Genomic DNA, 47,412 nt, shown 5'->3' with positions numbered 1-47,412 from the left:
TTTTCATAGAACTTTTGACACTACCCTTCCTTGAAAGGATTACTATTTTGATAACCCTTACACTTTCTTTAAAAGGAACCTACCTCAAAACAAATCACCTGTCCTCCTAAAGAAGAATTAATTCTAAGTATGATTTCGTTTACATAAACCTTGAAGTAGGTAGCATTTGATTTCTATGTATATAAAATATCATGTAAGCGCATTAATGTTTTCGCTTTCATCTTCACTATCTTGTTAACTTCTAGACTATCTTGTTTTTTGGTTAATTTTGTTGGACCTATCAATCATTTAACCTGTCCCTCGAAATTCCTGCCTAAAACAAGAAAAAACAACGACTTTAATCGTTGTTTTACGGTTGATATTTCGTTCGATACTCACTTGGGCTCATTCCAATTTCCTTTTTGAATACTCTACTAAAATAATTTGGATCTTTATAACCTATACTTAGTGCAATTTCTTTTAACGACATACGTGTTAATAATAGCTCTTTTGCCTTTTCTAATCGTGTAGCTGTCAAATACTCTATAATCGTAAGATGAAACCGCTCTTTGAATAACTTACTTAAATAATAAGAACTAATGCCAATTTCTACAGCAATTGATTCGAGAGAAATTGATTTAACATAATTTTTATCTAAGTATTCTTTTGCTTTTAGTAGTAGTGTTTGTACACCATTCGAACGATATTCTGCTAAACTTTCTATTATCATGAGGAGGTGTGATTTGGCTGCTTCCTTAATCTGCATTGCTGTACCGAATTGACCTAACCCTGTCACAATATCTTCTTTAAATCCTAGCTCTTTTAAGGCACGCGATAATACAATAAAGAAGTTTTCCATCGCCTTATGGATCGTTCTAACCTGATAGTCTGAGGTCTGTTCAATAGACTGAAAATACAGTTCAAACATGTGTAAACCCTTTTGGCTATCACCTTTTTTCACAGCATCAACTAGTTCCTTCTCAATTTCAAAAGGAACTAATTCTTTGCGCCTTTGTTTAATCCGCTCATTAAATACCATATAGGCTGAACTATGTTGTGTATATGCTAGCTCTAAAGCATCGATTGCTTCCTTATAAGAAATAGAAAACTGATTAACATCAGAAATAATACTCCCAATCCCTACATATAAGTGGCATTCTTTAAGCGAATGTTGAACTTGATGTATAACCGATCGAGCAAACTCTTCTCTTATTTTTTGATTTTCATATTCCTCGTCCGTTAATAGCCTCAAAACAGGTACTTGAAACCCTGTCAAAGGACCGACAAGGCAATGGGAATACTGGTCATGAATTGTTTCTTTCAACACACGATACCAGCGGCTTTTTTCTTCTCGACTCGCATGCAGTCGATCTGTTTCAAATGTAAAAACAGCAACAAAACCTTGTTTATGCTCAAGATCTAGCCATTCTTCCCAATCTTCCTCATTAAACTCATGAACGTGATCCATAATGAAGGAAACAATAAATTCTATTTCAATAAAGGAACTTGCTCTTTCAAGTCGTCGATTTATTTGTTTTGTTTCATTTTCTTTTTGCTTTTCACTTTCGATTTCTTTAACCATCCGATCAAAAGCCTCGATAACTTCAGACATTTTACTAGGCTTTAATAAATACTCTTTAATTCCAAATTTCATTGCTTCTCGAGCATAATCAAATGTATCAAAAGCTGAGACCATAATAAATTTTGTTTGCGGAAGAACAGAAACGATTCTCCTAATAGCTTCTAAGCCATCAAACTCAGGCATCTTTATATCCATGAAGACTAAATCTGGTTTATGTAAGATAGCTAAATCAACTGCTTGTTTTCCATTTTTGGCCTCAGCAATAATTTCGAAATTGGACCGCTTTTTACTAAGTATTATTTTTAAACCATCTCTTTCAATCTGTTCATCATCCACTAACATGACCTTAATCATAAAAAAATCCTCACTTATTCTTCTTTACGTTTTGACTAATTTAATCCGTACTGTAGTCCCTTCTCCTATACTTGAAACAACCTCAACTTTACTCTCTTTTTGAAACAACGCAAGACGGTTGATTACATTTCTCATGCCAATTCCAGTTGAATGACCAGTACCTTCTTTTATCATAGTTACTTCGTTGCTGTCATTTGGATCCATCAAGCTTTGTAGTGTCTCTTCATCCATCCCTATCCCATTGTCCTTAACTTCTATGCATACCATATTACCTTCTTTATAAATATGTAATTCAATCTTGGCTCCCTCCGCCATATCCTCAATTCCATGAATAAATGCGTTTTCAACAATTGGTTGAAGCGTAAGACAAGGTATTGGAATTGCAAGGCAATTTGGATCGATGTTTTCGATAAACTCAACTCGATCTCCAAACCGCGTCTTTTGAATAAAAAAATACTCTTTTACAATTTTAACTTCATCTTTCAATATTGTTTTACGATCAAGACTACTTATATTATATCGGAGTAACGTCGAGATTGAAGAAATTAAATCACTTGTTCTCTCCGCACCCTCAATGAGAGATGTTTTAGAAATGGTGTTTAATGTATTAAAAAGAAAATGGGGGTTAATTTGGTTTTGTAAGCTTTTTAATTCCATTTCCTTCAGTAATTGTCCCATTTTAGCCTTTTCTTCTATCTCACTCATTGATTCAAGAATATTCCTCTTCATTTCATTAAACGTCTTTGTTAAAAACCAAAGTTCGTCCTTTGTCGAAACGACAACATCCTCTCCCATATAGCGTCTAGCAGATATTTCTTTAGCCGCTAGAGTAAGTCTTTCAATGGTGCTAGTTATCCCATTGGAAAACCATAATGCAAATAAGATACTTAAAAGGATAATCACAATTAGAATCGATATCGCCATCTTTTTCATATAAGTAATCTTTTTATCTAATAACTTAGCTATTGCTTGGTAATTGCTAAGCTCATTGTTTATCAAACTAAGTGTTTCTTCATGAATATAGGCAGATGTATTATTCGCCTCGCTAATAAACAGTGAGTAGGCCTCAATGTCTTTTTTTTCTACTGCAACTACTGTCTTATCTGTTTGTTCAAGAAAACTGGTCATGATATTCATATAATTATTTTTCGTTATACTTTCCTTTTCCATATCCTTAAACTTATGTTGCAGTTCTACAAGTTGCTCCTTACTTTCTTGATAATCAATTAGGTTCTCAGGTAGCGGTTCGTACACGTATATTTGTACCTTCTCAAATGTTTGATTTGTCTTTTTCGCAATTTCGTTTAATAGAAACAAATACTCATCATTCTCATTATGAAGTTCCAGAATGCTTTGATTACTCTGCTCACGAACAACAAACAAAATTACAATTAAAAGTAAGATGGTTGTAAAATAAATCAGTAATTTTGTTCTAATTTTTATCATAAGGAACCACCATTGTTTCTTTTTCAAGATCTAAAGTAGATTTATTAATAATGGATGAATTGGTATGAGTAATTTCTTTAAACTGTTTGCCATTCATAATGTCTACCATTCGTTCTACACTTAAATATCCCATTTCAAAAGGATGCTGTTCCACAATTGCTTCAATTTCTCCATTCTTTAATAATTCCATATTTTCATCGATTGTATCAAAAGTAATGACATACATATCATTTTGCTTTTGTAAAGAATTAGCTGCAGACACAATTCCAATCCCATTGTAGGAACTCGTTCCAAAAAAGGCAGTAATATTTTCATGTTCCGTTAATATGTTGTACGCCTTTTCTTCTACCTCCACCCTTGTAATCTTTGACTCTTCAACCGCTACAATTTCTATGCCTTCTACTTGCTCCACAACATCTTTAAATCCCTCTACACGTTCTAGGTGATGCGGATTGTCCAAACTACCTGTGATGATACCGACATTCGCTACGCCATTAGTATCTTCAACCAACGCTTTCCCTGCTAATTGGCCAGCCATGTAATTATCTGATCCAATGTAAGCATGCCGCATACTTTCGGGAGAGTCCGTATCAATCGTTACAACTGGAATGTTTTGACGCTCCGCTTTGTTTATCATGTCGGTAAAATGTTCGTTAAGGCCTTGGACGATAATACCATCTACTTTTGATTTAATTGCTTTGTCAAAGAGTTTCAATTGCTCTTCTGTATTTGATCTTTCAGGCCCAATATACTCCACTGCTGCACCATACTTTTGTCCGGCATTCTTTGCTCCTTCACCAATTAATTGCCAATACTCATGTTCCATCTCCTCCACTATTAAGACAAAATGATACTTTGGTAAAGGTGCTTCTGGGGAATAAACCTCTTCCATTTCTTGATTAATCGTTTGCACATGTTCATAAAAGTAAATGGAAAAACCTAAAGCTGTAATAAAAGAGATAATTAATAAACTATAAATCATTCGTATCTTCTTCATGCTGCCCCCTTGAATATAAACTATCTAAGAATCATTATGTATTAAAATAGCACATTTCGACATTCTAATGCATTCTATTCCGTTCTTATAACGTCTCACAACTTTTACCTCCTCACCAAATACACTATATGAATTTGTAAAAATAAAGAACTTGGGGATAGTAATGGATAGAAAAAGACAATGGATGGTGAAATAGGTGGAAGGTTTTTCACGATATAAACTAAACGAAACAGAAGACGGAATTGAAGTGATCTTATACCTTGATGAAAACTTAACCGAGTACTCTACTGAGTTAGGAGTCTCATCCCCAGTGGAAGAGTCTGATATGGAAAGAAAAGCTGTTAATTTTGTAAAAAGGATATTTCCTACATTGAAGGTTAAAACCGTTAAGATTATGGCAGGTGGAGTGCTATTATCTGCCTTAGGTCTTGGTACATTGCCTGCAACTCAAGCCTCTGCAGCTGAAGCATCTGGAAAGAAGACACAAACGAAGTCTTTATCCCATACTGTAGTAGCTGGTGATACACTATATAGTATTGCTCAAACTAATGGAACAACCGTTGATGCAATTAAGAACGCAAATAATCTCTCTTCGGATTCTCTTCAGATTGGACAAACATTGACAATTCCTGTTGGCATTACTGCCATTCCGGCTCAACCCAATATAACTACTTATCAGGTTGTTTCCGGTGATACTTTATATAGTATTGCCACACGTAACGGTACAACCGTAGATGGCATAAAAAGCGCGAATAATCTTTCTTCGGATATTTTACAAATCGGACAAACGTTAACGATTCCTTCTGACGGTGCGGCCGCTCCTGCTCAAACCAATACAACTACACATCAGGTTGTTTCCGGTGATACGTTATATAGCATTGCAACAAGGAACGGCACAACTGTGGATGGGATCAAAAAGGCAAATAATCTGTCTTCGGATATTTTGCAGATCGGACAAACGTTGACGATTCCTTCTAACGGTGCGGCCGCTTCTACTCAAACCAATACTACTACACATCAGGTTGTTTCCGGTGATACGTTGTATAGTATTGCAACAAGGAACGGCACTACTGTGGATGGAATCAAAAAGGCGAATAATCTTTCTTCAGATAGCTTGCAGATTGGACAAACGTTGACGATTCCTTCTGGTGTTACAAGTGCACCTGCACCGGTTCAAAGCGAAATAACATTCGCCGCTGAACAACAAAAAGTAGTTAACAAGGAAGAAGTCGAATGGCTTGCGAAAATGATACACAGTGAAGCGAGAGGTGAATCTTTAGAAGGGCAGATTGCCGTTGGTGCTGTAATTGTGAATCGTGTAAATAGTCCCTTATTCCCTAATACTATTAAAGATGTCTTGTTTGAAAAAAGCTACGGTTACTATCAATTTACACCAGCAGAAAACGGTGCGTTACTTACAGCAACTCCTAACGACCAACATAGAGAAGCTGCAAAACGTGCACTAAGTGGTGAAGATCCAACAAATGGCGCATTATTCTTTTACAACCCTGATAAGACATCGAGCTCCTATCTAAGAAGTCGTACCGTATCAACCACAATAGGCAACCACGTATTTGCCTTTTAGGGACACAGGTCCCTTGTCCCAAAACTAAAATAAGCACATTCCTATTTGATGGAATGTGCTTACTAATATCACAAATTTACGATGCTTGTTGAACAGCTTCAACTTTAGTAGGTGGGTTATATTTACCTTCCCATTTAGCTACAACTAGTGCTGCCAACGAGTTACCTACTACGTTAACCGCGGTACGTCCCATATCTAGAATACGGTCAATACCAGCAATAAATGCCAGTCCTTCAGCTGGTAAACCCATTGTACTGAACGTCGCTAATAACACTACGAAGGATACCCCTGGCACTCCAGCCATACCTTTGGATGTTACCATCAATATTAACATTAGCATGATTTGTTCCCCAATGCTCAAGTGAATTCCATACATTTGGGCAATAAATAAAGACGCTATAGCTTGGTATAATACTGATCCATCCAAATTAAAAGAATAACCTGTTGGAATAACGAAAGTCGCTATATGCTTTGGACTTCCTGCCTGTTCCATTTTATCCATAATCCTCGGAAGTACAGTTTCCGAGCTGGATGTTGAAAAAGCAAGGATTAACTCTTCCTTAATCATCTTCAATAATTTAAAAATATTTAAACCAATAAATTTAGCCAATAAGCCTAAAATAACTACTACAAAGAAAATCATTGTTCCATAAACAGTAACAGCTAACTTGCCTAATGGAATAAGTGATTCAAATCCATATTTTGAAATAGTTACACCAATTAATGCAAAAACACCAATCGGAGCATATTTCATAAATAAATTTGTCACATAAAACATGGCATTTGCCATACCCTCAAAGAAACGTAAAACCGGTTTTCCTTTTTCACCAATAGCTGCAATTCCAAGACCGAAAACAACTGCAAAGAAAATAGTTGCTAACATATCTCCTTCAACCATAGCTTGGAACGGATTTGTAGGAACAATATGAAGGAGGGTATCCGTTATAGATTTTCCTTCTTGCGATTCTGATGTTTCTACATAACCTGAGATATCACTTTGTTCTAACTGGTCCATTACTAGTCCAGCACCTGGCTGGAACAAATTTGCAGAAATAAGTCCGACTGCAATTGCAACCATGGTCATTCCAATAAAATATGTCAGGGATTTAGCACCTAATTTACCGACTGATTTTAAATCACCAACACCAGCTATCGCAACAATAATACTTGAAAGAACGATTGGCACGACAATCATTTTAATTAATCGTAAGAAAAGATCTCCGAATGGCTGCAGGACACTTTGGGCAGTTTCACTTCCATAGAAAATGCCACCAACGATAATACCTAAAATAAGACCGATTAAAATTTGGCTTGCCAAACTTAACTTGAATTTTTTCATAAATTACCCCACCTTCTTAATAATTTGATTCTGATTACTCAGGTAAGGGAAACATATAGAAAGATAAGGTAACAAAAAACCGGCCGTTGCCGATTTGCTATTCTACCATACTGTTTCCACTCGATTGCTTACGAGGTTAGCTTTCAGGTTAGGACTATGGGAAACAATAAGCCCCTTCTATTTACGAATTCACCAATAGCGGAAAAATCCCGCATGAAGAATTTGGGTCCCCCGCTCTAGATAAAGATTAAGCAACAATGCTCTATATTGATTTTATACTAAAATAATATTCTAGTAAACTGTTGAATCATTTCCAGTAGAGGGTCCCACCCCTGATTAACTAAAGCGGTAACATACCTGTGGGGCGGGAAACTAGCTTTCCACGGTCAACCCTTTGTTTCTGGATGAAAAGTTGGCGCAGTTTCAACCTCGATCAATGCTGGACCATTATGTAAAAATGCTTTTTCAAGGGTATCCTCTAATTCACTTTCTTCTGTGATTGAATAGCCTTTCCACGAGCAAGCTTCGGCAATTTTTACAAAGTCAGGATTCGTTAAGTCCACATCCTTTTGAATACTTCCGCTGGCTATCATTTTATCGCGTTCCATTTGTAACGCATGATTATTGAAAATGATGACTGTGATATTTAAGTTATATCGAATGGCCGTTAATAAATCGGCTAAAGTCATTTCGATCCCGCCATCTCCAACGACTGCAACCACTTGCTTCTCTGGAAAGCACAGTTTGGCTGCAAGAGCTGCAGGTAAACCAAATCCCATTGTTCGCCATTCTCCTGAAAAGATGATTTGTTGTTTAGTTGAGCGAAAATTACGATTGAACCAAACAGTTACATCACCCGTATCTAGAGTAATAATCGCATCGTCTTGAATAGTATTTTCAATGGCTCTAACAATTCTTGATGGATGGAGCGGTTGGGAAGATTGTAAGCCTTCTTGCTCGTTTTGTGTGTCCCACGTTTCTTTTATCTTCTGGATGTTTGTTACCCAAGTTTGATTTTGTGAAACGCTATGAAGACTTTTCGTTAACAGGGGGACCAGCATTTCAGCTGAACCTACAATACCTAACTCAACGGGTATACCTTTCCCGATATTCTCTTTCGCAACATCAATTTGAATCAACTTCGCATGCCCTGGAACATATCCTTCCGGCCACCACAAGTTCCCTACTAATAAAACAACATCTGACTCTTGAAAAAGAACTTTAGCATGAGGGTTTCCCCCTTGTCCAATGCCTCCTAAAAAGTGCGTACATGATTGATGAAACACCCCTTTTGCACCTAAACTTACAAGGATACCCGCTCCCCAAAGTTCTGCTAGTTTCTCTACTTCTTTAACAGCATGTATTGCCCCAAGACCTGCTAAAATCATCGGTTTTTTTGCGGTTTTCATTAATTCAACAACTTCTGTGATAACTTTTTCATCTATAGATGAGGTAGTCTGTATCATTTTTGGTTCCCGCTGAATTTTTGCAGTTGTATTCACTGTAAAAAAATCCTTAGGAATCGATAGATGAGTAACAGCCCCTTTATCAAGTGATGTTTTCATCGCTTTTGTTAAAACATCTATAATGGCGTCAGGGTGTGCGAGCAAAGACGTATATTCTGCGAGTGGTTTTATTAATTCTTGTTGATTAAGATACTGCTTATAGTCAGTTCCGATTTTTTGACTAGGAGCCTGACCAGTAATAGCCAGTACGGGTGCCTTATCCATATAAGCATCCCCAAGACCATTGAGTAAGTTTCCTAATCCTGGTCCCATCGTTGCCAGACAAACGCCAAGCCTTCCTGTTAACTTTGCCTCAGCTGAAGCCATCATGGCGGCAACCGATTCATGTTTCACCGCAATAAATTGGATTGAATTTTGCTTTGCTAGTTCATCCATTAACCCAATAATGGCATCCCCCACAACCCCATAGATCCTCTTAACTCCCCACATCTCAAGCTGCTTTAGCATAAGACTTGAAACAGTTTCATTCGTTGATTGACCAGATTGTACATTCACGATAGGTAAGTCTCCTTTGATTGTTTTTCCTTACCTTTCCAAATAGTGGAGTTTTATATTCAAGGACAGGATATGACAGCCACATGACAACTTTTGCCGAAATTCGTAATATTTACACATTTTTTACATTTCAGATAAATAAAATCAATACTTTGTCGTTATTCTGTAGTGGAATACATAAAATCTTTACATTTTTAAGGAGGCATTATGAGGAAAAAAGCAAAACTGAACAAAGGGTTAGCCGTAACAACCACAGTAGCTATTCTCGTATCGAATTTAGGATTAGCCGTTCCGTCAGCTATGGCAGAAGAAACTTCACTAATTCCTATTTCACAAGTGCAATCAGAAAATCAAGTCCAAAAACAAGAAGATTCCATTTCAAATTCAGGAAACCAGGAGTCTGATGTACAAGATTCCTCTGCTCTACCTGAAGAAGCTCTCCCGAACGAAAACAAAGCTGACACTGAAGTGACGGAAGCCCCTTCTTCTCCAACTAAAGAAACGAAAAGTCAGCCTAGCGAAGAAGAAACGCAAGAAAACACAGAAGTAAAAGAAAGTGAACCTGAGCAGGTTCCTCAACAAGAAGTTGTAGCGGAAGAAAACCAAGCGCCAATTATTACTCATGAACAAATCACAAATGCGAGTGCAAAAGAAGACCTTGTCATCTCAGCAACCATTACAGACGACCAGCATGATTCTTTAGCTGCTGTTTATTATCAAACAGAACCGAATGGTGCGTTTAAGAAGATCGCGATGACTCACACAGATGGCCAAATCTATCAAGCTACCATTCCAAAAGAATCGTTAACAAATGAAACTTTGCGTTATTACATCGAAGTAACGGACACAAATCATCGGGTTACATATCCCGAGAAAGATAGTTTTGACGTGGCAATCGAAGGTATCGTGGAGCCTGATTATGATTCACTTCCACCTATTTTGATTACGGAGATTTCTCCAAATTCTGAGGGTGGCGGCACAGATTATTATGAGTATTTTGAGCTCTATAACAATTCGAACCAGCCGCAGGTGTTAACAAACTATTCATTTATTTATCATTATACGGATAGCGGAGTAGAGCTCCCTTTCCAAATCCCAGCGACAACAATTGAGCCACAGGAAAAACTAGTTTTCTGGTTTAATAACGGCAATAAACCATTATCAGACTTTAACGCTCAATTTGGTACTGAACTAACAAATGAACAAGTCGTCGAGTTTACTGATGCATTTCCTGGCTTTGCGAACGGCGGCAATCGTGCATTGGTTTTAAAAGACCTTCAAGGAGCAGAGGTTATTTCTGCAAGTTATTTAGGAAGTGACAATGACGATACTGGCGCTGTTATCCAATACGAATATCCTGACCAAGGAACAATAATGAAAAAATTACAGGGGATGGCCCCTCCGTCACCAGGTGTGATTACGGATAAACAGGTACCCGCTGTTCCTGTGCAACTCCCAGAAATTCCAACGGATACGGAAGCACCTGTGATAGAGCATACCCAGGTGGACGAAGTTGATGCCTATAAACCAGTCAAAATCGAAGCGAAAGTAACAGATAATCTAGCAATCCCATTGGTTACTCTCCATTATAAAGAAAAGGATGCCGAGAATTTCACAGCACTATCAATGAATCCAAGTGCGGAGAACACGGGCACGTACTCAGCTGAGATTCCAGCTGCGGGCGTAAAGTCGAATCTTATCTATTATATTGAAGCAACAGATGGGATTCAGGCTGAGAAAACTAGTGAATACACGATCAACGTGAAACAGATCGATATTGATTACAGTGTGCTCCCACATTTGTTGGTTACAGAGGTAGTTCCAGACACCACGAATGTTGGTTCTGCTGACGGATATGAGTTTATTGAAATCTATAACAATAGCAATCAAGATATTAATTTTAAAGATTATAAAATTTATTACCGCTACGGCACGGACCCAGGTACAGATGTTGTATGGCCTTCGATTCCGGAAGATGTCACCATACCAGCCGGAAAAACACTCGTTTTTTGGATCATCAATGACCAAAATGGCGATTCAACTGTAGCGGATTTTAACCAAAACTATGGTTCAAATTTAGTAGAAAATGAGAATATCGTTCGTGTTTATACAGGCGGTATGGCGAATGGCAGTATGCGTGGTATTGTGATCGGTACGAATGCTCATAAAGAAGTGGCACTTGCCTACTATAATGATGTACCAAACATGGATGATACTTATGCTGACAAAGGAATTGTCTACGGGTATCCAACCGATCAGACGACACAGCAAATCAAACTTGACATCAAAGATGCAACTCCTGGAAGCGTTGAGGCACACCAAGTTCCACGAGAGGCTGTGCAGTTTCCTGAAGATACAATTGCACCTGTAATTGATAATCAAACAGAGGTTACTGAAATAGCGGAAAAGGATAATATCGAAATTGCAGCGAATGTAACGGATGACCAAGAAGTGAAATCGGTCCGCCTTTTCTATAAAATTTCGGACCAAGATGAATACCAAATGAAAATTTTACAACAGGATTCTACGAATGGTTTATTCCATTCAACCATCTACTCTCCTGAGTTAATTGGGAAAGACTTTGTCGACTATTACTTTGTCGCTTCAGATGGAAGTAATGAAAAAACAAGTGATACCTATCGTGTCGACATTACATCCGACCATGATCAATCGAGTCTTCGTCTGAATGTAAAGGAAGACATCGTGACTGGCAATGTGATTCTTAAAGGAACATCTGCTGAGGATGCACCTGACAACGTCTCACTAATGGTAGATGGCACAGAGCTAACGAGCGATACATATCATTCTGTTGAGCGAACTGCCTATTTTGCATTAGATGTAAACGGCTTGAATACGTACTTCCAAAATGCGGTGACCATGGGTGAAGAAGTGCTCTTCTTAATGGATAAGGATTGGTTGACTCAGTGGAAAACCTTTAGTATTCCGATTGAACCCGACCGCTTATCACTAGGAGATAATACCATCACGGTTCGCTCAGGAAACAAAGCATCGCCATTTGACTTAGATTCTAGTGAAAACCGCGATGATTATGACTTAAAAAATGTTCGACTAGTGCTTTCTGATGGTACTGTTTTAACAGACCCTACCTACAATAATCCAAATCAAGTATTGAAAATGAATGATGCCAATCCTTTCGTTGATTTTCATTTTACAATCACAAACGATCATGCACTTTCTAAAACGGTGAAATGGAATACAACAACCGTATCGGATGGAGAACATGTAATCACCGTTCAAGATGCTGATGAAACGCTTGAAAGAAAGGTAATTGTGGATAATAGCGCTCCAAAGATTGATTCAAATCTCGTTGAAGGCAACGAATATCAAGGTGCATTTACAATTGAAGGAAGCGCAATCGATGAAATCGCGGGTGTTGAATCATTCGTAACCACCCTAGATGGTGAGGTTATTTCACTTCCATATGAAACAGCATCCTCCAAATTAGCGCCTGGAGAACATAAACTAACCATGTCCGCAACGGATAAAGTTGGCAATCAATCTCAGCACATTGTTCACTTCTCGGTTGTGAATGAAAATCCTGAAATTCCTGAAGTTGCTTCACCTGCAGATGGTGCGACCGTCAATGGTGACCCGGTTATAAAAGTAAAAGTCACAGATCCGACGAACGATAAAGTCGATGTTACATTCTATCAAGGCTACAAATATGATGTGAGTCAAACTGAGCATATTAGAGGCTATAAAAACGCTTCTGATACGGAACCACCTCAAACACAGGTTCCAGCAGGAGAACAAGTCTTTACGGAAGAAGATATTGCCCTTGTTGCACAGCAGGATGGACAATATTTAACGAACAATTCACACACTCAATTTCCTTATCATCGCTTTGATGTAAAGGTTGATTCTACTGTCGATGAAAATGACATTGTCGAACTCAACTGGAAAGGAAAGTCACTAGAAGGACGAAAGGTTTCTATGTACGCATGGAATCATCAAAATGGTGATTGGAATTTAATCGATTATCGCATTGCTGGAGAAGATGATTTTGAATTGACAGGCAATGTTGCAGTGGATGCTTATGTTAAGGATCATAAAATTAATGTTCTTGTACAGGATGAAATTCCTAGCACTCCGGATGAGTACGACTATACCTTTGTATGGATGTCTGACACTCAATTTTATGCAGAGAGCTTCCCGTATATCTTTGACCGTCAAACACAATGGATTGCAGAAAATCAAGACGAAATGAAGATTAAATATGTATTCCATACAGGGGATTTGGTTAACATATCGACAGACGAAAGCCAATGGAATTACGCAGACCAATATATGGGAGTTTTAGACGAGCATAATATTCCATATGGTGTCTTAGCTGGTAATCATGATGTCAATCAAGTAAACAATGATTACACCGATTATTATCGTTACTTTGGTGCAGATCGATTTGAGAATAAACCTTATTATGGAGGCTCATACTTAAACAACCGTGGACATTATGATTTAATTTCGGCCGGCGGAAATGACTATATTATGATGTACCTAGGTTGGGGTGTAACTGATGAAGGAATTCAGTGGGTAAATGATGTCCTTGCTGCTCACCCTGATCGGATGGCGATATTAAACTTCCATGAGTACTTACTTGCGACTGGAACGAGACATCCACTCGGTGAAAAGCTTTATAACGAGATTGTCGTTCCAAATGAAAATGTCATTGCGGTATTAAGTGGACATTATCATGAAGCACAAACGTTAATCGACCAGATTGATGATAATGGAGACGGTACACCAGATCGTACCGTGTATCAAATGCTTGCCGATTATCAGGCTGGACCTGAAGGTGGCCAAGGGTATATGAGACTCTTACATTTCGACCAGGATAATCATCGAATTATCGTAAATACGTATTCACCGTATTTAGATGATTATAACTTTTATGATACTGAGGCCCATCCTGAAAAAGATGAGTTTATCATTAACCTAGACTTAAGCGCCGTTGAAAAACAAGTCGCGACTGATTACTTCTCTGTAAATGTGTATAGCGATACAGAAATCGGCAAAGACAAGGACGTGGATAGTGGTGAATTTGCCGAAACCGTTTGGAGAGGACTAACGGACGGAAATATCTACTCTTGGTATGCTGTAATTGAAGATGATCATACTGGAAAAACAATATCCGATATATGGTCATTTACAAAACAAGCAGCTGGATCAGATTCAGAGGATGAAAATGATCCTGAGGAGCCACCAACTGAGCAACCCGAACCACCAATAGATGAGGAGCAACAACCAGAGCAACCTGAAAAACCAGAGAGCGATAATCAAGATCAAAATAATAACGAACCAAACATAGATCAAAATGACCAGCATGCTGAAGACGTAAATAACGACGAGACTGATAAACAACCAAAGCAGAATGGTGACATTCTACCCGTTACAGCAACCAATATCTATAACTTGCTACTAGCAGGATTTATCTTATTAGTTGCGGGCGGATCGCTACTTGTCATAAGAAAACGTAAACTTCAGGCATAATAGTATGAGGCATGGTTTCTAAAAAAAAAGAACCATGCCTTTAACTATTGGATTTTCTATTTTATCCTATAAACCCTCGACAAACTTCGGGGCGTCACTGTGACCTTACCTAAAGAACCGATATATTTTAAGTTAAATATGTCGAGTAGGAATAAAACGGCTTTGCTATGATATAGACATGACAAGGAGGGATAACTTGTTAAAGGAATTAAACCAGGTGATCGACTATATTGAAAATCATTTAACAGATGAGCTGCCTCTTGAAAGTATTTCCGAGTATGCCGGGGTTTCGGACTTTCACTTTAGAAAGATCTTCTTTTACCTGTCAGGATTGACGCTTAGTGAATATATCAAAAACAGAAGATTGTCAGAGGCCAATAAGGATTTATTGAACGGAGAAAAAGTAACGGATGTCGCTTTCAAATATGGGTATCAGTCAGTAGACGGCTTTACGCGAGCCTTTAAAAAATGGAGTGGTTTCTTACCCTCAGATGTCATCAAAACAGGGATAACTAAATCGTTTCCCAAGCTTTCATTCGTCATTACAGTTAAAGGAGGAACTTCCATGGAGTTTAGAATTGAAGACAAACCGGCATTTAATCTAGTCGGTGTAAGTAAACGAGTGCCTATGCAATTTGAAGGGGTAAATAACGAGATTGTAAAGCTAGCTCAAAGCATTACAGAGGAACAAAAAGCAGAAATGCATGCCCTTCAAAACATAGAACCTTATGAAATCGTGAATGCATCTTTTCACGCGGACGAGAATTTCTTAAAAGAAGAGGGAGATCTAACCCACATGATCGGTGTGTTAACAACGGAAAGTCAAGTAAGTGACCGATTAGACAAAGTGCCAGTCGAAGCATGTACATGGGCAATCTTCCCAAATGTAGGACCCTTCCCATCTACACTACAAGAAACCATGGCCAAAACCTATTCAGAATGGCTTCCCTCTTCTGATTACGAAGTCATCAATGTCCCTTCTTTTTCGTTCACAAAAATGGATAAAGATAAACAAGGTTACGCGTATAGTGAGGTTCGGATTCCAGTGAGGAAGAAGTGAAGAAAAGTGATTGAAATGGTATAGATAACACTTCATATGTTCTCATATAAGTATTCCATTGTTTCCGAATCAACACCCTCTCCCTATAAAAATAACCTCCCTAATAGTAACTAGGGAGGTTTTATTAAGTAGGTGTCTTTAGAATATCAGCGTACAAAAGTACTCATATTAAGTTTGTTGTTAGTAACGTACTGCTCTATCGAGAGATCTGCCCAGTATTCTGGATCTTGATGATGTACATGTTCAGCGTCTTCTTTAAGTCGATTTATTAATGATGACTGTAAGAGTATTTCTTTCGCAAGATCACTATTAGTTCTTTTTAGCAGACGATCATAGACTTCTAGAAAATATTCAATATCTGCACTATCAAAATTAGGTATATATTCTGGTTTGTTATTCACAGTTCACGAACCTCCTTCTTAATAATGTATTGAAGAGAACGTACGGTGTGAAAAGACAATTGATCCAAATTTGGTCCATGAGGCTTGAGATCTCTAATAAAATCCTCCCACTCATCAAGCCACGTGTTAACCTTTTTACTGATGTATTCGGTTTTCCGTCGGCTAGTGGACCGGCCACAATATCATGCTCATGATAAACACCGTCATTGAGGCCTTCTTTACGACAATTATACACAAAATAATAAAAGTCGTCATTGGCAACTTCAAATATTCCGCTAGAAAGTTGGTGATCTTTAATTGACTTTTTTAAATTTATTACATCTACTTCAAGTCTAACAACAGCTGGTGAAATTGAGTGATTTTTAGTATCCTTCCAAAGCTTTTGGGCATGTTTTTTTGCCTGTTCAAATGAACTTGTTGTATAAAATCCTTGCCCAAAGTCCACTGCTTTATACCCCTTAGTAACATCAATCCCTGCATCAACAATATGATGTGCATGGTTACTTGTTGTGCCATGATAACATAATATAAATCTGTCTAAATAGTCATACATACTTATCCCCTCACAATATGTATAAATCAGTACATAATTAGTAATCCCTTTCGACAAATTCTTTTATAATCCTCCAATATTTTGTATACAGAACCAAAAAAGTATCTAATAAGAGGCGGTGTTGATTTAGGTGCCGATAAATTGAAGTAGGTGTTTCGGATGAAACATCAACGGTGGTTTATAGGAGCCATGCGAAATGCATGCTCTTAAAACATTAAACCGTTCGACAAACTTCGAGGCGTCACTGTGACTGTATATTCTATCTCTCCAAGCCCGCAATTCCAAATCCGCCTGGTCCAGCATGGGTGGAGATCATGGCGCCGGCTTGTATCCAACTGATATTTTCAAATCCATGTTCTTTTGCGACATCGGTCATTCTTTCCTTAATCTTTTCATCTAGGCCAATGGAGTATACTAAATAAATTTGACCTTTATCAATGTCGTATTGATTTAAATAGTCTTTGATCAGTTTCTCCGAGACGGTACTCATATTCCCGCGATACTTCTTAGTAGATGTGAGTTTTCCATCTATTAATTCGATACATGGCTTTATTTTCAACAAAGCTCCTCCGAGATAAGCAAGGTTACTGACTCTTCCACCCGCTTTTAAAAACTCTAGACTGCCAGGAACAAAAGCCAGTCTGGATTTCGGGACGATCGCTTCGATTTTTTTGACTAACTGTTCAGGATCAATCGTAGGTTCTTTTACTACTGAATCTACTGCATACATCACAATAGCAGCTAGTCCTCCTGTAACGTTCAATGCATCAATTAAGAAAATATCATTTAACTCTTCCGTTGCAATAATGGCATTTTGGAAGGAAGAAGATGCCTTAGACGTATAACCAATATGAATAATGACACAACCGGGAAAGTCCGTTTTTATCTGTTTAAAGAATTCCTCATATTCATAAACATTTGTTGCAGTTGTGGAGGGTATTTTCTGGGTTCGCTCATAATATTCATATATATCCTCTACCGGCAACGCCCCATCTAAATAATCCTTATCACCCATGATAACGTGCATCGGAACCACTTGAACAGAGTGTTTGCTCGTCCATTCTAAAGGTAAATCCGCGCCACTTTCCGTAGTTAAAATAATTCTTCCCAATTATAATTCCCCTCTCATCTCCCATTACGGGTCAGATGTTAACCATCGTACCTAAACCAACTATACATTATACGAAAGCGTTTTACAGAATTTTTTAAGTAGAAATAAAGCATGTGGCTTTTTAAAATAATAACGAAGAGAATCAATTCAAAAGAATGGTTTCCGTTATGAGTAGAATGATACTATTAAAATCACCTTCCATTGCTCGAAAATATCATTTATACTATTTATTTAGAGGGAGGTGAATAAGATGGAACAGGAAACAATGCTAAAAGAAATCTTGCATGCATTCAAACTTTTTTCTGAGAAAATAGACGATAAGTTGGAAAGTTTAAAACTCGATCTAGAATCCAAGATGGACAATATGCAGACAGAAATGAATTTAGGTTTTGCCCGTGTAGATGAGCGACTGGACAGACTAGGTAAGAAACAAGAAGGAATGCGTGTTGAGTTGACAGAAAACAAAGAAACAGTAAACTTTTTATTAAACAAAACTGCCCAGCATGAGAGAAAGCTTCAACAACTCATCGATCAGCAACTTTAAAATTCCACACGAGTTGCTATTTTCCCCAAAAAAAGCAAGACAAAAATACCATGGCAAAAACCTATACTGAATAGCATCCCTCTTCTGATTACGAAGCATCAATTTCCATTCATTTTCGTTCACAAAGATGGATAAAGACAAAGAAGGTTACGCGTATAGTGAGGTTTGGATTCCGGTGAGGAAGTAGTGAAAACAAGTTTTGAAAGTTGATTGAAGTTTATCATATAAACTCTCGACAAAACTTCGGGCCGTTTCGAGGCGTCACTGTGACTGGAGGTTAAGTTATGAAGTATATAAAATGGGAAAGTTTATGATTGAATTCGCTTTTTAATTCTACTTAAGGACTCTGGTGTCATACCGAGGTAGCTTGCCAATTGATGTTGAGGTGCACGTGTGAGTATGTCTGGTCGATGTTGGATGATATGTTTATAATTGTCTGACACACCCTTTCAATACAAAGTAACATCTCTCCGTTGGAGAATCTCCCTGTTTAATCAGATAGCTCCCCTTTTCAAACTTCTCTATCATTAAAGCGTCAAGGATAGCTTGTTGCTCAGCTTCAGTTAGCGATGTATATTTAGCCATATATTTAGTGAGGATTTCTTTCATAACAACACCTCTATTTTCTTTTTATGGGCACTTCATGACAATAGTACCATTTTATCCATAACAAAATCCCAATTTTGACGTCGTTCACGTATAAAGTTTTGTTGTTAACAAACGCTACTTTTATCGGATTGATTAGACTCGTGCATAGTCAGGAATGAGGAAGGATTATGGGAATTGTTGAACGCCTATTTGCTCAATATGGATATTTCGTGTTGTTAATCGGTCTACCTTTAGAATTAATTGCTTCTCCGATACCACCTGGCAACTCAACACTTGCATACACCGGTTATTTATCGTACAAGCATGTTCTTCACCTTCTGCCAGCACTTACTGCCGCATACTCTGGTTCCTTGGTAGGAATAACAACCACCTATTGGATCGGAAACAAGTTTGGGATGACACTAATCGAAAAATACGGAAAATGGTTGTTTCTGAAGCCCAAGCATATCAAGAAAACACGAAAAACCTATGAGAAATATGGAAACAAAATGCTATTATTTGGTTTCTTCTTGCCCGGTGTCAGACAGTTCAACAGCTATTTTGCAGGAATTATTCGGGTACCATTTCGAACTTTTGCACTTTATGCTTATACAGGTTCCGTTTTATGGGTATCTCTATTCATCGGAATCGGTTATATATTCGGTAACCAATGGCAGCTCGTTTTCACTTGGATTGAACAATCTATGAAGGTGATCTTACTTATTTTGTGTGAGGTTGCAATTTTTCTATTTATAAAATGGCGCAGGAGGAAATCGGGACGGTGAATACCGATCTTTTTTGTTTTTGGAAGTTAGAGGCAGTTCCTAATGTTTTGTAAAAAAGTGGACAAAATTCTAGAGCCATTTAAAGGAGCGTACAGTTAAACCGATACTCAAAATAAAAACACTTCTCGTTTAATGGGAAGTGTTTTTAGATACCGGTGGTCGGGGTCGAAATGGCGATAAAAGCATTGATTTAATAAGGTTTTATAAATTCTTGCGTAAAATTTGCGTAAATTATTTTAAATTTGTAAAGCAGGTGTGTATTTTCATACCTGCTCATTCCTTGGATTAATTCAGAAAAAACATCGTTATTTATTTGTATCTTTAATCCTAATTATGTATATAGATATTCCAAACACTAATAAGGTTAAAATATCGTTGACCTTTGAATAGAGATTATGATGTTTATCAATTTCCTTATTAATCTCTTCTATACCTTTCCCATCAAATAACATTGGCTCATAAATAACTTTAAGTTCATATCCTTTGGAAGAAGCAAAGATAAGTATACCTCCAAACAATAACATGAACAATTGATTAATTGACCAATTAGTTTTGATAATAAGAATTAGACTTAATATTCCTATAGTAAAGTATATTTGCGGTGCTACTTCTCCAATCAATCTATAAAAAATCAATATTAATAATACTATTAAATATCCTATAATTAATTTATCTGGATTTAGCTTTTTATTCAATGTACTACATCCTTTTCATATTTCAATTTTTAAAAATAGCCATTTGCAGATTCATGATCTGTATTGTTTAATATATTGTATACATAAGAGGGCCTACAAATAAAATAAATGATACTACCCTTTGATAGTCTTCCACCAATGATAGAATTAAAGGCTTCATAGGAAACGAATATGAAATTTACCCTTTTTGACTTAAATACCACTTCATTTCGGACACTGCCATATATCCTTTTTGCCTCATTTCATTTATACACTTTTCATACCCTTTTGATTTCATTGTATATTTATCGAATATACCATTACTCTCCAATAACATTCTATTTTTTTCATTATCTACAAAGAACGTATCACCTAATTTTTGTAGGATATCTTTCACAGCACAAGAAGAACTTCTATAATAAGTGTAACTATAGTCAAAGTAATCATTTTCATCTCTCTTGAATTCTTTTACAACCTCTAAATCAGGTAATGATAAAGATGTTTCATCCTCAAAAACTAGGTCGTTATTACATTTAGGTTTATATTTTGAGATATAATATGCTTCATATATAGCTATATCTGATTTTGTTTTTGTCCCCCGAATCTCTATTTTTGAGAAATCCAATAATCCACGCTCACTTACTGAACTAAAGCTCCTAGTAACTGCATTACTAGAGCTTTTTCCTATATAAGCAATGTTACCATCTTTGTCATAAATAAAATAAATACCGTATACATTATTTCCTTCTAAACCATTAGCAGTAATAGAATTTATTTTTTCTGTTGCTTTAACTATTTCAAGTGCTCTAATTTTAGATGGAAAAAATCGGTCATTAATATTAATAGAAGATATGAACTCTTCGGTAAATCTAACATTTATCCCCAGCATACTTTGAAAAGATGTAAAAACATAGTATATATCAACATTTCCTTGTTCGAAAGCAGTTATTTTTCTACTAAGATAATCCATATTGTTTGTGGCTTCATCAATTTTATTACCTTTAAATAAGTTTACTATATTTATCAGAGGATCCTCTTTATAATCAATTTTATTACTTAATTTTAATTCTGATAGAAATTCTGGTATTTTTTCAAACACATCAAAAGCAAGATAATGCTTTTTTGTTAATTTAATTTCTTTATTATGAGCAATTTTAAAACAATACTTTTTAAAGTGTTCATAACTATTAAAATTAACCATAATGTTTCCCCCATGATATTTCATTTAGGTACACTTTTCTTTTTACTATAACCATAATTGTTAAATGTAGTATATAACATTTAAGTGGGTTTTCCAAGAAAAATATCTACAAAAATAAAAAAGCACTGGAAATGAGCAGTGCTTTTAAACCTGTATATTCAGAGTAATTTTAGCCGTTATAAAGGGCGATAATAAATCATAATGATATTTAATTTACATACATCAATGATAATATTTACACTTGGTTAAGCAATACTTTATTTACTTCTTCAAGGATTACTTCTTGAGCTCTCTTTACTCCTCCATGATAAATGATATCAACATTAAGTTCCTTTAATTTAGCCAGGACCTTATCTAAAAGTTTTTCACCTTTTATCAACTTAGTGTATTCTTCATATTTATGTTTAGTAAGTAGCTCTAATGGTATTGTATTATACATAATATTTATAATTATAGACTTTTCAATCATTAATCTTGTTTGTTCGTCGTCAGTAAAGGTATCTTTTAAAAGTAAAAAGTATCTAAATGTAACATCATGTCTGATATATGGAGTAAAACCCAATACTAGATTTGTTAATAATATATGTATTGTTTGTGCCACATAAGAATAAGTTGCTATATTAAAAATATCAATATTAGAAATACCCTTAAATTGTGTATATTCCTGTTTATACCTTTCACAACGTTGTTCTAGGTTTAAATCAGTGTCTTTAGAATCAATATATAAAAGGTTCTTCAAAATGAAATCATCTAATTGACTCTCAATATCTGATATTGTATTAAATTTCTCGTAAAATTCCTGTTTTCCGGCAATATCAGATTTAAGTATACTGGAAATAAAAATCCAATAGAACTTATCTATTAACTCACTATTGTTAGTTTCATATTTTAATAACATTTCTCTTGTGGGTAGGATATGGATAGTGCTATGAGTATTATTTAAAACATGTAATGTATCTTGAAAAGCCGTTTTGAAGATTCTTATTGAATTTTCATCCGCAAATTTGTCATCGGGCATTCTAAAAAACGGCTCCATTTTCAACAAAGGATCTGAAATAGCATGATAATCCCCAAATAACTTAAAATAATAATGTTCGGAGTCGTCTATATCTAAATATACAGCCCCAGATAATAATAGACTCTCAGTAGAACTATCTCTCTTTTCATTTCCGTAAATAAGCAAATCCAATTTTCTACGCCAAAAGATTTCGATTTCATCTATTATTTTCAATATAGTGCCTGAACTCAATTCTTCTTCTATTACAAATGGCTGATATTTAGTTAATAAGTCAGCGTATTGTTTCTGAATCCTATTTAATGTCGGAAAATTAAATTCCATAGTTTAACTCCTTATATTTCTTTTTATACCAATCAGGCATTTCAAATTGACAAGATAACATTTCTATTTGCTTTCTAAAAACTTTTTCAGTATCATAAACAACGCTCGGTAACTTTTGAAAGTTGTCTATATCTGGGATCGTATGGTATTTATGTAATGGATTTTCACAAAAAATCATTGAGCTTTCCCGTATTGCACCCCAAAAACCATGCACAAAGTTATTATCATATTCATAATAGGTTTCATATAATTCATTTTCATCAACCAATTCAAACTTCTTTTTAATGGATTGTGTATCAAAGTATCGTACATCAATGTCTAAAAATTCTTCAAGCATAGGTTCATTTACAATCCCATGTAAAATCGGTAACTCAATATGACTATATTCATTAATAATTGAACTTTCTCTCGCTCTTAACAAAACGTGTTTATATTTCCCAACTCCATAAATCTGATATTCAGAAAAAATTCTTGGATTTGTATTTTCATTTTTAATCAGATACTTCATCATTATGTACACTTCTAAAATTGTTCTGAAGCCATGTCTACCCAAAATGGAATTTTCTAATTCCTTTTCGATTAGTTCTTCAATTATCTTAATCATATATATTGTTGATCCAATTAAAACATTAAATTTAGCACTGTCTAGTTGATTTTCTTTATTTTCTAGCATTAATTGATGGAAAGCATCCTTAGTATCTTTAATAAATATACCAACATCTGTCTTACTCTTACTAAAATCTATAAACAACGGCTTACAATCGGTAATCATCCCTAGCTCCGTCCAAAAATAAGAAATATAACTATCGTTTTTCATTTCATGATCGAAACCCTCCAATGATCTAATGGATGGCCTGTAGAGTTTCATTTCTTCATCATCATGATTACTCATGCTATAATTTTTGATTGCATCAATCCCTTTTAAACCTTCAAATATCTTTATTTCGCCTTTAAACAAAGGAAGACAAATAGCCAGATAACGTAGATCTGTAGTTATGTGTGATTGAGGATCATAAAACTTTTCAACTGCATCCTTGATAATTGAAAGTCTATAATCAACAGTTAATTTCTTATCATAAAAAAATTCATTAAATAGTCTATATTCTTCATCACGCAATAATATCGTCATTGGAGCTAACACGTTAGGTTCTACCAAACTTGAGATTATTTTATAGATTTCCTTTTGTTGTTGTTCATTAGCTTTAGTAATAAGAGAAATTTTAGGTTTTGAAAAGTCTAACTCTAACTTAGACATTAAGTAAAGAATTTTTTGCCCAATCTCTAAACCTTTTTCTCTTTCATAGTTTAGTATGATTAATCCTAACCATATATATTCTGGCAATCTTTCAATTGTCCAAGAGTTTAATAATAGTTTATCACCGAGCATTGAATTCATCGGACTAATAATTTTACCTTTTTTATATTTATGGTCAGATAACCTACTTCTTCCCCTTACATCCAATTAACTTACCCCCATATCTAAGAAATCTTTATTTTATATTAAAGTTCCATCCAAAAGTTTTCACGAATATATTATCCTTTTTTGCTTCCAACAACTCATTTTCAAAATACGGTAGTATCCCTGCACATACTATTATGCCTTTTATATTAAAATAACCTAATTCATTCTTACATAATTTCATATAATGCTTAATTTGCTGTTTAGCCTCTCTTCCAATCATTCCTTTTTTTATCTCTACTACTACTCTGCAATCATTCTTCTGGTCATATAACAAAAGGTCTAACCTTGAATCATCAGAAAAAACATGTTGTTGTTTTTCAAGAATATATCCATGTCCAAGGATTTCTGGATTTTTAGCTATGAATTTTTCTATATCTCTTTCAAGTATCTGGAAAACTTCTTCTGTTGACAAAGTTGTGTTTGATAATCTCCCAGATTTTTCATTTTCATTGATTAAATCTAATAGAAGGGTAACATCCTTATCATCTAAATCTTTCCATGTACGGAGTGCTGACGAAATAGCTGCTAGTGGAGTCTGATTAGGATTTAGATTTGCTTTCCTTGATAACTGTTTTAATATATTTGGAGTGATTTCTAATGGATTTTCCAATACTCTTGACCTTATTGAGTTTCCAAATACAATTGTCTCATTCGTATCAAGTTGATTTATCTGCTTTTTTAAATGATGATTATTAAACTTTTCTAATATAAATTGGTCATTAATGAGATTATTTACCAAGTGGACTTCTTCAACCCAATAATAAGCGGTTATATACCTCTTATCGTAGATTGTCTTGTGAAAAAAGAGTAAATCTCCTTTTTTTAAACCTAATAGTTTTTCACCATTTGTTTTTAAATCTCCATATGTAAATTCATTTAACATTGGATCTTCATGTCCATTATTTTTTTCTGCTTCAACATATCCTATAAGGTAATTTGGCATCTCATTACCTCCATTTCCCTAAAAAAATAGGCAGTTCTTTTACTACTATAAAGAACTGCCTTCTGGTGTTTATCATGTTAGTTTTATGACTGAGTAGTTCGCTTTTATAAATCCTTTACAACTTCTTCATCCAAAATCGCTTTTCTCTTCTCCCAGTCAGGCATTAATGAAAGAAGCATTTGATAGAAGTTTTCACTGTGATCGTTGTACTTAAAATGAATAAGTTCATGAAGAACAACGTAGTCGATACAATATTTTGGTGCCTTTATAAGTTCAGTATTTAGAAGTATCATGTTCTTCTCTGTTAATGCAGATCCCCAACGAGCCTTCATTAACCGAACATCAACGTCTGGCTTCTCCACTCCGTACTTTTGTACCAATGGATACACCTTTTCAAGCGACTCATTGAAAGTCATTTGGGCTTTTTCTCGATACCAATCATCCATTAATTTTGCTTTTCGGCTAACATTATCATTATTCTTCACGTACAAATAAATGAATCCTCGGAAGTATTTTACTATTTCTTCTTCCATTGACTGCTGTACTCTTAAGCGATATTGCTTTCCTAAATACTTAAACGTTTCTCCACTTACATATTCCCTTTGACTTTGCTTAAGGGGTTGCACGTCTTTAAAACGACCAACGTTTTTGAGAATCCACGAACCTTTTGATTTTACAAAATCAGAAATAAAGTCTAACGGAACTCTGTCATTTGCAGTAACCTCAATCGTCATATCTGGTTTGACATTGAGGTTTACATTTTTAACCTTTTTCCGCTTAATAATGAAATCTATGACATTATTGGCGTACTCAATTTGATGTTTTTCCATGCTGCTCCCTGCCTTAGTAACGTCTTAGAGCAACCGTTTTGATTTGCTCAATAATTTTATCAATAGTATCAAAGTCTATATCCAAATTGTACTTTACTTTAAAATCAAAAAGAAGGTCATCCAGCTCTTGGGCAATTCGATTGTGAATCTCTAAATTATCATGCCAATCGACTTTTTGATGCTCCTTTATGATTTCATCCATCTTGAATGCCAATTCCCCTAGCGTATTAATATCATAGCTTGTAGTAGTTTCTTTCGTTTCACTCATAATGTCCTTAGTAACACCGTAAAAGGCTTGAGCATTGCGATTCTCTTTAATGACAGTAGGATAATCTTCTGATGATTGACCACTCTGGTAATCCTTCATAATGTCTTTCATGCGGTTCAAATAATCAGCTTCAGAAATCCGTTTATCTCGATATTCTTGAATGGCTTCTTGTATCCGTTCAGAAAACTTTTTGTAGAAGGAAGGGTTTTCGTCCCACTTTGCATGAACACTTTTTGTTAAACGAGTCCGAATAGCATCAGCTTTCGCCCGTTTTGAGCCAAGACGATCTATTTCCTCTTCAAAAGCCTTTGTATTTAAAATATCAACCGGATTAGTAATACGAATGACTTCCTCTGCAGAAATGTAATTATCCATCAACTTCTGCATTTTTGCTTCATATTCTTTATGGTCTATCGTATCCGAGTACCGTAACTTCACACTTTTACGCAAGTCTTGGAAAAACTTAAAATCCTTTTTGTACTTTTGTAGCTCTTCTGGAGGTAAGGCATTATAGATCTTTTCTGACTCTAGTGCAATTCCAAGGTTTCTTCCAAAATTACTTAATACGTTATAAAAGCCTTCTCTACGTTCTTCATCCTCTAACAATACCTCATACTCTTCCCGATCATTCTTGTTCTTAACAGGATCAAAGATTTGCCATAAATCGGAGTAATATTGCCGTAAAGAACCAATTATACTAATGACATCGTAAATGGCACCTTTTAAATCTTCTGGATCAAAATTCTCCAGACCAGCACCAGAATACATTTGCATCGCTTGATCAAGTTTATCTAATAGACCACGATAATCAATGATTAAACCATAATCTTTTCCTTCATATAGTCGATTTACACGTGCAATAGCTTGGAGAAGTGTGTGTTCCTTCATCGGCTTATCTACATACAGCACCGTTGCTCTAGGGGCATCAAAGCCAGTTAACAACTTGTCAACGACAATCAATAAATCAAAATCATCACCATTGACAAAATCATCTTTAATGGCATCTTCATATTTCTCTGGAGTTACATAACGGTTCATCATCCGTTTCCAAAAACTCTGAATTTTATCTTTCGATTCCTCGTCAACTGCTTCGTGGCCTTCTCGTTGATCAGGTGCGGAGATTACGACAGCACAGTTCAAATCCTCAAACTCTTCAAAAGCCTCTAAATAGCGAATCGCTTCAATTTTACTGTTAGTAGCCAACATCGCTTTAAATTGGCTCCCCTGTGTTTTGTAGTTCTCCAAAAAGTGCTTGTTAATATCTTCTGCAATTAAATAAATTCGCTGTTCTGATGATGCCAATTTTTCATATTTGCTCCATCTTTGCTTTACTTCTTCTTTTTGCTTATCATTTAGATTTCGAGTAATCATTTCCAAACGTTTATCAACAGCCTTTTGATTAACCGATTGTTCCACCATTTTTCCTTCATACAGTAATGGAACAATCGCATTATCACGTACCCCATCAGCAATCGTATACTTATGAATGAGCTTCCCAAACTTTATCATTGTACTTTTTTCTTTCTTCAATAATGGGGTCCCTGTAAAGCCTAAATAACAAGCATTCGGAAAGACTTTCTTCATTTTAATATGAAGTTCGCCATATTGAGTTCGATGCGACTCATCAACCAGTACAAATACATCTTTAGATTCAATTGGTTTTTGCTTGATTGAAGCTGTATCGAATTTATGAACTAATGTTGTAACTATATCTGAATTATTATCGTTTATTAAATCGACTAAATGACCGCCTGATGTAGCTCGACTTGCTTTTAACCTTGTGTGTCGGAATGTTTTATGGATTTGTTTATCTAACTCAACCCGGTCTGTTACCACTACGACTTTTGGATTAAAGTCATGCAGCTCCGCCAAGATATATCTGGCCAACATCACCATTGTGAGTGATTTACCAGATCCTTGTGTATGCCAAATAACACCACTTTGACGATTACCATTTCCATCCCGTTCATCTATTGTTTTAATGATTTCTTTAATAGCAAAATATTGTTGATAACGTGCCACTTTTTTCACATCTTTATCAAAAAGTGTAAAGTATTTGGTAATTTCAATTAGTCTCTCTGGCTGAAACAAGGATATGATGTTTTTATCCTGTGTTGTTGGTAATCTGCCCTCTACCGTTTCATCTAAGCAAGATTTGAGCCAAACCTCCTTCTCTTCTTTCCAAGTAGACCAAAACTTTTTCGGTGTATTGCAAGTCGCATATTGTGTCTCATTTTTATTAGTAGCCATAACCAGTTGTACAAACTTGAACAACTGTGGAGCATAATCTTTGCCTTGATTACGAATCATCTGACTAATTCCTTGTTTCATAGAAATGGATGCCTTTTTACACTCTATCACTACAAAAGGAATTCCATTTACAAACAGAACAATATCTGGTCTTATCGTTCCACGCCCATCCATTCGCTCCACTTCAAATTCTTCTACCACATGATACACATTATTTTCAATATTTTTCCAGTCTATATACTGAATAGTAAACGATTTTTTAGAACCATCAGGTAAAAACTCTGTATAACTACGACCATTCATGATGGTTTCGTAAATAGCTTCATTTGTTTTTACCAATCCATTCGTAAGGGGCTCGTCTAAATCACGTATCGCTTGATGGATATTATTATCACTAAACTTACGAATTTCTCCCCTATATTCATAGGAATTCAGTTCTATTAGTTTTTCCTCTATAACCGTTTTTAACAACACATCGTGAAGACTCTCACGCATCCGTGTTGCTTCTTCCTGTGCTATATATTGATAATCTAATTTTTGTAACACTTCAATTGCAGGAACTTGGCTTATATACCGTTCATCATAACTCTGCTCCCTAGGCATCTTTACACCTCCATTATCAAAGAAGGGGAAAAGTGAGTGAAGGCATTAGCCCCGCACTCGGACTTTTCCGGTCAAAAGTAATTGCATGAGGCCTTTCTTTTGTTCTTTTAAATTATTTAGTTCGTACACAAGTAATGATACTTCTTTATCCGCATCATGTAAGATTTTAGTAATAGCTTTTTGCTCTTGTATATCCTGTGGAAAATAAACTTTAACTCGACCTATATCAAATAAATTTATCTTTTGTGGGATTGCACTTAATAAAGATTTACTTAGAATGTCCTTTTTAAATTCATCAGTAGACATATACTGAACTAGGTATTCTGACAGAATTTTTTCATTGGTTTTTAAAAGGGCCAAGCTCACATAGATACTCGATTCATAATCCCAATCAACTATCACAGCATCCCCAATACTACCAATTCTAGTCATTAAGATATCGCCCTTTTCTACTTTACATCTTGAACTAATTGAAAGATGTTCTTCATGTGATATATATTTATGATTCGAAAAGTCCCTATTTGTAACATTCTCAACACTATAAAAAGGGATGCCAGAATCAGTATAATTCGGTGTTGCATGAGTACCATCCATTATTTTAGTGCATAAATCTTTAAGTTTTTTTGTATCCCATTTTCCATCAAACCCTAACAACCTAACTTGACCTGTCAACAACTTCTTCATTAACCCTTTTTTCTGCTCTTTTTTCTGTTCAATCAGCTTTTCTTTTAGTTCAATGGCATTGTCCCAAGCCAAAAGTATTGATGATATTATTTTCTGTTCATTTATTGGTGGAACTGGAATCTCCATTTTTGTAATCATTTCTCTTCTAACTGAGTCAACTGAGGTCTTAGCATTATACTTCTTCACTTGTTTCATGAAATTCATTTTAAAATAATTAAAAAGGAAAAAGCCATCGACATCTTTAAATTCGCTTATCTTATAGACTCTTTGATGAAAATCAAACTTACCATTGTAATAATGAAATACTTTACCTACACCTACTCCGTCACCTGCTGTTAGAATAGCTTCGCCGTCATAAGAATAAGAATTTATTCTTTCTACCGTTTGAGACCTCACAAAAAAAGGATATTTTCCATTTTCTTCTTTGTTTACTGTATCTTTATTTCCAGTAGATATATCCGCTATTTCCTCTATATGTTTAACTTTCCAATCTTTTGGGACTGTTAATTTATACACCTTGTTCACCTACAATCCAAGCTCTTTCAAATGCTTTTCCATCTGCTCTTCCACTTCTCGAAGCTCTTGTTTGATGTTCTTAATATTTTCCTTAACTGCATCCATATCCACAGGTTCTTCTTCTTCAAATGTATCGACATAACGTGGTATGTTCAAGTTATAGTCGTTCTCTTTAATTTCATCTAAAGTAGCGACATATGAATATTTATCAATTGTTTCTCTCTTCTCATACGTTTCAATAATTTTTTCAATGTCCGGCTCTCTTAATTTGTTTTGGTTTTTTCCTTTTTCATAATTTACCTCACCTGATGCGTCAATGAATAGAACATCTTTACGTGTACGGTCTTTTCGGAATACCATGATACAAGCAGGAATACCAGTACCAAAGAATAATCCCACTGGCAATCCGATGACTGCATCTAAAAGGTTCATATCAATGATTTGCTGACGAATTTTCCCTTCACTAGAGCCACGGAATAAAACTCCATGAGGAAGAATTGTAGCCATCCTTCCATTTTCCGCTAACGAATATAGCATGTGTTGAACAAACGCATAATCCCCTTTTGAGCTTGGTGGAACTCCCCATTCAAATCTTCTGTATGGATCAAGCCCTGGTTCCATTTTAAACTTTTTATCATTTCCTTCACCAGCAAATCCCATCGCCCACTTATCTAATGAGAAAGGAGGATTTGCAACAATTACCTGGAACTTCATTAACTTACCATCATCTATATGCAAGGGGTTGGCCAATGTATCGCCCCATTCAATTTTTGCATCATCAATTCCGTGCAAGTACATATTCATCAATGCCAATGAGTGCGTGGCACCATTACGCTCTTGTCCATATATGGCAACCTTTTTACTTGGTACTTGTTTTGCAACTTTCAACAATAATGAACCAGATCCGGAAGTCGGGTCATATATACGATCATTTTCTTGTGGTTTAACTAATCGTGCCAAAAGTTCAGATACTTCTGCCGGAGTGTAGAATTCTCCACCTTTTTTCCCTGCATCAGAAGCAAATAATCCAATCATATATTGATAAGCATTACCAACAATATCTTCATTACCTAATTGGGACGGTCTTAATGATAGTTGATTAAAATCCTCCAATAAAGAACGTAGCATTGCATTACGTTCTTTCGCCCTACCAAGAATTGCCTCACTATTGAAGTCTATGTTACGGAATACACCACGAAGTTTTCCTGTATTCTCATTTTCAATTCGTTCTAATGCTTTGTTTATGATCTCACCGATTTCTGGGTCATTTCTCTTGCTATACAGATAGTCAAATGTTGATGCGTCATCCAATACAAAGCGTTCTCTTGATAGTGCACGTTGAATTCGTTGTTCATCTCCATTGTATCGCTTTGAATATTCTTCTACTTTCTCTTTATAAGAATCACTTAAATACTTAATGAACAACATAGTAAGGATGTAATCCTTGTATGTAGACGAATCAATTTTTCCTCTAAAGGTGTCGGCTGCTTTCCATAACACACTATTGATTTTTTCTTGCGATGTTTGTTCGATCATTCTTTTATCCTCCTAATATTTCCTGAGTAACTCCTTGAAAGAGAAACTCCTTTTCTTCAATCAATTTCTTGTAAAGCATTTTTTCCCTTTGGTGAAGCTGGAAAAGCTCAATCAAAATTTGTTGTTTTGAAATGGATGATAACATAATAGGAATATTTCTTATTGCATGTTGATTAGTGCTTGGAATCCTACTACCTGCTTGAGAACGCTCCAATTCCTTCTTTACATCCAATGAATTAAGATACCATGCTGCATATTGTGGTAAAATCTTTGCTTCATTCACTTTTATGATAGCGAAGTATGACGGAACCAATAAACCAGTATGGTCTTTATCTATAAACACTGCTGTATACGGTTGGCTTAACCGTATTAGTACATCGCCTTCTTCAGTAAAGTAATGGTCATCCAAGACATCATTACTGATAAATTCATCAAATAATTCGTTAACAATCGCCCCATCTTCACTTATATTTTTGAGCGACAAAAGTTTGTATCTAGCCTTTGCATCGTATTCAAATTCTGCCTTTTTCCTACTTAATACCAGTCCCGTCTTTATTTGGGCAATCTCACCAAGTTGCATGTTACACCTCCTTTTCAAATGTTAAATCAAATATTTGACTGTTATTTGTTAAATACAGTATATAACCAAATCACAATTAAAGTCAATCTTTTCTGGTAATGAACCTAACTATATAGAAATTAAAAACAAATGAAAGACAGTTATACCTAAAAGAATTTGAGTCTATAATACATTAACTTCAATATAAGAAAGGGGTTGTGTATATGGAAAAAGACACAATCATTACAATGCCACCAGCAAAAAGAGTTCAGGAAGTCAATAAGATGTTAAAAAAGCATACTCTATCGGAAATATATGAACTTCTCGAAATTTCAAGTGGATCATTCAGCAAACTCATGAGAGAGGGCGATTACCTGTACCATCAAGCAGACAAGCAATACTATCCATTTGTTCGTTCCGAGGAGGAAAGAGTTACAAGTTCCCCTACCGAACAGAATGATGAGATAACATTCATCAAGAACCATATTGGCACTCTTAAAAAGGTGATTCAACAATTTGAAGAATCGGGGAATTTACTGCTTGATAAACGAATTTACAGCAAGAATGCAGATTTCGCAAATAAAAGTATCAGGATGAATACTTCTATTTACGAGGACTTCAGTAAATTTTGTGAAGAATATTATCCTCACCTAAAAACTCAAGACGTCATCGCACAAGCACTAATTGATGCAATGAATAAGTACAAACCAGAAAACGAACGAGAGTAATAAATACTCTCGTCTTTTTGTGATATTTTTCATAAAAAAGGTGGCTATTGCGTTGGGTACAACACATTTTAGACACCTTCAATGTTAGTTCCATTTATTGTTAGATTTTGAATGGATTTTTCAAATATTTGGGGAAATCAGTGCGGTTTTTTGGAATGAGGATAGGGCTTACTCCTATAATATCAAGATCTTGAAGGTATTTTCGATAGGTAGGTGGGGACATATGTTTCTTCGGAGTATCTATACTGCCTTTGGAGATTTGAACGAGGAATGCACGAAGATCATTCTTTTTCTTTTTTGAAAAATGACTACTTTCAATAATTTTTTCTGCCTCGGTGATCTTATAATAATCACCTCGATGAACAATTGGTATAACATGCTTTTCCATGTACTCTTTCCATAAATGATACGAAAAGTAGCTCCTTAATTTCTTTGGTCTATCTTTTCCTTTATCTTTTCGTTTCATGCTATTGAGGTGGCTATTTTTCAATCTCAGTTCGTATCTGACTCGCCCCTTATCATACGGTTGGATTTCTTCTCCTTTAGCAATCCTTTCTTCCTCTTTATCATAAATCACCAACTCCACACTCTTTGATTTGTGATATTGGGATGTTTCATATTTGAAAGGATTATCATTTTCATCCTTGCCCCATTTGATTTTTTCTTTGTACCCATACCTAGCTGTATATTTTTCCAATAGATAAAATAACAGCTCTCTGTCTTTTGAAACCTGGACATAAAAATCCAATTTGTAGTCTATTCTTTTGAGTGTATGAGAGTCAAAGTACAAGGAATGCCCAAAGTGGTGGATAAGGAATTTACGAATATCTGATTCTACCAAATCGTAATCTTCCTCCAAAATCTCACCTTTGTCCAATAATTTAACAATATCTACTTTCACATGTAGATTCCATTCTCCACTTACTTGACAACTAATCCATGTAACTGCATAGGAATCGAAATTCTTTTTTACTTCTTTGTTAAGCTGTTTAACAGCAGCTCCAAAGTGTTCGTACTTGTTGAGGTTAATACTGTACATGGAAAAGAGATGTTGAATATCATAATATGCTACAAGCAACATCATTTCAAATGTGTGAATCAATTAAATCATCTCCTTTTTTTCTAGGTCTTGGGAGTGAATAAACCCTTTATTACCAAGGGTTCTCTTAGCATTATTTTTCCCGACCCGAACTAATTTATATGACTTCCCAACACATTGAAATTTGCCAATGTGACTGTTAAGTAAGACATGCTATGTAGTTGTAATAAAAATATTCACATTTGTACCTAAGTAAGCTGATCTATTCTTACAAGATGTTCATAACAATAGGGTTACAGTGATTACTTCAACTCCATTTTTCTTGGACTAAAAAAGAAAGAACCGTGTAGCAATAATTCTTTACGGTTCCTTCCTTTTAGATATTTATTTTATTTGAATAAAGTTGAAAACTCATTATTGAAAAATCCAAAAGTGAAAAAACGTTTTTTTGATTCCCCTCCACTCCAACTCATTTCAAGCTGTATATTACCTTTTCCTTCATCTTGATATGCCTCTACAAATTGATGATAAGCCTCATCTTCCCTAGCGATACCCGTAAGGCAAATATTATTGAACAAATCAAAAACCACCTTCATTAATACATTCTCATCTTGTTTTGATATTGTAATAGAATAGTCCTGCTTACGAGAATAATCCTTAATTAGCAAGTATTCTTGAATATTTTCCTCTTTATCTGAAACATTAGAAAATCCAAGTCTATTATTACTAAAGTTATCGAAATTATCTTTACCTTCAAATTCCCAATGAATAATTGGGTTTCCACTATCGTTAACTCCTAAGTAACACTTCTCCATGCGTTGCATTCCCCTTTCAGTAATTGTATGTAACCTATAATAACCTCATTTTCTCCTTTAAAGGTCTGTAAAGTAACCAATTTGCACATCCCATAGCTATCATAAGGTTAATCAAAATGTTCTTCATATCCTAATACACCGTTATTGCTACCCAATACTTTTTCACCTTTTAATCTCTATACTGTTTGTTTCCTAACATGATAGAAAATATTAAACTAAACTCTCAAGATTTTGTTTTACTTTATACCTCATTATCGTTTCTTTTATCTGGGTCACTTTTCCCTCCAATTTTTCCAAATCGACTAAGATATCGAACTCACCTTCATTACTTTCACACTTCTCTAAGCACATGTTGAAGTAGGAATTGAATTTATCGAGCTTATCGGACAACTTCATGAAATCAAACCTTACATATTCTTTTTGAGATGAATCAGGAATAATAGAATAAAGATCAAAATAGTAAAGAAAGTCATCTACGCTCATGTTGCTCTTTGACTCGTTACATTTAGAACAAGCAGGTACACAGTTTGAAAAACTGGATAATCCGCCACGGCTCTTTGGAATAATATGATCAATAGTTTCAGCAACTTCACCACAATAAAAGCATATTTCTCCAAACCTTTTGAATATCAGTTTTCTGAACGTATCACGGTCAAAAAACTTCCTAATGAGTCTTTCATGCACAATATACGCAACTCGTTCATCCACCATTTGTATCGCTTTTTCATATGGGACAGAATATGTGTACCCATGCCCGTTAGCTAACCTTCCCCTTACCTCTATCTCCACTCCTTGATCAAGTTTCGGAGGTTCTATTTTTTTTGCTTTCATCATTTCATTTTTAATCGCCTTGCAACTCTTGCAATAAGAACGCCACTTATATTTTTGTTTCTTTGAAAACTCTGTTATAGACAATTTATCACCGCAAATACTACAATCCTTTAGTCTTTCCATAGCCATTTCCTCCGTGAATCTTTCAATTTCCTCTTTTCCCTCAATACCTCACTCGTCTGAAAAATACTCCTTTCTTGATTCCTAGGTTTCCTTCTTTATTCTAATCATCAATTTCTAAATCACGCTCTGTAAAATTCATTACCGAAGAATTCTTTAATGATCTCATTTATATCATCTGTTTCTCTTTTTTCTTTCAAATACTCGAACTCTTCCTTCGGAATCAAATAACGTTCTGGATCTTCACTATCCTTTTTACCAGAAATTTTTCTTTGCTTAATCCAGCAATTTACCTGCTTCAGTGTAACCCCGTAATAATCAGCAACTAGCTGTGCATCAATAAAAACCATGTCTTTATCAACTTCTCGATTTTTTTCATCAATCTGTTTTAATATTATTTCTGCTCTCTCATCCTGTTCTTTTGAAGTTATGAAATTCTTTGCAGGTATTATCCATTGACCATCATCAGTTTGATAGGCATCTTTAAGGCGTCCTTTTTCACACAAATTCTGAATTATTTTGATGCTCAATCCTAATTTTAAAGCTACTTCCTTATCAGAATAAAACTGCACATCTAACCTTCCTTTCTAATGAAATTGAAACTACCATTTCCTATAGTCACTGGGGAACACAAAAAAACTCGTCCCCTTGTTAGAGAACGAGTTTTTTTGCAATATGGATTTATAGTTTGTTTGTATAGATTCATAAATTTTCTTCATATAATATCCATCTTCCTTAGATTATTGTAGATGGTAATCTAATAAAAAGTATATCCTAACACAGTAGTACAAGCAACAAGACCTTATGCCCCACTAGAAAATTTTATACCCTCGAACCTAAGAATTTTGATTTATGCAATCATCATAATTATGATAGATATATAAACTAATTGACTAATTGAAAGGAAGTGAAATCAAAGTAGCATACAACTCCCCAAAATAGACCCACTCACTTTTAACCTCAGATGTACACCAATCATTCTTTCAAACTACAACAGGAGGAAACATAATGAAAATTGAAAGAAACTACAACATTCAATCTACATTTACCCCCATTTCCAAATTACAATTCACTTTGCATGACAAAATTGATTTAGCAATTTATGAAATCTATGCAACCGATGAAAAACCCTCCAGCTCCTTTATCGAGAAGGGAGATGAAGTAGCATGACAACATTACAGCAAGATACAACATTACAACAACAACTCTCCATTAACCTCACAATCCCTATTCCTTCCGACTCAGTAATCATTTCCAAAGTAGAATTGCAGGAACTAAAACAACAACAGCTAAAAGGTGTCTATTGGACAATGAAAGACCTGGAAGTGCGAATTAATCGCAAACATGAATGGATTAAAGACAATATCCTCTATCCCCCAAAATTCAAAAAGATCCTCGATGTTGAACAAGGCGGTTTCGTATTTTACCCCCAATCAAAAGGACAAACTTGGTCATTCCATGCCTTAAAAATGGCAGAGTTTTTGGACAAGAACTTCCAACAAATCTTCTCACAAAAAAGATAAAACCAGCCCAATCATTAGGCTATACAAAATTCAAAACAGACTTTATGATAAGGGTAAGCCATGATGACCACCAGGCTACCCTTATCTAATTACAACTACAACTAGATAAGGAGACAGAAATTATGGGATATATAAGAGAGCGTAAAGGAAAAAAAGGAACAAGTTTTGAATTCTCTGTCAGCAATGTAGTAAATGGAAAATCCAAGCCTATTAGAAAAGGTGGTTTCCGCACAGCAAGAGAAGCAAATGCTGCAATGGTTGAAATGGAAGCACAATTAGCCAGAGGTTTGAATCCAGTTACAAAAAAAGTTCCTTTCGAAGAATATTTTGAGGAATGGATTGAGATTTACAAAGTACCTAATGTGAGTCCAACTACATTGAAACATTATGAATACTCTTTAAATGCGGTAAAAGAGTATTTTTCACGGACTCCTATTCAAAATATCAGAAGACAAGAGTATCAAAGATTCCTTAATTGGTTTGGTTCTAACAAAGCGAAACAAACAGTCGACAAAGTTCACGGACATATAAAAGCATGTGTAAAAGATGCTATGGAAGAGCAATACATTCAATTTGATTTTACACGAAAAACTAAACCTACTTTTGGAGTTCAAGCAAAGAAATCTGAAGAAAAGCACTTGAATTATGATGAAAGTGTAATGCTGTTGAAAAGCATTTGGGCTAAGATTGACGAGGGATTAGGGTATTCTTTGTTGCTCCTAATTGCAACTTCAGGTATGCGTTTTGCAGAAGCGATTGGTTTAACAAGGAAAGACTTTGACTTCAAAAATAACAAAATCAATATAAATAAAACCTGGGGCTATAAAAAAAGCTCTCCGGAAGGAAAAGGTAAAACAAAAAACCAACAGTCAAAACGTACCATTAAGATGGACAAGATCACGATGTTTCATTTTAAAGAATTGTTCAACAACACACCTACAAACATTCATGATTTGGTGTTCTACAGTCCAGAATCAAAATACAAAGTTATAAGCAACACTAACGCAAATAACTTGCTAAAAAAACTGCTATTGGAACTAAACATCGAACCAATAACTCTTCACGGATTACGACACACTCATGCAAGTGTACTACTTTATAAAAAGGCATCTATTCACTATGTTTCTGAGCGATTAGGACATTGTGATATTGAAACAACACTAAAAGAGTACACCCATGTTCTAAAAGAAATACGTTTGCAAGATGAACAAGTTACAGTTCAAACATTTGAGAGTATGGCTATGTAAAAATTTGCGTAAAAAAATGCGTAAAGTGATAATAAAACATATCGTATTCAACCGCATACTCAAGTAAAAGAAAAAAGCTCATAAACCTTTTCATATCAAGGTTTACGAGCTTCTCAATTACTATCAATCGTAACTAAAATTAATCAAAAGATACCGGTGGTCGGGGTCAAACCATCCTACAGATTATTATCGCAGCGTGGTCTGACCACTTTATTTAAGTTGCGATAGGGATTTGTTCCTGTTCCTCTGGAGTGTTTTCTACAAGGATTCTAAGTTTCATATTTCACTTTTCAAACCACCCCGCCACCGCAGGAAACTCCAAATGCTCTTTCCTCATCTCCCAAAACGTAGTCATTTTATGTTCCCTCATAATCTGTGTACTCAGTGAATATTGGTGACAATTTAGCGGTGTATGATTAAATGTTTTGACGAAGAATTGCATTGCCTCTTGTTCGGTTTCGGCAAAGATAAACACGAATTCTCATTGATTCATTTTTAGTGAATAGACCCCGATTTTATGAAAACCTAATACATTATTTTCAATCATTTCCTTCACTTTCTCATGGTCTGCTAGATTAAGATCTAATGTGGCGGCGTCACCCTCTACTGAAACCTTGCCCTCTTCTAGCAAATGATGAATATAATGGGCTAGACTGACTTCTTCATAGCATATTGCATCTATGTATAAATCCCTTACCTTCATTTTGTTTCCCCCTATTCATTCAAACATGGAACAAAGGACCCGACCGAGACCCATTCGTCCCCATGCTTATGCCTCAATCATTCCTGTGAACTCATTGTATGTAACATGAATCGTCCCTACTGGACCATTTCGATTCTTAGAAACGATGATTTCTAGAAATGGATTTTCGGTGTTTTTGTCATAGTACTTTTCGCGATAAAGGAACAGAATCACATCTGCGTCCTGTTCGATGCTGCCCGATTCTCGAATATCCGACATCATTGGTCGTTTTTCGGCTCTTGTTTCCACTGAACGATTGAGCTGCGCTAAACAAATCACAGGGCAATCAAAGTCCTTTGCCATTGTTTTTAGATTCCTAGATATTTCGGTGATTTGCAGATGGGCGTTGCCTCCATAAAGTTCGCTTGAGCGGATGAGGGTTAAATAATCAATAAAAATGACAGGCTTCAGGTCTGGATATTGATGCAGCATTTTTCGTGTCTTTGCTCTCATTTCTGAGACGGTTTGACCTGCTCCATCAAAGATTTGAATAGTGGTTTCATTCAAGTGTCCAATGACATCTGCCCAGCGATCCTTTTGGCTTTGATTTAACATCTTTCCGGGGTTCCTCATTTTCAGACGGTTATAGCCACCCGTTGACGCGATTAATCGAGAGGTGATCAGTTTTTCAGGCATTTCCAACGAAAAGACAATTGGAAGGTAGCCTGCCCATCCCGCTGCCTTTGCAAAATGGAGCATCACGTCGGTTTTCCCCATGGATGGACGAGCTGCTAGAATCGTCACCTCCCCATCCTGGAAGCCTCCTGTTATTTCGTCGAGTTTTCTGATCCCTGTTGTGGCCATTTTCATGACTTCTTGCTCCTGCCAAGGTGCTTCATACATACTGACCAATGCTTGATTCAAGGATGTATGATCGTTCATCTTGACCTGGTTGATTTTATCCAATTCGGCAATGACCTTCGTAATCTCCCAATTTCCCATATTCGCAAGCGCCAAAATGCTCTTCTTCTCTCGCTCCTTCCAAAGGTCGAGAATAAGTACTTCAAATTCATCAAACTTTTCAACATCCGCGTGTGCGAGCAGGCTTGAAAGATAGGACATCCCACCAAAATTTTCAAGGTCCGGCATCGTCGTTAATGAAATCAAATCGATATTCTTACCATCATTATGAAAGTCAATCATTCTCCGCATCAATTCTTGATGAGTGGTACCCTCTAGCTGTTCAGGACGGATCACCGTATCTTTGATTAAATAATTAGCCTTAATCAAACACCCTAAAAAGGCCGTTTCCACAAAATTCATGAGTTTTCACCTGCCGTTGGATCAAATTGATAGGTACTCGGAATAGCACGACCTGATTTCGTAGATTTAACCGATTGAGCCTGCTTTTTGCTCTCGTCATACAACTCAATTTCATCAAGCGTGAGCAACGATTCATTCTCCCAGTTTTTCAGAATGCCAACGACATAGTTTGGCCTCCGCTTATTGTTGGCACAGGCAATCTCCATCGCTTTTAGGATCACATCTTTCGGATTCATAAAGCTAGAATCCTCTAACCACGCCAACAACTGCTCTTTCCCATTCATGTTCGTCAACCCAAACTCATTTTGATCCCAACACTCTACAATTTTTCGAACAGCCTCTGTCTTTGATTCATTAGCTATATCAGGATAAAGAACTTGTTGTTGTTGTTTTTTATTTTCTTTTTCTTTTTCTTTTTGTTTTTCTTTTTGTCCACGTATCGTATCACGAGTCGTCAACGTATCGTCGGGACAGCGGGACAGGTCCATTGTCCCAGCCTTAGCTATAATCGGATCGTAGTGATAGAAAGAAGGTTCTATGTCCCCTTCCGATTGATTTTCATAATAAGAATGATAGAGTGATAAGATATCGGGTCGATCGATATTTTCCGCTACATATTCAATTAGTGAGAGATCCTCCACTTCTTGTAGCTCTGAAAGAATACAATCCATAATCGGCTTTCCGCCTTTATTCAAATTGTATTTTCCCCAGTTTTTAATCGCGATTTCTCTCGTTTTGGGATTGTACTGTACCATTTTGTGGTGATTGATAAAACGGTCCATCAAGGCATGAATCGTTTCAATCGAATAGCCCATATCAAAAGCCATTTCCTTTTTCGTAATGCGATAGATTCCGATTTGAGTTGTATGGGGATTCGTTAGGAGATATAAAAAGAAGTATTTGTCCTCCGGCGTCATTTCCTCTGAAACCACCGGATTCTTCCAAAAATCAGTCCGCACCATTCTATACTTTGCCATCTTGATCACAATCCTTCCTTTGGGACAGGTCCACTTTTTTAAGTAAGGGGTAACATCCACCGGAACCTTAAGGTCATTTGATATACCCCTCATCCTTGTTATAGAAGGGGGTTCAAGAAAAAGGGGCATCTATAGATGTGAAAAATTTGTGACGGTTGATAAAATGAACCACAATTTTTTTCTCTTCTATAAATGGGATATAATGAACGATACAAACATTTTTAAAGGAGTTCATATATGCAGACATTACAAAAGCTTTCTAATCGTCTTTTTTACCTCCCTCCAGTTCAAAAAACAGATCGCCCAATATTGGTAGCCATTGTAGGAGACGCTCAAACATTGTTAATTGATGCTGGGAATTCGTCTGAGCATGCTAAACTATTTAAACAGCAATTAGCTACCCATCACATAAGCGGAGGTATTCTCGCTCTTTCCCATTGGCATTGGGATCATGTATTTGGCCTTTCTGAAATGGACATGCCTTCAATCGCAAATAGCATGACCTATGAAAAAATAAAAGAATTACAGACATTTTCATGGGAAGACAAGGAATTGGATGAACGAGTTGAATCAGGAGTAGAAATACCATTTTGTGCAGACACGATTAAGCTAGAGCTTGGAAATGACCGGAATGTTTCCATACCAGATCCTACCCTCATTTTTGAAAAGCAAGTAAAACTGAATCTAGGTGGGGTTACCTGTTTCATTGAACATGTGGGTGGAGATCATTCGCCTGATTCGAATCTCCTCTATATCCCTGAGGAAAAAATGCTGTTTCTCGGTGACTCCCTCTATGCGAATATGTACGCAGAAAAATGGCACTATACCGTTGATAAGATGGGGAAACTTCTGGAGAAGATCGAAGGTTATGATGCGGAAATCTATTTCCTATCTCATCATCCTGCACCATTGAATAAGGATGAATTTTCTTCCTTCGTTACATTATTGAAGACAAGTTCCGAATTAACGAAGAAATATCAAGGCGATGTAGACAAAATGACAACAGAGATGTCCTCCCGTTTCCAACGTGAGTTAACAGAGGACGATTTAGAAATACTCACGTACTTTGTGAATGGATATGTGTAATATGACGATGACCCCAAGGATTATTTACCTTGGGGTTTTATTTATTTGTATCGAAATTGACCCTTTCTTTCCACTACTCCCTCCTTCTTCATAAAAGAATTTAGTTTGTTACAACATTTCAAACATAATTATGAAGAAATTGTGAATCTATTCACAATTTTAGTTCCAAGTTACTAATTGGAGTTATACTGTAGTTGATTGAACAATAAATCTTCTAAGGAAGGTGCTAGGTAATGAAAGGTACAGCATTATTAATCAATAAAGACCACTCTCTGACAGTATTAGAAAACGTTGAGCATGATGTATACGAAGATCTAGTAAGTCTCGAAGATTGTAAGAATATAAAATGTACCATTAATGACAAAGAAATTCAGTTTGACCCCATTGATCAAGTTGTTTGGTATGAAGAAAACATTGACTGGGAATACGGGTATTAATTTATAGACAAATTCATCTTTCACAAAGCTTGCCGTAAGTATATTACTGCAAGCTTTACTTTTTTTCGGCAAAAAAAGATCAATTTCATGGTGTCCCCCTAACACATTGGATAACTATTCCTCTATTTCCACATTAATCTACAAACCTAGACAAAACTATAGTATAATTTATTAGATTAATAGATTCGCGAGGAGGTACAAAAGTTGGGTAATAAGAAGCTATATATGTCCGTGACGACGACTGCCATCATTGCATCTGCATTTTTTGCTGCAGAAGAGGCCGAGGCAGCAAGCACGTACAAAGTTCAGAGTGGTGATTCACTGTGGAAGATTGCTCAAAAACATGATCTGACTGTTTCACAATTGAAGTCTTTAAACAATTTAACAAGTGATCTTATTTTCCCGAGTCAAGTTCTTAAGACAGAAGTAAATTCTACAAGCAGTTCACCAACCAGCAATACGCAACCTACAACTGAAAAAGAAACCCAAAAGCCTAGCACATCAAAGGCAACTACATACACAGTAAAATCTGGTGATACACTCAGTGGTATTGCTATATTACATAAGATTTCTCTAAGTGATTTAATGAAGTGGAATAACTTGAATTCTACTCTTATCTACCCAGGAAATGTGTTTGTTGTAAGTAAACCTACTACAACCGAGAATCCAAGTAAACCTACAACTGAGGAACCTACTACTTCTACTCCTGAGAAAATAGAGAAACCTCAAGAGGAACAGGTGAAAACCGCAACTGTCTATACCGTTAAGTCAGGCGATACCTTGTCAAGAATTGCAATCGACTATAAAGTGACAGTTGCAAACCTAAAGAAATGGAACAACTTGAAATCCGATATGATCTACATTGGTCAAAAGCTAAATATTGGGGATGGCGCTAAAGTAGAAACACCTACAGTTGAAACTCCACCAACCAATAGTAGCTATAATGTCAATCAGTTGATTAAAGTAGCTAAAGACCAATTAGGAACACCATACGTCTGGGGTGGGTCTAGCACAAACGGATTTGACTGCAGTGGGTTCATTTACTATGCATATAAGGCAGCAGGTTTAGATACGAATCGCTATTCCAGCGAAGGCTACCATATGCGCTCTTATTATGTTAATACACCTCAAATTGGAGACTTAGTATTCTTCCAGGGAACCTATAAGTCTGGTATTTCACACGTTGGGATTTATGTTGGGAACAACGAATTTATTCATGCTTCAAATGACGGTGTTGTCATTTCGAATGTAAATGACTCTTACTGGAAAAAACATTTTGAAGGATTTAAGAGGTTTTATAAATAAGTTTTTAAAAGCATGAGGAAGTCCGTTCTTGGGAATGGACTTCCTTTTTGTGTCCGAAGATATAATCATTGCCGTTCTCCCTTTTTCAATCGTGATTGGGTTCATGGTCATCAGTTTACTTAAATCCTTACATCATGAAAAAAAGTTCATGAGAAGTACAGAACCGAGAAAATGCAAAAAATTGAAAACAGCTGAGAAACCGTTAGTATAGGTGCTACACAAAAAGTCGGATGACATGTCCGACTAAATGTATGAAAAGAGGCTGCCCCATAAGGGACAACCTTGTTTTCTACTTCGCTGCAATTTAGGAAAACACAAAGAAAAAACACTTCCTAGTTAATGGGAAGTGTTTTTTGATACCTGAGGCCGGACTCGAACCGGCACGCCATCGCTGGCAGTGGATTTTGAGTCCACCGTGTCTGCCATTCCACCACTCAGGCGTATATAGAAAGAAAAAAGACATCAGAAGATGCCGAGGACCGGAATCGAACCGGTACGGTAGTCACCTACCGCAGGATTTTAAGTCCTGTGCGTCTGCCAGTTCCGCCACCCCGGCAAGTCATAAAAAAGCACTTACATTCAGTTTAAAATAATGGAGGCGGCAACCGGATTCGAACCGGTGGTAAAGGTTTTGCAGACCTCTGCCTTACCACTTGGCTATGCCGCCATTGGAGCGGAAGACGGGATTCGAACCCGCGACCCCCACCTTGGCAAGGTGGTGTTCTACCACTGAACTACTTCCGCAAATTATTATTCAAGTAAAAAATGGCTGGGCTAGCAGGATTCGAACCTACGAATGACGGAGTCAAAGTCCGTTGCCTTACCGCTTGGCTATAGCCCATTGATTAAGCTTCATGTAAGACTTCTTCGAATAAGCTACATGAGCTACTCCGCAAGAGGATATTCTGAAAAATTTCATCAGGAAATTTTGCGGAATATCGTCGACAATACCACAAAATAATATTGCAAACAAAAAATGGGGCGACTGATGGGAATCGAACCCACGAATGTCGGAACCACAATCCGATGCGTTAACCACTTCGCCACAATCGCCATAATTAGATTGGCAGGGGTAGTAGGAATCGAACCCACACCAAAGGTTTTGGAGACCTTCGTTCTACCTTTAAACTATACCCCTATTATATTTAAATTTAAATAAAAGGTTACTAATTAAATGGTGGAGGGGGACGGATTCGAACCGCCGAACCCGGAGGGAGCGGATTTACAGTCCGCCGCGTTTAGCCACTTCGCTACCCCTCCACTATTAAATTAAAAATGGTGCCGGCGATAGGAGTCGAACCCACGACCTACTGATTACAAGTCAGTTGCTCTACCAACTGAGCTACACCGGCATAAATATGGTGGCTCAGGACGGAATCGAACCGCCGACACAAGGATTTTCAGTCCTTTGCTCTACCGACTGAGCTACTGAGCCACTACATATGGCGGTCCCGACCGGGATCGAACCGGCGATCTCCTGCGTGACAGGCAGGCATGTTAACCGCTACACCACGGGACCATGTAAAATTATTAAATATTCAATGCGCATTTTCTTTCGCTTGTTAACTGTCCCTTCCTCTACTAGTTTATTCGAGGATGATAATCCGTCGGGACAACTCGTAGTTGATTCGATGATGTTTTGCTCGTCGCTACACCACGGGACCATTTTACTTGAATATTTCGTCTTTTGTTACAGAACAAATATTATATTACTATATAATTTCGTTCTAGTCAATAACTTTTTTTTGGTTGCGGGGGCAGGATTTGAACCTACGACCTTCGGGTTATGAGCCCGACGAGCTACCAGACTGCTCCACCCCGCGATAATAGAAAATATCTTGTTTAAGTTATGCAATTAGTTAACTGTTGACTGTCCCTTCCTCTACAAGCTAATTCAGGAAGCTTTATCCGTCGGGACAACTCGCAGTAACTTCGATGATGCAACGCTCGTTGCTCCACCCCGCGATAATAGAAAAACAACTTTTCAAATGGTGGAGGATGACGGGATCGAACCGCCGACCCCCTGCTTGTAAGGCAGGTGCTCTCCCAGCTGAGCTAATCCTCCATAATGGTGACCCGTACGGGATTCGAACCCGTGTTACCGCCGTGAAAGGGCGGTGTCTTAACCGCTTGACCAACGGGCCAACTTACTTGTAAATATATAAATAGTGGCGGAGAGCAAGGGATTCGAACCCTTGAGACAGTGTTGACCGCCTACACGATTTCCAATCGTGCTCCTTCGACCACTCGGACAGCTCTCCAAATGGCTCCGCAGGTAGGACTCGAACCTACGACCGATCGGTTAACAGCCGATAGCTCTACCACTGAGCTACTGCGGAATGATACAAAACCTAGCGACGTCCTACTCTCACAGGGGCAATGCCCCAACTACCATCGGCGCTGAGAAGCTTAACTTCCGTGTTCGGTATGGGAACGGGTGTGACCTTCTCGCCATCGTCACTAGATAAATTAAAGACAAGTATTATTATACTATCTTTAGAAAATATTTCAAGAAGAAATTTTCATTCCTTCAAAACTAGATAACGTATTTACATTCATCTTCGAAGTATTTTGGTTA

Annotated in this window: 37 protein-coding genes, 16 tRNA genes, 1 rRNA gene, 1 pseudogene and 1 riboswitch; of the genes and pseudogenes, 12 read left to right on the top strand and 43 right to left on the bottom strand. The window is 36.4% G+C overall.

Annotated features, from left to right (window positions below; genetic code table 11):
• Positions 1–349 precede the first annotated feature (349 nt).
• From CKJ95_RS22675 to CKJ95_RS22665, 3 genes are read right to left on the bottom strand one after another with little or no spacing between them, the layout of a single operon-like run.
• Positions 350–1,915, bottom strand: a complete 1,566-nt coding sequence (locus CKJ95_RS22675; RefSeq protein ID WP_099355723.1) for a response regulator — start codon at positions 1,913–1,915, stop codon at positions 350–352.
• 24 nt (positions 1,916–1,939) lie between these two features.
• A complete protein-coding gene (locus CKJ95_RS22670) occupies positions 1,940–3,361 on the bottom strand; it encodes a sensor histidine kinase (protein ID WP_099355722.1) in 1,422 nt (473 codons plus the stop codon).
• On the bottom strand, positions 3,348–4,358 hold the full coding sequence (locus CKJ95_RS22665) for a sugar-binding protein (protein ID WP_099355721.1): 1,011 nt from the start codon (positions 4,356–4,358) through the stop codon (positions 3,348–3,350). Before CKJ95_RS22665 ends, CKJ95_RS22670 begins: the two co-directional genes overlap by 14 nt.
• Positions 4,359–4,554: 196 nt before the next feature.
• Between CKJ95_RS22665 and CKJ95_RS22660 the strand changes: the two genes are divergently transcribed.
• Positions 4,555–5,943 (top strand): LysM peptidoglycan-binding domain-containing protein, encoded by a 1,389-nt coding sequence (locus tag CKJ95_RS22660; protein ID WP_099355720.1) that lies wholly within the window; start codon positions 4,555–4,557, stop codon positions 5,941–5,943.
• Between the two features lie 76 nt (positions 5,944–6,019).
• Here the strand turns inward: CKJ95_RS22660 and CKJ95_RS22655 are convergent, their stop codons facing one another.
• Together CKJ95_RS22655 and CKJ95_RS22650 are read right to left on the bottom strand one after the other, a co-directional pair.
• Entirely contained in the window at positions 6,020–7,282 is a 1,263-nt protein-coding gene (locus tag CKJ95_RS22655) for a cation:dicarboxylate symporter family transporter (protein ID WP_099355719.1), read from the bottom strand.
• A 110-nt stretch (positions 7,283–7,392) separates the two neighbouring features.
• Positions 7,393–7,546, bottom strand: a riboswitch (cyclic di-AMP (ydaO/yuaA leader).
• Between the two features lie 122 nt (positions 7,547–7,668).
• Positions 7,669–9,303, bottom strand: coding sequence for a thiamine pyrophosphate-binding protein (locus tag CKJ95_RS22650; RefSeq protein ID WP_099355718.1), 1,635 nt, complete (start codon positions 9,301–9,303; stop codon positions 7,669–7,671).
• Between the two features lie 207 nt (positions 9,304–9,510).
• Between CKJ95_RS22650 and CKJ95_RS22645 the strand changes: the two genes are divergently transcribed.
• Entirely contained in the window at positions 9,511–14,814 is a 5,304-nt protein-coding gene (locus CKJ95_RS22645) for a lamin tail domain-containing protein (RefSeq protein WP_099355717.1), read from the top strand.
• 196 nt (positions 14,815–15,010) lie between these two features.
• Positions 15,011–15,874 (top strand): AraC family transcriptional regulator, encoded by an 864-nt coding sequence (locus CKJ95_RS22640; RefSeq protein WP_099355716.1) that lies wholly within the window; start codon positions 15,011–15,013, stop codon positions 15,872–15,874.
• A gap of 146 nt (positions 15,875–16,020) precedes the next feature.
• Here the strand turns inward: CKJ95_RS22640 and CKJ95_RS22635 are convergent, their stop codons facing one another.
• The 3 genes from CKJ95_RS22635 to CKJ95_RS22625 all read right to left on the bottom strand — a co-directional run bounded on the left by CKJ95_RS22635 (position 16,021) and on the right by CKJ95_RS22625 (position 17,939).
• Positions 16,021–16,275, bottom strand: coding sequence for a hypothetical protein (locus CKJ95_RS22635; RefSeq protein ID WP_099355715.1), 255 nt, complete (start codon positions 16,273–16,275; stop codon positions 16,021–16,023).
• Positions 16,268–16,828 carry a DUF3990 domain-containing protein gene (locus tag CKJ95_RS22630; protein WP_099355714.1) on the bottom strand — a complete coding sequence of 187 codons (561 nt, stop codon included), beginning with the start codon at positions 16,826–16,828 and terminating at the stop codon, positions 16,268–16,270. The genes CKJ95_RS22635 and CKJ95_RS22630 overlap by 8 nt, the downstream gene beginning before the upstream one ends.
• A 259-nt stretch (positions 16,829–17,087) precedes the next feature.
• Positions 17,088–17,939: a DegV family protein gene (locus CKJ95_RS22625; RefSeq protein WP_099355713.1), complete on the bottom strand. Its 852-nt coding sequence runs from the start codon at positions 17,937–17,939 to the stop codon at positions 17,088–17,090.
• Between the two features lie 250 nt (positions 17,940–18,189).
• On the opposite strand from CKJ95_RS22625, the gene CKJ95_RS22620 reads away from it, so the two are divergent.
• On the top strand, positions 18,190–18,483 hold the full coding sequence (locus tag CKJ95_RS22620; protein WP_099355712.1) for a hypothetical protein: 294 nt from the start codon (positions 18,190–18,192) through the stop codon (positions 18,481–18,483).
• A gap of 308 nt (positions 18,484–18,791) precedes the next feature.
• Here the strand turns inward: CKJ95_RS22620 and CKJ95_RS22610 are convergent.
• A pseudogene (locus CKJ95_RS22610) lies at positions 18,792–19,092 on the bottom strand (hypothetical protein).
• Between the two features lie 167 nt (positions 19,093–19,259).
• On the opposite strand from CKJ95_RS22610, the gene CKJ95_RS22605 reads away from it, so the two are divergent.
• Positions 19,260–19,856, top strand: a complete 597-nt coding sequence (locus tag CKJ95_RS22605; RefSeq protein ID WP_099355711.1) for a DedA family protein — start codon at positions 19,260–19,262, stop codon at positions 19,854–19,856.
• A gap of 305 nt (positions 19,857–20,161) precedes the next feature.
• Here the strand turns inward: CKJ95_RS22605 and CKJ95_RS22600 are convergent, their stop codons facing one another.
• From CKJ95_RS22600 to CKJ95_RS22555, 10 genes are all read right to left on the bottom strand, one after another.
• On the bottom strand, positions 20,162–20,551 hold the full coding sequence (locus CKJ95_RS22600) for a hypothetical protein (protein WP_099355710.1): 390 nt from the start codon (positions 20,549–20,551) through the stop codon (positions 20,162–20,164).
• Between the two features lie 178 nt (positions 20,552–20,729).
• Positions 20,730–21,731, bottom strand: a complete 1,002-nt coding sequence (locus tag CKJ95_RS22595; protein ID WP_099355709.1) for a hypothetical protein — start codon at positions 21,729–21,731, stop codon at positions 20,730–20,732.
• A 235-nt stretch (positions 21,732–21,966) separates the two neighbouring features.
• Entirely contained in the window at positions 21,967–23,070 is a 1,104-nt protein-coding gene (locus tag CKJ95_RS22590; protein WP_099355708.1) for a hypothetical protein, read from the bottom strand.
• Positions 23,060–24,532, bottom strand: coding sequence for a DUF5677 domain-containing protein (locus CKJ95_RS22585; RefSeq protein WP_099355707.1), 1,473 nt, complete (start codon positions 24,530–24,532; stop codon positions 23,060–23,062). The genes CKJ95_RS22590 and CKJ95_RS22585 overlap by 11 nt, the downstream gene beginning before the upstream one ends.
• A 28-nt stretch (positions 24,533–24,560) precedes the next feature.
• Positions 24,561–25,475 (bottom strand): endonuclease NucS domain-containing protein, encoded by a 915-nt coding sequence (locus tag CKJ95_RS22580; RefSeq protein ID WP_099355706.1) that lies wholly within the window; start codon positions 25,473–25,475, stop codon positions 24,561–24,563.
• Positions 25,476–25,579: 104 nt separating this feature from the next.
• A complete protein-coding gene (locus CKJ95_RS22575) occupies positions 25,580–26,305 on the bottom strand; it encodes a M48 family metallopeptidase (protein ID WP_099355705.1) in 726 nt (241 codons plus the stop codon).
• 13 nt (positions 26,306–26,318) lie between these two features.
• Positions 26,319–29,426 carry a type I restriction endonuclease subunit R gene (locus CKJ95_RS22570; protein WP_099355704.1) on the bottom strand — a complete coding sequence of 1,036 codons (3,108 nt, stop codon included), beginning with the start codon at positions 29,424–29,426 and terminating at the stop codon, positions 26,319–26,321.
• A gap of 45 nt (positions 29,427–29,471) precedes the next feature.
• Complete coding sequence (locus tag CKJ95_RS22565) at positions 29,472–30,626, bottom strand: restriction endonuclease subunit S (RefSeq protein WP_099355703.1); 1,155 nt, start codon at positions 30,624–30,626, stop codon at positions 29,472–29,474.
• A 9-nt stretch (positions 30,627–30,635) separates the two neighbouring features.
• On the bottom strand, positions 30,636–32,162 hold the full coding sequence (locus CKJ95_RS22560) for a type I restriction-modification system subunit M (protein ID WP_099355702.1): 1,527 nt from the start codon (positions 32,160–32,162) through the stop codon (positions 30,636–30,638).
• A gap of 4 nt (positions 32,163–32,166) precedes the next feature.
• Positions 32,167–32,742: a restriction endonuclease subunit S gene (locus CKJ95_RS22555; protein WP_099355701.1), complete on the bottom strand. Its 576-nt coding sequence runs from the start codon at positions 32,740–32,742 to the stop codon at positions 32,167–32,169.
• A 203-nt stretch (positions 32,743–32,945) separates the two neighbouring features.
• Here CKJ95_RS22555 and CKJ95_RS22550 point away from each other — a divergent pair, with 203 nt between their 5' ends.
• Positions 32,946–33,449 carry a hypothetical protein gene (locus CKJ95_RS22550; protein ID WP_099355700.1) on the top strand — a complete coding sequence of 168 codons (504 nt, stop codon included), beginning with the start codon at positions 32,946–32,948 and terminating at the stop codon, positions 33,447–33,449.
• A gap of 100 nt (positions 33,450–33,549) precedes the next feature.
• Here the strand turns inward: CKJ95_RS22550 and CKJ95_RS22545 are convergent, their stop codons facing one another.
• The 4 genes from CKJ95_RS22545 to CKJ95_RS22530 all read right to left on the bottom strand — a co-directional run bounded on the left by CKJ95_RS22545 (position 33,550) and on the right by CKJ95_RS22530 (position 36,826).
• The gene (locus CKJ95_RS22545) at positions 33,550–34,551 is read right to left on the bottom strand and encodes a hypothetical protein (RefSeq protein WP_099355699.1); all 1,002 of its coding nucleotides are present in this window, start codon (positions 34,549–34,551) and stop codon (positions 33,550–33,552) included.
• A gap of 326 nt (positions 34,552–34,877) precedes the next feature.
• A complete protein-coding gene (locus CKJ95_RS22540; protein ID WP_142353971.1) occupies positions 34,878–35,312 on the bottom strand; it encodes a hypothetical protein in 435 nt (144 codons plus the stop codon).
• 201 nt (positions 35,313–35,513) lie between these two features.
• Positions 35,514–36,257 carry an HNH endonuclease gene (locus CKJ95_RS22535; RefSeq protein WP_180271665.1) on the bottom strand — a complete coding sequence of 248 codons (744 nt, stop codon included), beginning with the start codon at positions 36,255–36,257 and terminating at the stop codon, positions 35,514–35,516.
• 119 nt (positions 36,258–36,376) lie between these two features.
• Positions 36,377–36,826: a hypothetical protein gene (locus CKJ95_RS22530; RefSeq protein ID WP_099355696.1), complete on the bottom strand. Its 450-nt coding sequence runs from the start codon at positions 36,824–36,826 to the stop codon at positions 36,377–36,379.
• A 436-nt stretch (positions 36,827–37,262) separates the two neighbouring features.
• On the opposite strand from CKJ95_RS22530, the gene CKJ95_RS23625 reads away from it, so the two are divergent.
• The 3 genes from CKJ95_RS23625 (at position 37,263) to CKJ95_RS22520 (ending at position 39,024) form a co-directional block, all read left to right on the top strand.
• Positions 37,263–37,424, top strand: coding sequence for a hypothetical protein (locus tag CKJ95_RS23625; RefSeq protein WP_180271663.1), 162 nt, complete (start codon positions 37,263–37,265; stop codon positions 37,422–37,424).
• Positions 37,421–37,777 carry a DUF771 domain-containing protein gene (locus CKJ95_RS22525; RefSeq protein ID WP_099355695.1) on the top strand — a complete coding sequence of 119 codons (357 nt, stop codon included), beginning with the start codon at positions 37,421–37,423 and terminating at the stop codon, positions 37,775–37,777. The genes CKJ95_RS23625 and CKJ95_RS22525 overlap by 4 nt, the downstream gene beginning before the upstream one ends.
• Positions 37,778–37,899: 122 nt before the next feature.
• A complete protein-coding gene (locus tag CKJ95_RS22520; RefSeq protein WP_099355694.1) occupies positions 37,900–39,024 on the top strand; it encodes a tyrosine-type recombinase/integrase in 1,125 nt (374 codons plus the stop codon).
• Between the two features lie 481 nt (positions 39,025–39,505).
• On the opposite strand, the gene CKJ95_RS23985 is transcribed toward CKJ95_RS22520, so the two are convergent.
• The 3 genes from CKJ95_RS23985 to CKJ95_RS22505 form a co-directional block, all read right to left on the bottom strand.
• A complete protein-coding gene (locus CKJ95_RS23985) occupies positions 39,506–39,727 on the bottom strand; it encodes a hypothetical protein (RefSeq protein ID WP_257215904.1) in 222 nt (73 codons plus the stop codon).
• 66 nt (positions 39,728–39,793) lie between these two features.
• Positions 39,794–41,029, bottom strand: a complete 1,236-nt coding sequence (locus CKJ95_RS22510; RefSeq protein ID WP_099355693.1) for a DnaB-like helicase C-terminal domain-containing protein — start codon at positions 41,027–41,029, stop codon at positions 39,794–39,796.
• Positions 41,026–42,006, bottom strand: a complete 981-nt coding sequence (locus tag CKJ95_RS22505; RefSeq protein WP_257215903.1) for a DnaD domain-containing protein — start codon at positions 42,004–42,006, stop codon at positions 41,026–41,028. Before CKJ95_RS22505 ends, CKJ95_RS22510 begins: the two co-directional genes overlap by 4 nt.
• Positions 42,007–42,243: 237 nt before the next feature.
• Between CKJ95_RS22505 and CKJ95_RS22500 the strand changes: the two genes are divergently transcribed.
• From CKJ95_RS22500 to CKJ95_RS22490, 3 genes are all read left to right on the top strand, one after another.
• Entirely contained in the window at positions 42,244–43,092 is an 849-nt protein-coding gene (locus CKJ95_RS22500) for an MBL fold metallo-hydrolase (RefSeq protein ID WP_099355692.1), read from the top strand.
• 233 nt (positions 43,093–43,325) lie between these two features.
• Positions 43,326–43,529 carry a hypothetical protein gene (locus CKJ95_RS22495; RefSeq protein WP_099355691.1) on the top strand — a complete coding sequence of 68 codons (204 nt, stop codon included), beginning with the start codon at positions 43,326–43,328 and terminating at the stop codon, positions 43,527–43,529.
• Between the two features lie 204 nt (positions 43,530–43,733).
• Entirely contained in the window at positions 43,734–44,834 is a 1,101-nt protein-coding gene (locus CKJ95_RS22490) for a C40 family peptidase (RefSeq protein WP_099355690.1), read from the top strand.
• 357 nt (positions 44,835–45,191) lie between these two features.
• Here CKJ95_RS22490 and CKJ95_RS22480 read toward each other — a convergent pair.
• From CKJ95_RS22480 to rrf, 17 genes are all read right to left on the bottom strand, one after another.
• Positions 45,192–45,274, bottom strand: a tRNA-Leu gene (locus CKJ95_RS22480).
• A gap of 30 nt (positions 45,275–45,304) precedes the next feature.
• Positions 45,305–45,390 (bottom strand) — tRNA-Leu (locus CKJ95_RS22475).
• Between the two features lie 37 nt (positions 45,391–45,427).
• A tRNA-Cys gene (locus tag CKJ95_RS22470) sits at positions 45,428–45,501 on the bottom strand.
• A 2-nt stretch (positions 45,502–45,503) separates the two neighbouring features.
• Positions 45,504–45,578, bottom strand: a tRNA-Gly gene (locus CKJ95_RS22465).
• A 22-nt stretch (positions 45,579–45,600) separates the two neighbouring features.
• Positions 45,601–45,675, bottom strand: a tRNA-Gln gene (locus CKJ95_RS22460).
• A 136-nt stretch (positions 45,676–45,811) separates the two neighbouring features.
• Positions 45,812–45,887, bottom strand: a tRNA-His gene (locus CKJ95_RS22455).
• 11 nt (positions 45,888–45,898) lie between these two features.
• Positions 45,899–45,972 (bottom strand) — tRNA-Trp (locus CKJ95_RS22450).
• Between the two features lie 37 nt (positions 45,973–46,009).
• Positions 46,010–46,094, bottom strand: a tRNA-Tyr gene (locus CKJ95_RS22445).
• 16 nt (positions 46,095–46,110) lie between these two features.
• A tRNA-Thr gene (locus CKJ95_RS22440) sits at positions 46,111–46,186 on the bottom strand.
• Between the two features lie 7 nt (positions 46,187–46,193).
• Positions 46,194–46,269: transfer RNA gene (locus tag CKJ95_RS22435), tRNA-Phe, on the bottom strand.
• A gap of 8 nt (positions 46,270–46,277) precedes the next feature.
• Positions 46,278–46,353, bottom strand: a tRNA-Asp gene (locus tag CKJ95_RS22430).
• Positions 46,354–46,580: 227 nt separating this feature from the next.
• Positions 46,581–46,657: transfer RNA gene (locus CKJ95_RS22425), tRNA-Met, on the bottom strand.
• A gap of 166 nt (positions 46,658–46,823) precedes the next feature.
• A tRNA-Val gene (locus tag CKJ95_RS22420) sits at positions 46,824–46,899 on the bottom strand.
• Positions 46,900–46,903: 4 nt separating this feature from the next.
• Positions 46,904–46,978: transfer RNA gene (locus CKJ95_RS22415), tRNA-Glu, on the bottom strand.
• A gap of 25 nt (positions 46,979–47,003) precedes the next feature.
• A tRNA-Ser gene (locus CKJ95_RS22410) sits at positions 47,004–47,095 on the bottom strand.
• Between the two features lie 3 nt (positions 47,096–47,098).
• Positions 47,099–47,173 (bottom strand) — tRNA-Asn (locus tag CKJ95_RS22405).
• A gap of 10 nt (positions 47,174–47,183) precedes the next feature.
• Positions 47,184–47,299, bottom strand: a 5S ribosomal RNA gene (rrf, locus tag CKJ95_RS22400).
• Between the last annotated feature and the right edge of the window lie 113 nt (positions 47,300–47,412).

The sequence above is a fragment of the Fredinandcohnia onubensis genome, assembly GCF_002734285.1.
Lineage (GTDB): Bacteria > Bacillota > Bacilli > Bacillales > Bacillaceae_L > Ferdinandcohnia > Ferdinandcohnia onubensis_A.
The sequence above is the reverse complement of the archived record's forward strand: the minus strand, read 5'-3'. Positions and strand labels throughout refer to the sequence as shown.

Bases quoted from the DNA above. Each gene is read 5' to 3' on its own strand.
- CKJ95_RS22675 (WP_099355723.1), bottom strand. From the start codon at position 1,915: ATGATTAAGGTCATGTTAGTGGATGATGAACAGATTGAAAGAGATGGT.
- CKJ95_RS22670 (WP_099355722.1), bottom strand. From the start codon at position 3,361: ATGATAAAAATTAGAACAAAATTACTGATTTATTTTACAACCATCTTA.
- CKJ95_RS22665 (WP_099355721.1), bottom strand. From the start codon at position 4,358: ATGAAGAAGATACGAATGATTTATAGTTTATTAATTATCTCTTTTATT.
- CKJ95_RS22655 (WP_099355719.1), bottom strand. From the start codon at position 7,282: ATGAAAAAATTCAAGTTAAGTTTGGCAAGCCAAATTTTAATCGGTCTT.
- CKJ95_RS22645 (WP_099355717.1), top strand. From the start codon at position 9,511: ATGAGGAAAAAAGCAAAACTGAACAAAGGGTTAGCCGTAACAACCACA.
- CKJ95_RS22630 (WP_099355714.1), bottom strand. From the start codon at position 16,828: ATGTATGACTATTTAGACAGATTTATATTATGTTATCATGGCACAACA.
- CKJ95_RS22620 (WP_099355712.1), top strand. From the start codon at position 18,190: ATGGAACAGGAAACAATGCTAAAAGAAATCTTGCATGCATTCAAACTT.
- CKJ95_RS22605 (WP_099355711.1), top strand. From the start codon at position 19,260: ATGGGAATTGTTGAACGCCTATTTGCTCAATATGGATATTTCGTGTTG.
- CKJ95_RS22595 (WP_099355709.1), bottom strand. From the start codon at position 21,731: ATGGTTAATTTTAATAGTTATGAACACTTTAAAAAGTATTGTTTTAAA.
- CKJ95_RS22590 (WP_099355708.1), bottom strand. From the start codon at position 23,070: ATGGAATTTAATTTTCCGACATTAAATAGGATTCAGAAACAATACGCT.
- CKJ95_RS22580 (WP_099355706.1), bottom strand. From the start codon at position 25,475: ATGCCAAATTACCTTATAGGATATGTTGAAGCAGAAAAAAATAATGGA.
- CKJ95_RS22575 (WP_099355705.1), bottom strand. From the start codon at position 26,305: ATGGAAAAACATCAAATTGAGTACGCCAATAATGTCATAGATTTCATT.
- CKJ95_RS22570 (WP_099355704.1), bottom strand. From the start codon at position 29,426: ATGCCTAGGGAGCAGAGTTATGATGAACGGTATATAAGCCAAGTTCCT.
- CKJ95_RS22560 (WP_099355702.1), bottom strand. From the start codon at position 32,162: ATGATCGAACAAACATCGCAAGAAAAAATCAATAGTGTGTTATGGAAA.
- CKJ95_RS22555 (WP_099355701.1), bottom strand. From the start codon at position 32,742: ATGCAACTTGGTGAGATTGCCCAAATAAAGACGGGACTGGTATTAAGT.
- CKJ95_RS22550 (WP_099355700.1), top strand. From the start codon at position 32,946: ATGGAAAAAGACACAATCATTACAATGCCACCAGCAAAAAGAGTTCAG.
- CKJ95_RS22540 (WP_142353971.1), bottom strand. From the start codon at position 35,312: ATGCAACGCATGGAGAAGTGTTACTTAGGAGTTAACGATAGTGGAAAC.
- CKJ95_RS22535 (WP_180271665.1), bottom strand. From the start codon at position 36,257: ATGGAAAGACTAAAGGATTGTAGTATTTGCGGTGATAAATTGTCTATA.
- CKJ95_RS23625 (WP_180271663.1), top strand. From the start codon at position 37,263: ATGAAAATTGAAAGAAACTACAACATTCAATCTACATTTACCCCCATT.
- CKJ95_RS22525 (WP_099355695.1), top strand. From the start codon at position 37,421: ATGACAACATTACAGCAAGATACAACATTACAACAACAACTCTCCATT.
- CKJ95_RS22520 (WP_099355694.1), top strand. From the start codon at position 37,900: ATGGGATATATAAGAGAGCGTAAAGGAAAAAAAGGAACAAGTTTTGAA.
- CKJ95_RS23985 (WP_257215904.1), bottom strand. From the start codon at position 39,727: ATGAAGGTAAGGGATTTATACATAGATGCAATATGCTATGAAGAAGTC.
- CKJ95_RS22510 (WP_099355693.1), bottom strand. From the start codon at position 41,029: ATGAATTTTGTGGAAACGGCCTTTTTAGGGTGTTTGATTAAGGCTAAT.
- CKJ95_RS22505 (WP_257215903.1), bottom strand. From the start codon at position 42,006: ATGGCAAAGTATAGAATGGTGCGGACTGATTTTTGGAAGAATCCGGTG.
- CKJ95_RS22500 (WP_099355692.1), top strand. From the start codon at position 42,244: ATGCAGACATTACAAAAGCTTTCTAATCGTCTTTTTTACCTCCCTCCA.
- CKJ95_RS22495 (WP_099355691.1), top strand. From the start codon at position 43,326: ATGAAAGGTACAGCATTATTAATCAATAAAGACCACTCTCTGACAGTA.